A 57,671-nucleotide genomic window follows, 5' to 3' on the forward strand; every position below is an offset into this window, starting at 1 on the left:
AAGTTAATGCGCGAAGTACCGTTAACAACTTCGGTTTCGTTTTGTGTGTTAATTACACGCACATCAAGATATCCACCTACTTTTAGAGTGTTTTTATCATCTTTGTATAACTCTACCGCCGAAACAGCGGGTGCTAATACAATACTTGCGCTAATCAGTGTCGCTAATTTTTTGCTCATCTTGTGTGTTGCCCTGTGTAAATTTCAGTGTTTTTACGTAGGTAAAAATTCAGGTTCGAAGATTAACAAAGCAATAAACGGCTCAAAAGTGAAAAAAAATCAACAAAATTGGACGGCAAACTTAATTGACATTCACTCGAGGTTAATTTTGTTTTTCAGGTGTTGCTAAGGTTTGTTTTTTTAGTTATTTTGTAGGTAAAAAGGATTGGTAATAAGTGGTGTGTTAAAATTCTAATTTGAATTAATTTCATCTTGATTAAAAAATAGCGACTAGTGCAAAAGCTCTAAAAGTGCTTTATTTTCATAAATATAACTTTTTATTATTATAGGTTGTACAAAAATGAGTTAAGTAAACACACAAACACGTTAAAAGTGTTTTTACTCTAGGGTCTGTTGATCTTTGCGGATTAAAATTTGTTCAAACTAGGGGCTATTTAATCGCGGCGCGAGGTTTGTAACCTAGTGAGCTAAGTAAAAACCGAGCAACAAAGAGTAAATAGCCCCTAGGAAGACCCCTTTGGGCAGCGCCTGTTTGGCATTAATGCTACGTTATCGCCCATTTATGGGGAATAACCACACTACATAGACTCTGCCTTGCCTTAATACCAAACAGACTGCTGAAAATTTAACCTTAAAAGATCAACAGACCCTAATATATACCAAATTCTAAACGCTCATATCGGTTTATTATGAATGTATTTATGAATTTTAATTTATCTAAGTTGAATAACAATTTGCAAAAACACTAAATCTAATTTGTTATTTTAATTACGAGTAGCTCAGTGATAATAATTGCCTTAAACGACGAGGTTTGCCTTTAAACTTTCATAGAAAAACAGGCCATTTTGGTTTAAACTGCGCGCAATTTAAATACATCATTACTCCTTTGGAGGGTAGCGCTATTATTAGTACAGCTAATGTCACCATGCAATTTGGTGCTAAACCATTATTTGAAAATATCTCAGCAAAATTTGGCGACGGAAACCGTTACGGTTTAATCGGTGCAAATGGTTGTGGTAAATCAACATTTATGAAGATTCTAAGTGGTGAGCTCGAAGCGTCTTCAGGTAATGTAAGTACTGATCCAAATGAACGTGTTGCTAAACTAAACCAAGACCAGTTTGCCTACGAAGAATACTCAGTAATTGATACTGTGATCATGGGTCACAAAGAGCTGTGGAAAATAAAACAAGAACGCGACCGTATTTACTCTTTACCAGAAATGAGTGAAGACGACGGTATGAAAGTAGCCGATCTTGAAACTGAGTTTGCTGAAATGGATGGTTACTCTGCTGAATCTAAAGCAGGCGAGCTTCTATTAGGCGTAGGTATTGGTACAGACCAACACTTTGGCCCAATGTCAGAAATTGCACCAGGTTTTAAACTACGCGTGCTACTTGCACAGGTGTTGTTTTCAGACCCAGATATAATGCTACTTGATGAGCCTACCAATAACTTGGATATTTACACCATCAAGTGGTTAGAAGACGTGTTAAACCAACGCGACTGTACCATGATAATCATCTCGCATGACCGTCACTTTTTAAACTCTGTGTGTACTCACATGGCCGACATTGACTACGGTGAGCTACGTATTTACTCTGGTAACTACGACGAATACATGTTTGCAGCAACGCAAGCACGTGAGCAACTACTTAGCGAAAACGCGAAAAAGAAAAACCAAATTGCTGAACTTCAACAGTTTGTATCACGTTTCTCTGCTAACGCATCTAAAGCTAAGCAGGCAACATCGCGCGCTAAACGTATCGACAAAATTCAGTTAGACGAAGTTAAAGCGTCTTCACGCCAAACGCCGTTTATTCGCTTCGACCAAGAAAAGCAGTTATTCAGAAACGCGCTTGAAATGAATAACTTAACGCAAGGTTTTGACGACAACACGTTGTTTTCTGGACTTGAAGGTTTAGTAGAAGTTGGCGAACGTATTGCTATTATTGGTGAAAATGGTGTTGGTAAAACAACATTACTTAATACATTAGCAGGGCGCTTAGCTCCTAAAGCCGGTGAGTTTAAGTTCTCAGAAAATGCAAATATTGGTTACTACGCGCAAGATCACGCAGATGAGTTTGCAACCGACATGAACTTGTTTCAGTGGATGGAGCAATGGCAACAAGAAGGCGACGACGAGCAAGTGGTTCGTAGCTTCTTAGGTCGTATGTTGTTCTCTCAAAACGATATTAAAAAGTCAGTTAAAGTAATTTCAGGTGGTGAGCAAGGCCGCATGCTGTTTGGTAAAATTATGATGCATAAACCAAACATACTGCTAATGGATGAGCCAACCAACCACATGGATATGGAATCTATTGAAGCGCTTAACTTAGCACTTGAAGCCTACGAAGGTACATTAATGTTTGTATCGCACGATCGTCAATTTGTATCATCGGTAGCTACCCGAATTTGGGAAGTTAAAGATGGTAAAATCATTGACTTTAGAGGCAACTACGCAGAATACCTAGCGAGTAAAGAAGCTTAATTAGCTATTTACCCGTTAACCCTAAAAAGCCATGTTTAAACATGGCTTTTTTTGTTTTTGTGGCTTTGTATTAGTCGCAATTAATATGGCTTTGGGTATAATACCCGGCTTAAACAGGACATAAGTCCGCTATTTTAAAAATACATTACTGAGGAGTATTTATGACTGTTGGCATTATTATGGGTTCTAAATCAGATTGGCCAACCATGGAACATGCAGCACTTATGCTTGAGCATTTTGGCATTAAGTACGAAACTAAAGTCGTGTCTGCACACCGCACTCCTCAATTACTTGCTGATTACGCAAGTTCAGCCGCAGAACGCGGTATTAAAGTTATTATTGCTGGCGCTGGCGGCGCGGCTCATTTACCAGGTATGGCTGCTGCTTTTACGTCGCTTCCTGTACTGGGCGTGCCTGTAAAATCAAAAGCATTAAATGGTGTTGATTCACTTTTATCTATTTGCCAAATGCCTAAAGGCGTTGCAGTGGGCACACTTGCAATTGGTGAGCCGGGCGCAGCAAACGCAGGTTTACTAGCCGCACAAATTTTAGGGTGTCAAAATCCAGAAATTTTTGCAAAAATTGAAGCGTTTCGTAAAGCTCAAACCGACACTATATTAGCTAATCCAAACCCTGCAGAGTAATAATGAATATTTTAATATTAGGTGCTGGGCAACTTGCACGTATGATGAGTCTTGCAGGCGCGCCGCTTAATTTAAACGTGGTTGCATACGATGTAGGCAGCAAGCAAATTAAGCATCCGCTAACTGGTGAGGTTTATAGCACGTCACTTGAGCAAGCAATATTAAACGCTGATGCAATTACTGCAGAGTTTGAGCACATTCCTGATGACGTACTAACACTTTGCTGTAACAGCAATAAGTTCTACCCAGGGAAAGCCGCTATTAAAACCGGTGGTGATCGCTCGCTTGAAAAAGCATTGCTTGATAAAACAAACGTAACTTGTGCGCCGTATCAATTAATTACTGAAAAAGCGCATCTTGAACACGCAGTTAAAATCCTAGGCAAGCCACTTGTTATTAAAACATGCCAAGCGGGTTACGATGGAAAAGGCCAATGGCGTTTAAAATCGGATAGTCAAATAGACGAAATTTGGTCACAAATGTCTGATTTTATTGCATCGGGCACCGAACTTGCGCCACATACAATTATTGCAGAAAAAATGATCCCGTTTGATCGTGAAGTATCTATTATTGGTGCGCGCGATAAACACGGTAACGTTGCTATTTATCCGCTAACAGAAAACGAGCATACAAATGGTGTATTAACGCTTTCTATTGCCGGTAAAAATAATCACAGCGTTGAAGCGCAAGCAAACGATGCATTTACAAAAATAGCAAACGAGCTTAACTACGTTGGCGTGTTAGCAATTGAGTTTTTTGATGTACAAGGCACGTTACTCGTTAACGAAATTGCACCGCGTGTACATAACTCAGGCCACTGGACGCAACAAGGCTGCCATTGCTCACAGTTTGAAAACCACATGCGTGCTGTTGCAGGTTTACCGCTTGGTAATACAGAGCTTAAACACATTACCGCGATGATAAACGTACTAGGGCAACCTAATATTCCAGCTGACGTACTAAAATACGCAGATGTGACTAGCCATTGGTACGGTAAAACTGCAAAACCAGGCCGTAAAATGGGCCATATAAACGTATCGGCCACTAGCATGAACGACCTAGCAGATAAATTAGGTGAGCTTACTGAATATTTACCTGAGCAAGACTACCCAGGTATTTTAAAAGCGGCGGCAAATTTAATCCTTCATTAAATGGCTAACCGTTTTATTAAATGCCGAGCTTGCTCGGCATTTTTTTTGTACTTAAAAAAAGCGCAAGGTTACCTAGATTGTGAAATAATGATTGAGTCTAAAATTTTACAGTGAAATTATTTAATGAAACTTAAAGCAATTTATAGCGCACTACTTGTTGCCGCTTCTTTTAGTCCTTTTTTTAGTAACAGTGCATTTGCATCAGACTCTCTTCGTGTTGCTACTTTTAATGTAAGTATGGATGCAACTAATCACACCCCTAAAGGTAAGCAAGTTAAAAGTGATGCTTTAGTTAATGCACTTAAAGCAAACCACCAGCAAATTAAGAACATAGCGGAAATTATTCAACGTGTTCGCCCTGATATTATTTTACTTAACGAATTTGATTACATCCCAAAAGAGCAGGGAATTGAATACTTTAATCAACATTATTTAAATGTAGGTCAGCAAAAACAAGCCGCTATTAATTACCCTTACTCTTATATTGCCCCTGTAAATACAGGCCTAGCCACTGAGTTTGATTTAGATAACGACGGCAAGAAAAATGGCGTGATGGGCGATGCACAGGGTTTTGGCTTTTTTGAAGGCCATTACGGTATGGCTATTTTGTCAAAATACCCAATCGATTTTGATAAAGTAAGAACCCTTCAAACCTTTAAATATAAAGACATGCCAAATGCACAAATGCCCGTAATGCCTAAAACAGGCGAAAACTGGTATAACGCACAAGAATGGCAAGCGTTAAGACTTAGCTCTAAATCGTTTTGGGATTTACCTATTAACGTAAATGATAAAACCATTCATGTTATTGCATCTCACCCAACACCCCCTGTATTTGACGGTGAAGAGGACAGGAACGGCAAACGTAACCACGATGAAGTAAGGTTAATTGCCGATTACGTTTCAAACGCTAAGTATATTTACGATGATAAAGGCGAAAAGGGCGGTTTAAAAACTTACTCTCGGTTTGTTATTTTAGGCGATTTAAATGCCGCACCAGAGGGCGATAAAGCCCGCACAAATACCACCGACCAACTACTTAAAAATCCATTGATAAACGCTCACTTTGTTCCAAAAAGTAAGGGCGCTAAAGAGCAGTATGCTGTGCCTTATGCACAAAATTACAGTGCTAATTGGCAAGCGCGTGTTGATTACGTTTTACCGTCAAACTACGGCTTAAAAGTTAAAGACGGTGGTGTGTTTTGGCCAACTAAAACGAGCAATGAATATCGGTTAATTAAAGACAGAAATGCTTCAAGCGATCATCGACTGGTGTGGCTTGATTTAATAGTTGAATAACGCCTATTAACAGGGGATCCGCTAGTAAACTGAGCTTTACCCTGTTTAATGGCTATTTATCTTAAAAAATTGCAATAACTTGAGTGCTTCTGCTTAAATACGGCTTAATTATAATAACCGTATAGAAGCACTATGATTTTTAATTTTTCTTCATCTAAAACGTTAGTGGCCTTAGCTGTTGCCTCAAGTGTCATGCTTGCAGGTTGTAGCGCGACCGCTAACACCTCATCAACACAGCAAAGTGCTTTACCAGCAACATCGGTTGCTGCGGTTGTAAACACGCCAGCAGATATCGGCTCACAAAAAATAACGTTAGAACAAGCAATGGCCGATCCTGATTGGATGGGCAATCAGCCAGAGAGCGCTTATTGGGCTAGCGATTCGGCTACTATTATTTATGCTCAAAAAGAGCAAGGTAATACACTACGCGATTTATTTAGCCAATCTGTTACTAGCCAAACAGCAGAGCAAATTGCACTTAATAAACTTCATACTGTGGGTTCAAATAAAGCTGTTTATTCAAAAAATAAAACAATGGCGGCCTACACGTTTAAAGGCAATGTGTTTGTTAAAAACCTAAAAACCGGTGAACTTAAACAAATTACAGCGACATCAGCAAGCGAATCTAAACCACAATTTTTAAATAATGGCGATTTAGTTTACCGCCAAGGCAATGTGTTTTTTAAAGTTGATTTAAAAACAGGCTTAACGAGCGAGCTTGCTAACTTAAAACTTACTGATAAGCCAAAAGGTATTGAAGAGCCAAGTACGTATATTGCTAAAGAGCAGCATAAATTGATTAAGTTTGTGGCGCTTCAACAAAAAAATAAAAAAGATAAGCAAGCACGTAATGAGCAAATTAATGAACAAAACAATTCAATTGCTAACACGGCTTACTACTTAGGTGATGGTCATAAAGTTGCAGAAGCACAGCTTTCGCCAAATGGTGATGCGCTGTTAGTCGTTGTACAAAAGCAAACAGATTGGCGCGGTGATGGCGATATTATGCCTAACTACATTACAAATGACGCCACTATAGAACCTAAAAAAGCACGCCGCCGTGTAGCCGATGCTAAAGAAGAAACCTCAAAGCTTGTGTACATCAATTTAACTAACAAAGAGCAAACACCACTTAGCTTTAATACCTTACCGGGCTTTGATGAAGATGTTTTAGCCGCAGTTAAAAAAGAAAATTATGCACGCAAAGGTAAAACATATAAGTCTAAAAAAGCGCCTCGTGGCATTAACCTTATTATGGACTGGGGCTTTGATCAAAGCCCAATAGTATGGAACGATGACGGCTCGCAAGTAGCTGTCATGCTTGAAGCATGGGACAACAAAGACCGCTGGCTTGCGAACGTTGATTTTAAAAACAACAAACTTGTCTCGCAACATCGCCTGCATGACGATGCATGGATTGCTTACGCGTTTAACGACTTTGGTTGGTTACATAACTCAAACACGCTTTATTACCTATCGGAAGAGTCAGGTTACAGCCAGCTTTATAAAAAACCAATTAACGGTAAAGCAACCGCGCTTACACAAGGCCAATTTGAGGTTTCTAACTTAACGCTTACCAGCGACGACAGCGCAATTTATTATAAAGCGAATGTTGAGCACCCAGGTCTGTACGAAATTTACCGTGTTAACCCGCAAACAGGTAACAGCGAGCAAGTTACTGACTTAAATGGCATGACTGATTACACGTTAAGCCCAGATGAAAGCAAGTTACTCCTTAAGCACTCTACAATTACCATGCCTAATGAGCTTTATGTAGCTGATGCTCAAGCCAATACAAAAGCAACGCGACTAACCCATACTGTGTCGGATGAGTTTTTAGCTAAAAAGCTAACTGCCCCTAAAATTGTTGCTGTGCCATCGAGCCATACAGATCAACCAATATATGCAAAAGTATATTACCCAGCAGATTACGTTGAGGGTGAAGTAGGTAAAAATCGTAAAGCGATTATTTTTAACCACGGCGCGGGTTACTTACAGAATTCACATATGGGGTTTTCGGTTTATTTTCGTGAATTTATGTTTCATTCATTGCTAGCTGATGAAGGTTACATAGTAATGGATATGGATTACCGCGCATCTAAAGGTTACGGCCGTGATTGGCGCACCGCGATTTATCGTCAAATGGGCACACCTGAAACACAAGATTTAGCCGATGGCGTTAAATGGATGGCGCAAAATGCCAATGTTGATACCAAAGCAGTCGGCACTTATGGCGGCTCATATGGCGGCTTTATGACCTTTATGGCATTGTTTACCGCGCCTGAGTTATTTCAATCGGGTGCAGCACTACGACCTGTTACCGACTGGGCACATTACAACACAGGTTATACGGCTAATATATTAAACCATCCTGATGTTGACCCGATTGCATATGAGCGCAGCTCGCCAATTTATTACGCTGAGGGTTTAAACAAACGTTTATTAATTAACGCACCCATGGTTGACGATAACGTGTTTTTTCAAGACTCAGTGCGTTTAGTACAGCGCTTAATAGAGCTAGAAAAGCAAAACTTTGAAACAGCTATATTCCCTGTTGAACCACATGGTTTTGTACAGCCTTCAAGTTGGTTAGACGAATACCGACGTATTCATAAGTTATTTAAAGAAACGCTTTAATCTTTAATTCTTAAAGTATAAAAACAAAAACGCCGCATTGGTTTAGTTAACCAATGCGGCGTTTTTATTGGGTTGAACAAAATCTAACTTTATTTTTTCTTTTTAAAGTTCTTTTTAAGGAGCTCTATAGCCAGTGGTATGGCAAGCAGAGTCCCGCCAATTACACCAATTAAATGTGCGTCAATAGCCACAGTGGAGTTAATAAGCTTTCCAATATCAGCATTAGGGCCGCTAAATTGCTCAAACGCTATTTTAATCCATACGCCTACAAATAATAAATAACCCGACTTAAGCCCTACAGTTATGTCTTTAACTGCCCCCCAAATAATTACACCATGCAGCAGAGCACTTAATCCGGTGTAAATATGTATGTTTGGGCAAAACCAGTACACGCCGAGCCCACACCACAGTGCTAGCGCACTTGTGTTAAAAGCGTAGCGAGTAGGTGATGTGTATTCGCCATGTAAAAGCCATATTAATAAAACACCACTGGCATTTAATCCCAAATGAGCCCAATTAGCATGAACAAATTGGCTAGAAAAGATTCGCCACAGTTCGCCTTCATCAATTAGGCTTCGGTTAAATTCAAGTAAATTATTTAAATCAAATGCAGCAAAAATGGTACTAAATAGCAGCAGAATAATAGGCGGTAATATATAACGTGGTTGAATAGGTAAATTAAGCATTTTATTATATTTTTTTAGTCAAAATTTTTGCATATTGTGCCCGTTTAACTTTAAGATGCCAAATACAACTACGTAATTAAGTGTTTTTAGTATTTTTATGCATTTTAAACTTAACTCATTATTTGCCATTGGACTGTGCGCAGTATCACTGCCTTCATTTGCACAGCAAGCAACTCAAATTGAAACTCGCGAACCTGAAGCCGCTACTGGATTAATCCATAAAAAAGTGGTGCAAGGTGATAAATACATGGTTGCTGCGGCAAATCCATATGCCTCAAGAGCCGGTCAACAAATTTTAGCCCAAGGCGGCAGTGCCGTAGATGCTGCCATTGCTACTCAACTAGTGCTTACTTTAGTTGAGCCGCAATCGTCAGGTATTGGCGGTGGTACATTTATGATGTACTACAACAAAGCAAACAATAAGCTGACTAGTTTTGATGGCCGCGAAACAGCACCTGCAAATGCAGACGAAACGCTGTTTTTAGATAAGCACGGTAAAGCCGTTAAATGGATTGAAGCTGTAGTAGGCGGACGCTCTGTTGGTGTGCCTGGTATTTTACATGCCTTTGCAAGCGCGCATAAACAATACGGTACATTGCCGTGGGAAGCGCTTTTTAAACCGGCTATTGAACTTGCAGAGCAAGGCTTTGTAATTTCGCCGCGTTTACATGGCTTATTAGCACGCCAGTTAAACCCAGGCGTATTGAGTATGCCGATTATTAACGAATACTTTTACCCAAATGGTAAATTAATCGAAGCGGGTAGCGTTAAAAAGAATCAACCACTTGCTGATTTATACAAAGACATTGCAAAGCAGGGCATTGATGCATTTTACAAAGGCGAAAACGCTAAACAAATGGTTAATGCTGTACAGCACTCTAAAATTGCCCCTGGTAAATTAAGTGTGGAAGATTTAGCAGATTACAAAAGTAAAGAACGCGATGCGGTATGTATACAATACCGTGCTTATAACGTGTGTTCTATGGCGCCACCAAGTAGTGGCGGTGTAGCAGTACTACAAATGCTTGGCCTACTTGAGCATAAAGATATGAGTGCACTTAAACCAAATGGCGAAAAAGCGATTCATTACTTTAGCCAAGCTTCGCGTATTGCATTTGCCGATCGCGATATGTACATGGGCGATCCCGATTTCACTCAAGTACCTACAAAAGAGCTTTTAAACAAAGATTACATTGCCTCACGCGCTAAATTAATTACCGAAACAGACCAAAAAGCCGTAGCCGGTAATCCAGTAGGGTACTTAAGTTATGCAATGGATGATTCATACGAGTTACCTTCTACTTCGCATGTCTCTATTGTAGATAGTAAAGGTAATGCCGTATCAATGACCAGTTCAATTGAAATGGCGTTTGGCTCTACGGTTATGGTTAATGGCTTTATTTTAAATAACCAACTAACTGACTTTTCGTTATCGCCACGTAAAAACGGCAAGCTTGTAGCAAACCGTGTAGAGGCTGGTAAACGCCCGCGTAGCTCTATGTCACCGGTAATGGTATTTAATAAAGATGGCAGCTTACGTTTAATTGTAGGCTCACCTGGCGGTAGTCGTATCATAGATTACGTTGCACAAGTTGTTGTGGGTGTTATTGACTGGAATTTATCAGCACAAGACGCTATTAACTTACCGCGTACAACAAATCGTAACGATTACACCAGCCTTGAAAAAGGCACAACCATTGAAGCCATTGCGCCTGCGCTTACTAAACGTGGCCACAATGTACGTATTATTGATTTAAACTCAGGCTTACACGCAGTTGAAGTTAAAAATAATACCTTATATGGTGGTGCGGACCCTCGCCGTGAAGGTGTTGCGTTATCTGATTTAACTGATAATAACGCCACTATACAATTTTAAATTATGTATAATATGCATGTGGGCAGTGAAGCCCGCATGTATTTTCTCTCAATGGTCTGACTAGCTTAATTGTCGTTGCAATTAAACCTTTAACACTGATAATGACAGATCATAACTTAAGACTCCGTTAAAGCCTGGAAATATGACAACTAATACTGATCCTAACTACTTATATATTCATCATTCTGGCCCTGGCCTAATTGAAACACCGCTATTAAATAAAGGCAGCGCCTTTAGTAAAAAAGAACGCGAAAATTTCAATCTTGCTGGTTTACTTCCTCCTCGCTTTGAAACAATAGAAGAGCAAGTTGAGCGTTGTTATCAGCAGTATTCTAGCTTTACCGACAACCTTAATAAACATATTTACTTACGTGCGATTCAAGATAACAACGAAACACTTTACTACCGTTTAGTGCGTGACCACCTTGAAGAAATGATGCCAATCATTTACACGCCTACAGTTGGGGATGCTTGTGAAAAATTCTCAGACATTTATCGCAGCGCACGTGGCTTATTTATTTCGTATGAAGATCGTTACCAAATTGACGACATTTTACGCAACGCTACCAAAGGTAAAGTAAAAGTTATTGTTGTAACCGATGGCGAGCGTATTTTAGGCCTAGGCGATCAGGGTATTGGTGGCATGGGTATCCCAATTGGTAAATTGTCACTTTACACTGCGTGTGGTGGTATAAGCCCAGCATACACATTGCCTGTAATGCTTGATGTGGGTACTAATAACGAAAAGCTTTTAAACGATCCTATGTACATGGGTGCACGCCATAAGCGTATTGCTCAAGACGAATACGATGAGTTTTTAGATTTATTCATTAAAGCGGTTAAACGTCGCTGGCCAAATGTATTACTTCAGTTTGAAGATTTTGCACAGCCAAATGCAATGCCGTTACTTAAGCGCTACCGCAATGAAATTTGTAGCTTTAACGATGACATTCAAGGTACTGCGGCTGTAACGGTCGGTTCTTTACTTGCTGCGTGTCGTGTTAAAAATTCAACCCTAAGCCAACAAAAAGTAGTTTTTGTGGGTGCAGGTTCTGCTGGTTGTGGTATTGCTGAGCAAATTATTAGCCAAATGGTTTTTGAAGGTATTACAGAAGCTCAAGCGCGTAGCCAAGTATTTATGGTTGACCGTTTTGGCCTACTTTCAGAGGGTATGGAAGGCTTACGCGATTTCCAACAAGCACTTGCACAACCGCAAGGCTCGTTAAGTGATTGGACTTACAGCGGTGAATACGCATCACTTCTTGATGTTATGCACTGTGCACAACCAGACATTTTAATTGGTGTTTCAGGCCAACCTGGTTTGTTTACTGAGCAAGCTATTCGTGCAATGCACGCCGGTTGTGAACAGCCAATTATTTTCCCATTGAGTAATCCATCTAAGCAGGTAGAAGCGCATCCTGCTGATGTGATTAAGTGGACTGACGGTAAAGCGCTTGTTGCAACAGGTAGCCCGTTTGATCCGGTTGAACACAACGGTGAAATTTTCCCAATCCCACAATGTAACAATAGCTATATTTTTCCTGGTATTGGTTTAGGGGTTATTGCAGCTAAAGCAACACGCATTACAGATGCTATGTTAAGTGTGTCTAGCGAAATGCTTGCAGAGTCGTCGCCGCGTGCAAACACAGGTAAAGGCAGCTTATTACCAGCCCTGACTGAAATTGAAACGCTAAGTAAGCGTATTGCATTTGCCATTGCTAAAAAAGCAATCGAGGAGGGCGTTGCTCTTGAGATTACTGATGATGCGTTATGGGCAGCAATCGACAAAAATTACTGGTTACCAAAATACCGTAACTATAAACGTTGTAGTGTTTAATAACGTTTATACGTAATTAAAAGTAAACAGTGTTGTAGCGCAGTTACAACACTTAATAAAAAACAGGCAGTTGCCTGTTTTTTTGTGCTTGTTCATATTTAATTAACCGCGTACGGTGTTTACTTGCTTTTACATAATTAAAGGATCGACTTAATGAAAACACTGACTCTTGTTTTAGGTAGTGCACTGGCTTTAAACGTACTTAGTTTTGATGCACTTGCGGCAGCGACTCCCGATGCTCCTCATATTTATGTTAAGGGCGAAGCGACTCTTACTACAATGCCAGATTACGTACAGCTTAGTGTAGGTATTACCGAAGTTGATAAAGACTTAATTGCAGCTAAAAATAAAACCGACTTAACCATCGCCAAGGCAATTAAGCTCGTAAAAGAAATTGGTGTTAAAGAGGGAGATATAAACGCCGGGCAAATCTCAATAAACCGTGATAGCCAATACAACCGCACTACCGGTAATCAAGAATTTAAAGGCTTTAAGGTTTCTCGTACGTTAACAGTAAAACTCAGCGATATAAATAAATACCCAGAGTTACTACAAAGCTTAGTTAACAACGGTATTAACGAAATTAATCAAACGCAATTTTTAGCAAGTAACTATAACGAGCTGCATAAAAAAGCGCAAAAGTTAGCAATTAAAGATGCACGGGATGCTGCAAAAGAGTTTAGTGAAGATTATGGCGTTGACTTAAAAGGATTATATAGCGCGTCACTAAGTCCACTCAATGTGCAGTCGCAGCCGTACATGCGTGCAGAAAAAGTAATGATGGCTGATAGCGCACCAAGTAACTATGTACCTGATGCCTACCATGCTGGAGAGATTAAAGTAACAGCCTCAAGCTATGCTGTGTACTACATAGATTAAAATATAGGTTCTTCCTAGGGACGATTAACTCTATGTTGCTCGGTTTTTACTTAGCCCACTAGGTTACAAACCTCGCGCCGCGATTTAATCGCCCCTAGATTGAACAAATTTCAATCCAAATAATTCAACACGCCCTAGTGGTGCTCAAAACGTGCCACCAACTTCTCACCTTGCTCTTGGCTAATACGCGCTATTGAGTTGAGCATATTAGTCACTTCGCGTCTGTCGTATTCATTAGTTACATGTTCATTTATGTCATCAACAATCGCATTTAAATAATTAAATAAACTGTTGCGTGCATCGGTATCTTTATGGGCAACAAACAAAATATTTTTAAATGCCTCAAGCACGTTTGTCATTACGTATGCATCGCCTTTGGCGTAATTACGCAGCGGTGTAAAGTTGTCGTGTAATAACTCATCAAAGCTTGTTTCGTGAAGGTACAACAATGGGGCATTATCACTGTGCTTAAACGAGTAGTTAATATCGTTAATTGAAAGTCGTTGAATAAGTAAAATACTCAGCATATCAATTGATTTAACCGCAGTACCGGGATCGTTGATACCCGGGCTCATTGCCTTAACTGCAATTTCTGATATTTGCGTTAACCCATAACGGTAATGATCGCTAATGTACTCTTCTATATAAAAAATAAAGCAGTCGAGAATTTTATTTATCAACTCTTCATCGTTTGCTATATCTTTATTACATTTTAAAAACGGGTAACCTTTAACTGTAAAATAGCCTTGGTTAACAGAGATATACACCTTTATATCTTGCTCTGCCAAAATGGCACACAGCTTATCGGTATGTACGCCTTTATAATACCCCTCTGTTTTACTGCTTACCGAATGCCACTTGCTAAAGTCTGGAAAGTCTTCAACTGGGTTCTCTTGCTGTCTTTGTATTATTGTTTTAATTTCGTTTTTAGTTTGGCTAAACAAGCCATTTAATACGTTATCAACCTGAATGGCGCGAGAGATTGAATGTATAAAAAATACAAATAAACCTAATGAAATCAAGCCAAAAATAAGTGCAAACAACACACCAATTGAAGGAATAGCCGTACTGCCACCTTCAAGTTTATTAATGTTTATAAGCATAATAATTGAGTAAATTATGCTGCCTAAATAAAAGCCCAAAACCATTTGGTGTGATTTACGCGTAATAAGCCCAGGCACTACGCGGGGCGATAAACTCGCACTGGCCGAATTTAAAACCACCATTACCATCGAAAAACTAAACACGGTAAGCGAAATAATACTCCCCGCTAAAGTGCTTAAAATAGTACGCGCGTTTTCGGCGCTATCAACAAGTACAACTGATATAAACGATTTCAGCTGCTCAATAGGGGCTAAATATTCAACCGACATAGTTATAATGGCAAATACTAAAAAGCCCACTGAAAGCATAGAAGGGTAAAAGCCAATACTGTTAATCATTTCACGGTAACTGTCGGCTACTTTGCGAGGTACAAACATAAAATCCTTATGTATTTTTCTACTTACTTAATACCCTTAGCTTAGCATAGGCATTTATTAAACTTCTGATAATGCTGCTCAAATTTATATGTTATTATCACGCCCACAATAATAAAGCGCATGCTTATGCGATAAAAATAACAGGAAAACGCCGTGATCATTTCAACTTATGCTGCATTACTTGCATTCTTTTACATTTATTTGAGCTTTAACGTAATAAAAGTGCGCCGCGCGGAGCAGATATCACTTGGTGATAATGGTAACGCAACGCTACAACGTGCTGTGCGTGCCCACGCTAACTTTATGGAGTACGTTCCAATTGCTTTAATTTTACTTTTTTTGGCAGAGTACCAAGGGCTTGCTAGCCATTACTGTCATATATTAGGTGGTGCGTTATTAATAGGCCGTGTGTTTCAAAATTTAGGCATAGTAGAAAAAAGCCTGAAATATCGCCAAATTGGTACCATTACTACATTTTTAGTGATTATTGTTAGCGCCTTTGTATTGCTAGTGACACGCGGATAATTAAAGAAAAGTTAATGAGCAAAATATTTATAATAGGTTTACCACGTACCGGCACTACTAGTGTGTGCCACGCATTTTTAGAGCTTGGTATTACAACGGCGCATACCGCGTATACTAATGCTTGTTTTGAAAATGCTAACGCGATTGCCGACACTCCCATATTTAATGACTTTAAAGCGCTTGATATTCATTACCCAGACTCTAAGTTTATTTATTTAGAGCGCGAGCTTGGTGCATGGCTTGTATCAATAAAACAGCTTTTAACGCGTATGCACACTAATTTAACCCGTGCAGACGGGGGCTTTAATATTCATATAAAACGTTGTTATTTAAATACGTTTAGTGAGCTTTCGCTTAATAATATTAGCGACGATAGTTACTTAGCAGACTGTTATAAAAAACATTTTAATGATGCTCAAACGTACTTTAATAACCGTGACAACGATTTTTTATCCATTGATATAGCAAAGCCTGATAGCTATAAAAAGCTATGCAATTTTTTAGCGTTAAAAAGTGATAAAACTGATTTTGAAAAAATGAATATGGGCGGCAAAGTTACCGCGTGGAACGATATTAAACACCCGTTAAAAGTTGAATCTACGGCTAAAGGACGGATAGATAAATTACTGCCTTACAAGATTTTTTAAATCAAATACGTTAAAATCCCCGCATTATTATTTAAGTTGTACAGAAAATGTTTGAATTAAAATACCACACCCCATTTGAATGGACTGAAGTTGTCCTTGCTGACTTTAATACTTTTTTACAAGATCACGCCGCTGCAGAAAAAAAAGCATCGGGTATGGCTATGTCTATGCTTTCGCATTATCCAGACAAACGTAAATTAGTAAAAGCTATGACCGACTTAGCGCTAGAAGAATTAATACACTTTAAACAAGTACTTAAATTGCTTTTAGAGCGAGATGTAAACTTAGGTGACGACAAAAAAGACCCGTACATAAAACAAATACGTGCACTGTTTAGACATGGTCGTGATGGTTTTTTAATGGACCGATTACTGGTTGGCGGTGTAATTGAAGCACGTGGCCACGAGCGTTTTTCTTTAGTTGCACAAGCACTTCCTGAGGGTAAAGAAAAAGACTTTTATGTTGCTATTGCTAAGTCAGAAGAAAAACATAAAAACCTATTTGTAGAACTCGCTTACGAATACTTTGAAAAAGAAGAAGTTGATGTTCGTCTAGAAGAGCTGCTTATAGCTGAAGCTAAAATCTGTGAAAGCATCCCGTTTACAGCCGCTTTGCATTAATTAAAACTAGCGTAAAGCGTATTTTCACTCGCTTTGCGCCACACACCTCTGCTCTTATTTCTTTGTTAACCTCTTCATGAATTGTTGATTTGCAATTTGCGAATCAAAATAATAAAAAACACGTTTATACATCTTAATCCATTGATTATAAATACAAAAACCCTTGGTCTCATACTTGCTACCTATACAGTAAGCAAATTGAGGGAAAGGCTTATGTTAAAATTTATTTTTATACTATTACTAATATCTTTTACCGCTATGGGCAGTGAAAGTCATTTAGATTATATAGAAAATGCAAATGGTGAGCGGGTAAAAAAAGTATCGCACTTAGTTAAATGGACGCATACTCGCTTTGTGTTTACCCGTGATATTTCTCGTATTGCACTTGGCCACGAAACAACACTTGATGTGAACGTGGTAAATGGCCGTGAGCTACTAATTTTAGCTAAAAAGTTGGGCCGTACATCTATGATGGTGTGGTACGACGATAAAAGCTCTGAAACATTTTTACTTGGCGTAACCGAAGACTACAGCGTACTAGAAAATGCCTTAAACGATATTCATCCTGACGTACAGCTAACCATAGCGCCTGATCGCCATGCTGTTGTATTACGTGGTGAAGTACCTACTATAAATTATCGTCATGCCGCTTATGAAGCTGCAAAAAACTACCTTTATGCCAGTAGCTCACAAGCATCACAACCCGTTATCACCTCAAATCCTAACCAAGGTATGTTTAATTCACTTGCTCAACGCTTGCAAGGCTTGGGTAACGCAAACGGCGGCAGCTCTCAAAACTCGAGTAAAGTCGCTATTATTAATTTAATAAAAGTAACTCAAGCACCCAAGCCAAAAGAAGAGCGTATTAGCGAGGTGATTAAATCAATGGGCGCAGATAAAGTGACCATTAAACGCATCTCGGTTGATGAGTTATCAAATGACGACAACGATGTGTTTTTACTTTCCGGCTCTGTAAAAAACCAGATAGAGCTAGTGCGCTTATTAAATACAATTAATAAATTATTCGAACCAGAGCAAGCATTACAAACTCAGGGTTCTCCTCTTGATCCTAATAATTTAATGGGCGGCGCAACGCAGGATAAAAGTTCAGGTATTGAAGTACTTGCCAACGAGTCAGGCGGTTTAATAAATGATGCTACCTCAGGATTAAATTTAAGCAATGTGAGTTCTAATATTGCAAGAGCAACGTTGCTGTCAGTGGCTGGCGGTAAAGTTTTATCAAGTATTGAAGTTGAAGATTTACCGCAAGTGCGTGTATCGGTGCAGCTATACGAAGTAAATCAACGTAGGTTAAAGCAATGGCGCCCAGATATTAGCGTGCTCTCTAATGGATATGAAAAAGAAGCGGGTTTATTTGGCCGTGACGGTATGACTAATCGCGAATCTGGCTCTGCAACAATAGAAAATGCGCTGCAATTAATTGGCGGTCAATTAACTAATAACTTACAGCTTTCTACCTCACAGTTTGCCATTGATATGTTATTTTCATTACTGGAACAAGAAGGTATTTCTCGAACGCTTTCTCGCCCTACAATAACAGTTTTAGCCGGTGAAAGTGCCGTGTTTAAAGTCGGTGGTGAAGTACCTGTACCTACAAGTTATAGCCCATCTGGAATTACAAGCGGGCAGCAAGGTAGTAGTGGGTCGGTGTTTAGCGGTACAGAATTTAAATCATTCGGAGTTGAATTAAATGTACGCGCCATGGTTGACGACAAAGATAGAATAACACTTGATCTAAACCCAGTAATTTCATTACCCGATACCACGTTAACCGCCGAAATTGCACAAAGTACAGGCAGCAGTTTAAACAGCAGTGCATTTAATACACGCAGCATGCAAACATCAACACGTTTAAAAGACGGGCAACCTCTTATTATTGGTGGCTTAATTAGCACCGATAACAATGCGAGCCACGACTTTGTACCTGATGGCAACGGCAATAGCATGCTAGGAAAGTTAAGCGAAACAACCAGTAAAAGTGAAAACAACCGCGAGCTAATTATTGTTGTTACTCCAAACCTGGTGCGTGAGCCAATTAATACCTTACGTTCGTGGGAACAGGCAAATATCGACACCCAAGTACTTAGCTATATACAGGAGCAAGGGCTATGAGAATATTTTATATTATTTTACTGCTTACTTTATCGGGTTGCGCTCATATTGATTACAAGCCAACAGTAAATCCTTACAACGCGCTGGGTGACATCGTTAAAAAATACCAATTAAATGCCCAACCATTAAAGTGCGAAGGTATTAATGCAAGTAACTGTTTAAACCTAGTGCATGAGGTGAATCAATTAATGCTTGAACACCCCGATAACACGGCAATACTGTCGATATCGGCATATGTACTTTATAAAAGTGGCCGTGCTAATCAATCTCAACAAGTTATAAACACATTACTGAATAAAGCTAATCCACCATTAAATGCAATTACTTTAGGGGTTACGTTAGCAATAGAGCAAGGTAATTTAGCTAAAGCAAAAAGCATTGCTCAATACGGCGTTGATGTTTTTGGTACACATGCTTCACCATACCTGCAAATGGCCTCTATACATTATGCTCAGGGCAGTTACGTTATAGCTTCAAACTACTTAGAGCTTTCGGTTAAGTTTGGTTTAAATAGCACCGCCTATTTTTACCATAAAGGGTTAATTGAAGAAGCGAATACCAATAATTTATTGGCCTGTGGCTACTATGAGCAAGTTTTACGTGCAGAACCCACGCATAAAAAAGCACTTGCTAGGCGCGGTAAACTCTCCGTTTTAGGTAATTGTTATTCTTAAGGCCTTCGGGCCTTTTTTATACCTAAAATTTGGCATTATTAAGGAGCCAAAACCACTTTATTATTTATCAAAAATAGGAGTAAAGCTTACGCTCATCCTACGTTTTATACATAACCTCACAAGATTGCTTTTAATATTTCCCCCTTACACTATCCATCAGTTTTAATAATACTTTCAATAACGTAAACCTAGCATTATTTATCTAAAATATTTTTAATATTGATTTGCATTTTGCAAATCAAAAATGAAAACATCTAATAAACAATAACCATTAAAAACATAACTAACTGTATTTAATGGTTATTTATAGCTGGCATGGTCCTCGCAATATGTAAAGTGAGCATAAGCTCTTCTAATTTAAAGGCTACGATTATGAAAACTATTAAACATAACTTAAATAGCAAAAAGCAAAAAGGTTTTGTACTAACGTCAGAGCTAATCATTCTTTCTACTTCAATGGTAGCAGCACTTGTAATTGGTTTATCTACATTACGTGACTCGGTAACCAGCGAACTTGAAGATGTAGCTGAAGCAATTGGCTCACTTGACCAAAGCTATGTATTTGACGGCATGATTAACGCCGAAGGCACTGCTGAAGTGTCTGGCTCTGGGTTTGTGGATTCAGTTGATGTGTACGCAGGCGATGGCAGTTCATTCACTTTTGTTGCATCAGACTTTAGTGAAAGTGCCGCACTTGTTAATGCAACACCAAGCGGCGATGCTGCAACACGTACAGCAGCAGGCGGTTCACAAGGTAACTAACGCAAGGTACCCAATATAAGGCAACCAGGTTTGAATACCAAGCTTAAGGCTCACTGCCACAAAAGTGTGGCAGTGAAAGTTACTCTGGAGGAATATTATGAAAAGTAAAAGTAACAAAGGCGCAACCACTGCGGCTCTCACATTACTCATCACCTCTGGCATGTTAGCTTCGGCTTTGGGCATTAGACAGGTAAACGATGAAAATAGCGTAACAGCCTGGGTAGTAAACAAAAATATGTCGGCCGGTCAAACAGTAACCGTTCACGATGTAGAGCAAAAGAGTATAGATCCAAGTAACTATTCAAATATTGCACTGAGCGTGCAAAACCCACGTGCATTAATTGGTCAAAAATTAGCAACTAATAAAATGGTTGAACAACCCTTGTTCGACACCGATTTTATTAGAGCGAAAAGCCAAAATTTATCAGAAGCCATACCGGCAGGGCGTGTTTTATATACTTTAAAACTAAACACCTTAGATATTCCGCTTTCGCGCATACACAAAGGTGACCGACTCGACATAGTCGCTAAAACTAATCGCTTAGTAAGAACAGTTGCCCGTGATGTACAGCTTATTGGTGTTTCAAAAGGTCCTAAATCGCAAGCCGCTAAAAGTGGCGTAATGGATAATTTAGCTAAAGAGTCTAACTCCGCTGCGGGCGGTGTTTCATTAGTCCTTGCGGTACTTCCAAAAGATGTTTATTCGTTGGCGGGTATAGATAACGCCGACAAAGTTTCAATTATTGTGCATAGCGCTTATGACATTGAACAAGGTCGTTTGCAAAACTTTTCACGCTTACAAACCAGTCGCACAATCGAAGTGGTTAAAGGCGTTAAAAATGAAGCTGTATATGTAGCTAAGTGAGTTTTTATGTTTAATTTATCAAGCAAACATGAAGAAGTTCAAACCAGTTTAAGTACCTTTGAAGAGCTTAAAAAGCTATTGCACGATGCTGTTATCGAAGAGTACGAACAAGAACCAACCGCGCTTTTATCAAGTAATGTTCTCGAAAAAATCTCTGCTTTGTGCAGTGAAATTCCACAATTTAATCAATCTTCATTTAATCAACACCAACAAGAGCAGGTTGTTCAGGCTGTATTTGATGAAATTCAGGGTCTGGGTCCTATTGCACAGTTTATGCTGGACGATCAGGTGAGTGATATTTTAATAAACGACACGCAAGATATTTGGATTGATAAACAAGGCAAACTACTTTGCACAGCCAGTAAGTTTGATGACGAACGACATTTACGCCGATTTGTTGATCGCTTACTTGATGGTTGTGGCCGACAAGTCAATGCGCTTATGCCAATTGTTGATGGCAAACTAAAAGATGGTAGCCGTGTTCATATTATTGTACCGCCTGCGTGTACCAGCGCAGCTATTGTATCGATTCGTAAGTTTAATCATAAAAAAATAAACGATGACTTTTTAGTTAATAATCATTTTTTAGATAAAAACATCTTATCATTTTTAAAAAGCGCAGTTAAAACAGGCGTTAATATTTTAGTGTGTGGCAATGCCGGGGCAGGTAAAACATCATTATTAAACGTACTTGCTAACTCAATTAACCCAAATGAACGAGTTGTAACCATTGAAGAAAGTGCTGAGCTTAATTTGCATCACAACCACGTTGTGCAATTAGAAGCTCACGACACAAACAGCGATGGTAAAGGTGCAGTAAGCCTAAGAGATTTAGTAAAAGCAGCCCTTAGAATGCGCGCAGATAGAATACTTGTTGGAGAGGTACGCTCAGGCGAGGTAATCGACATGCTCCAAGCAATGAACTGTGGTCACCAAGGTTCGATGACGACCATACATGCTAACAGCGCAAATGATGCCGTTATTCGTTTATCTACCTTAGTGCAGTTACACAATGCACAACTGAGCGATACCCATACAAGTTCGCTAATCGCGTCGAGTATTCAACTTATTGTGCATGTTTCTCGCTCAACTAATGGCACCCGAACTCTAAAAAGTATTGGTGAAATTAAGCGTGTTAATGGCGGCGCACATTTTAGCCCGCTTTATAGTATTAATGAAGCAGAGCCAGTACAAAGTGAGTTAATAGATAACTCAAGTGTTATTGAGTTTATGAAAGGCCAAGGCGCAAATGCACAAGAATTAAAAGCATTACTGCACAATAACCCGGAGGCTAACAATGACTAAACTTGATTATTTATTAGCTATAGCAGCGGTTATAACCTTTGTACTTGCAACTAGTGTGTTGGTTTCTTTGTATGCTAAAAATAAAAGCAGCCAAGGCACTAAAAAAGTAGATATTTTAGAAGAAAAAGACGTACTTACTCTGTCACTACGAGTGCTAGGCTTAAACATAAGTAACGCCTGGTTTATAAGCATGGCGTGCTCGCTCTCTAGTAGCTCATGGTTTTTAGCTAAATTATATTATCCAGAGGCATCAACCAGCGCGTTTATTATTTCAATCGTGGTTTTTGTAACCTGTTTTATAACTGTGATTGACTTGGCTCATTATAAATTAGCAAAATTTGAGCATCATTTTTTAGAATTTATTGAAACCGTACAATCGTGTTTAAGCACGGGGCTATCGCTACAGCAATCAATGCAGTTTGCTGATGAACATGCAGACCCATATATAAAAAAACAAAGCACCTTACTAATACAACGCATGAGCATGGGTAGCGATGCCGAAACGTCGTTTGCCCCTTTAATTGAAAGATACAACTGCGAAACCGTAAGATTGTTTGCTCATAGCATCATTACACATACACAAAGCCAGTGTGATTTAACCGACATGCTAAAAAGCGTATGCAACATGATGTCGCTTCGGACCCTCGACCGCCAACAGCTAAAAGCTAAGCTTTCGGGCACTAAATACGCTGCTGTATTTAGTGGTTTTTTACCTTACGCACTAATTCCTTTATTTAGCTATACCGATCCAACCTGGTTTGAACCATTATTAAACGACCCTAATGGGATTGCATTTATAACGGTTGCGCTTCTTTGTCAGCTATTTGGTTTTTTATGGCTACGCCTTAGCTTAAGGGTAACATTATGATTGATATACTTTTACTTATCGGACTTTTAGTAAGTATGGGGTCATTTATCCATATTCATAGGCAATCTCTTAAAGTTGAATTAGATAAACCCGATACTAAAAACATTAATTGGTATCCGCTAATCATCATCTCTAAACGTCAACTAAGACAAGCAGGGATTCAAATTAATAAAATATTAATAAGCCTGTACTGCTTCAAAGTGGCTGCTACTTTTAGTGCATTTACGGTTATAGAACTAACAGGTTATGAGCTGAGCCAATCGATTAAATTATTACTGTGTTTTATGTGTTTTTTTGCACCAGAATGTTGGTTTTTATTACGTAAAAACCAACGTAAAACCGTTATAAATAATAGCTTAGAGTTTTTTTTACGGGTGTTACTGGTTTACATGCGCGCTGGATTTTCACTAGAGCGCTCATTTGCACTGGCGGTTGATCATGGATTAAGTCAAAAACACCCATTATACAAAGAGCTAAAGTTATTTTTATTCGAACTAAGCGCAGGTAAAGATCGTGAATTTGCATTTAATTCACTTTTTGAAAGAACTGGCGTATTAGGAATTAAAAAGCTCGCCAACTTAATGTTAATAGGGTCAAAACTTGGTACGCCACTTATCCAAGCAGTAGAGGCTCAACTTGAAGGCCTAGCTTTAAAAAAGAACATTTTACTCGCTAAAAAAGTAAACAAAAAAGCGATGCACACAACCTTTCCCATTATCTTAATTTGTTTTCCGATGTTTTTGGTATTGGTGTTTTTTCCCGCAGCATTACAAGTAATGAACGTACTTAAAATGCTTGTAGAAGTGTTATAGGAGCCTGATATGAAAAAGCATTTTCAACAAGGGTACATACTAACTATTGAGCTTATATTAATTATTACAATTTTAATTATTGGCTCAATTGGTGGGGTGATTTTAGTCAGGGATGCCCTTATTAAGCGCCATCAAACTAAGGTAGATAATCAAATTACTGTAGTCGACGCTAACAATAGACCACTCGGTATTGCAGTAAGTTTTGATGAGCACCAAGCACCACTCATATTTTATACAGACCGTGGAGCAAATAACACGTACAGGGCATTAATAGGCATAAGAGATGATAGGTTTACCTCACGAGAAGCTGTTTATTACGATGCACCAAATTGCCAAGGTAATCCGTGTTTAAAGGGCTTAAGCGATGAAGCAACAGACAGCCAAGGTGTGAGTAAACTAAATAATACCGGTAATGTAAGTTATATAAATGCGCTGCAGCAAGGTCCAAATTATGCAATAGGGCAGTTAGGTAATACCGTTATTGGTCAGTTATTAAGAAGTACGCCACAACAATGCCCAGCTAATAGTGAACAAATTCTATCTCGTTATGTATCGCAAAAAGTAGTAACAGGCTCACCTTGTGAAAGCTTTGAAATAGATAAGCAACCGGCCGACAGCAGTTGTTTAGTTGGCTTGACCGCTTTGGGTCGTCCACTTGTAGGAACCGACGGTCGAGAGTTGGCGCTATCATGTGACACATGCCAAGCAGGGTACGAATCGCAAGGCGACATACTTGATTTATATTTACCCGAAGCAGAATCCCTCTTAAAAGAAGCACTTAAAGCGCTTAAGTTCGTTCTTATAGGAACAAACTTTGATATAGAGCTTGGCACTATATGCTGCCCAGAAGGGACACGCTTAGAAGAAGATGAAAACATTGTAGAGACACTCGTCTTCACTATTTTACAAACTACATTTGAGCTCGCCGGTATTGATTTAGTAAATAACCTTATTATTAGTGAAACACTGAGCTTAATAGGGATTGAGCCAGGCATTACATATTGCAAAACATCACTTAATTTAGTTAATGCAGAACAAGTAATTAATATCACCACAGGCGAACCAGCACTTAGTAGCTTAACACCACCATTTAAAGTTTTACTGCCCGTACATAGCGGCCAAAACAGTACAACGTGGATACATACTCCCCCAAAAGGGGAAGGAGAACGTCAATGAACGCCTCAAATATATTTACTTCACATGCTAATTTAGTAGATACACCAACTGATGAAATATCAACAGAAATTAAAGAAACGCTAACACTACTAAAACAGTTTTATGATGTTCCGATTGTTAAATTTATCGATTTTAGAGAAGTTTATTCAGAGCAGTTAATAACCTGCAACGATAAAGAAAGCGTCGAAAATGAGTTATTAAGCTATCAACAACGCTGTACACAAGAAAAACTATATTTATTTGAAGATACTTTTTTTGATGATGTATCAAACAACACGCACAAATTAATTCGTTTTTATGCACAATATCCAATTTATAGTGTCACTAATAAATTAATTGGCGTAGTGCTGATGGCCGATTTAGCACCTAAAACATTAATAGGTTCACAAAAAGATCAGTTTATTTCATTTGCTCAATTATTACAGACACAGTTAAATAAAAATTCAGATTCAGTAAGTAATCAAAGTACTAAGCCTGCGAAAAAAAATTATGGTGAAAAGTATATTCATGTATTTAGTTTAGCGCCCGTCGCATTTTTAATTGCATTAGTATTATGCTCATTCACTGCATTACTTCTTTATACTATTGAAAAAAAGGAGCTGCAAAGTAATTACAATCAACAAACCCAGCAATTACGTAAAACGTTATTTAATGCATTAGAGCGATTTGATAATCAAGGATTGTATATATCTCAAAAAGATTTAGTTATTGCAGGCTTTTTACAAAGCCAAAATAATCATACAAAAGAGCAGCTTAGTAATTTAGTGCAGAGTCAGGTTTCACAAAATTTAACTTACAAAGGGTATGTTGTGTTTGATTCTGAGTATAACCAGCTTGCACTTTGGTCAAAAAATAATTTTGATTTAGCCGCGTATGGGTTTACAAACTGGTTAGAAAAATTTAATAAAAGAGCGAATAAACAAGCAGTAGAAGTATTTACGGTTGCTGATACGGCCTTCTTAATTTCTGAAATAAAAATAAAACAAGGCTCTATTTATACACTTACAGCATTTGATTTAAGTAAGTTTTTAAAAGCCGTTATTGGCAAATTAAACACTGAAAATTATAACGTTTTTATAGCAACACCACAGTTTACTTTAGGAAAACAAGGAGAAGTAAACCCGAGTATAATTAAAAATAGTATTAGCGCTTTAAGCAGTCGTTTTCCTCCTACTTGGCGCTTGCATGTGCAACCAATGAATAAAATAGTACGACCACAAATAACTAAATACAGTTTAATTAGATTAGGGTTAATCTCTTTTTGTGTATTCGCGTTTGTGTATTATTTTTTACGTTTGCCAAGGCGTTTACACAGTGAAATAAAACAAAAAAATCAGTTAATACTCAATAGAGAGGAGCTTTTTTCAAGTTCGCTGGATGCATTGCCGCATGGGTTTGCTATTTTTAATAGCCACGAATTTCCTGTGATTACCAATAATGCTTTTAATCTTTTATTTGCACAGGTGAATAAACAAAACAGTCAGCTATCGTATAGCCAGCTGATAAGTATTGCGCAGCAGCATAATATTATAAATCACTACCATGAACATCATAAGCTTGATGATGACCGTAACCAATTAATAGATATAGGTTTTACAGACGGGAAGTGGATAACTGTATTACAAAGACATACAGATTTTAATGGTTTCGTTTGCTACTTTAGAGATGATACAGAGGCACATCAAAAAGAATGTTTACTCGCTGATGTTCTCGAAAAATCAAAACAGACAAATCAATTAAAAGAAAAATTTGTTACAAGGCTTAGTCGTCAGTTAAAAACGCCTTTATCATCTTTAAAGTCATTAGTTGAAATATCTAAAGATCCAATAAGCTTTAACGAATTTAAAAACAATGTGGGGAATATTTCTGATGCATGCGACCAGCTCGAAAGTGTAATTCAACAACTCGTAAATATAAATAAATCGGAAATAGGTAAGTTAAAGCTTCAGGCCAAAAACGTAAACCTAAATCAAATGATCAATAATAATATGTCGATTTTAGCTAAAGAGGCTGAAAATAAAAGAATCGTTCTTAAAAATAATATTACGCCTGAATTAACGGTCGCAAGCGATGAAAAGTTAATTTCTCAATTGGTTATTCAATTAGTGACTGAGGTTTTGGATTCATCAAATAATACAACGCTTTCAATTAACGCTCAGATTAAAAATGAAAGTAAACGTAATTACTTATACCTCGATTTTTCATTAAGTAATTTGATCGACAGTAGTAACTTTATAACTGAGCTTAAAAGTATATCGGGTGATGATATAACGCGCTTTATAGATGATAAAGACGTGTCATTAGAGTTAAAGTTTTTTATTTCAATATTTAAAATGTTAGGTGGTAAAGCGATAACTGTAAGTAGTAACGCGAATAAATCAACGATATCACTTTCTATGTTGGTCAACATAGCAACCAAACAAAGTAAAGGTAAAGACAACGAGCAAGAAGTACCAAGTAGCTCGTTAACAAATAATGATTTAGTAAAAGCGAGTTTAGTAACTAACAAACACCAAAACACGCTATTACTGGTTGATGACGATCCTCTTGTTGAGATTGTAATTAGAGCGATGCTAAAAAATGAGAATATTAAAATAGATTACGCGCGCAGTGCAATAGAAGCGATGTTGATGGTATCGCAAAACAGTTACGACATTATTTTAATGGACATAGTAATGCCAGAATTGTCGGGAACTGACGCTATGTTAAAAATTAAAAAACACAGTGACAATTTGAAAACTAAAATAATTGCGCATACATCGACACCCGATACAGATTCAAAATACGTTAACCAGGGCTTTGATGACATGCTATTAAAACCAGTAAAACAAGGTGTATTAATAAATCAAATAACACGCATTTTAAAAGATAAATCGTTATAAATTAGCGTATATTACTGGAACAGTAATGAGGTAAAACATGAAAAACACTATTGAAAATATGGCTGAAGTTATCGAGTTTAAAGTAACGCCAATAAATAAAACTAAACGACTGCTTTTAGTAGATGATGACTTGCTAATAGAAATAGTAATTAGAAAAATGCTTAACGAAGAAAATATTTTAATAGATTTCGCATCAAGTGCTATAGAGGCGCTACTTATGGTTTCTCAAAATATTTACGATATTATTTTAATGGATATAGTAATGCCGCAATTTACAGGCACCGACGCAATGCTAAAAATAAGAAAGCATGCTGACGCATCAGCAACAAAAATTATCGCTCATACATTTAGTGAAAACGAAAATAGTGATAACAAGTATGTGAAGCTTGGGTTTAACGGCCTGTTATTGAAGCCAGTTAAGCAAAGTGTATTAATAGAAAATATTAGATATTTTTTGGAATGATAAATAGAAACAGTAGGGCGGTTAACTATTTTTTATTTATAGCTTACTAAAAAGTTAAATTATAATTTTTGAAAGCACTAATATTTATTAGTGCTTTTGCGTATATGAACCTTTAATGTATTTAAATTTGTAAAAGTTCTTTAATAAGAATAATTATTTCAAATTATTCCTTCAAAGTATTACAAACTACGCTTTTGTAATTGTTGCATGTATACGAGTCATCGTTTCACACTTCTTAAAGCGGTTTGATAATCACAATTATTAAACACTGCAATATTATAAAGTCAGTAAATTTATTTAGCCTAGAGCCCACGTATCACAGGGGTTTAACTTTTAAAACATTAAGATTTTTTAATAACTAATAAATACTCATATTGGGACGGAATTTGCTTTATAAGGCTATATTCTAATTTTATAGTTTACTAAATATTATAATTTTTAAAGTTAAAGAGGCAAAATTATGAACAAGACACAGTACGTTACAGTAGAAGGTCATCAAATTGCTTATCAAGAAATGGGACAAGGAACACCTTTATTATTGATACACGGAATACCAACCAATAAATTTTTATGGCGAAATGTGATGCCAAAACTTGCATCAAAATATCGAGTAATAGCGCCTGATTTACTAAACTTTGGTGAATCTGATATGCCAATTAACACCGATGTATCTATAAATGCGCAATGTAGAATAATGTGTAAGTTTTTGGAAGAACTCGGTATTTCTAAAGTTAATATTGCTGCACATGATATTGGTGGTGGTGTTGCTCAATTAATGGCTGTAAATCATCCGGATAAAGTAAACGGGTTGGTTTTAATTGATAGTGTATGTTTTGACTCTTGGCCAATACCAGAATTTGAACCTTTGCTAGAACCAGGTGTAGAAGAAAAAACAACTGTAGCTGAATTTGTGGATACATTAAGAGATTTCATGCCCAAAGGTGTTTACGACTCGAGCGTAATGACTGAAGAGTTGATGAAAATATACTTAGCACCATGGAGTAATGAAAAAGGAAAAGCCGCTTTATTTAGTAACATGCGCAGGCTCAATAAAGAATATACCGAAGCTATTACAGGCGATCTTAAAAGCTTACCTCATGAAACACTCATAATATGGGGTAAAGAAGACAAGTTTCAAAAGCCAAAGTATGCGCCAATGTTAGAAGAAGCAATTCCAAATTCATCATTGATTTGGATAGATAAAGCCGCTCATTGGGTTATTGATGAACATCCAGATAAAGTGTCTGAGCTTATTAGTGAATTTATGAATAATAAAACATTCTAGTGAATTACTAGGTTTATTAAAAAGCTATTTGTTTCAATACGTTAAGTTTGATTGGGTAAAGTGGCGAATAGGCAATCATTGTAATACCGCTTGATTATATTAATAACCAAGCGGTATTTTTATATGTTCAAGAAGCTAATACCGTAAATGGGTAAGGCACTAACTATTAAGATAAGTAGGTTAATGCTTATTAAATAGTCAAAATATCGCGTTTATACGTTAATTAATGAAGGTGAGTAACTTGGTTATGTATTTATTTATGCTATTTAACATAATATAAATTATAGGTAGTTAATGCATATATAGAAAGAGCGCTTAAATGCGCCCTTGCTATGTCCAATACTAGACGGTATCGGACATTAAGTGATTTTATTACAATAACTAGTATTACTAATACAGATACTTTATTTATCAATTTGTTTAATCAATACTAAGTAAACGCTCAGCTGTATATTCGTTAGTAATTAATCCACTGATCATGTTTGACCTTACTGCGCCCAAAATGGCTAACACTTTTTCTTCACCAGCAGCTATCGCATAAATCTGTTTGTTAGCATTTGTTTTTAATGGCGTACTTGCTACACGCTGATTAACTGTGCAATCTAAAAGCTTACCGTTTTTATCAAACACCCAACTAATCATTTCACCAACGGCACCAAGATCTTGTAACTCTTTAAGTTCTTGCGCATCAATAAAACCATCTATATGTAATGGCGATTTTTCACCTAAGCTACCAATACCCACAAATGTTACATCGGCATCTTTAGCGAGTTTTAAATTACCGGTAATATTTTGTTGTGCATGTAACTGTTCTTTTTCTTCAATACTTCTTGGTAAAACTGGCAATGGCATTGGGTAATGTTTTGCATTGGTGTGTTCGGCCATTCTTACTACAACATCATAAGGTGAAGCCGATCCATCCAAAGCCATATTACCTAGCATTGCTACAATTTTATGTTGCGGACAATCAACAGTTCTTAGCTCATCTACACATGAACGTAAAACTCGACCGGTTCCCATAGCAAGTACTTTGGGTTGTTCTGATTTTAAATGACGTTCTATTTCAGCCGCGCCAGCTTGAGCTAAACCTAATGTAGATGAAGGTTCTGAGGGATCGCTCGGTACAACTTCACATGAATCTAACCCAAAACGGCTTTTTAATTTTTCGGCCAAATCCATACATTTAGCAATCGGGTGGTCAAGTCTAACTTTAATTAATCCTTGGCTCACAGATAATGCGACCATTCTTTGTGCAGATTGACGAGATATATTTAGCTTTTTAGCTATTTCATCTTGTGTGTTACCGCCAACATAATATAACCACCCTGCTCTGGCTGCATCATCTAGCTTTCTAATTTCTGTATTTGATAGCTTTACCACGTAAACCTCTTAAAATAGAAGGAAAACTAAATCCTTATTTTCATTACATAATTTTAATTATATGTGCTGCTATATAAATTATTTTATTAATTTTGGAATATCTATTTATCAATAACGTTTTTGTTATTTATAATTGTAAATATACCATTCCTTAATAAAAAATACCTAGGTTTCATAGGATTATGTAATTAGAATTTAGTTAATAGCACCCTTATAAAGGTGCTATTTAAGGTAATTAAAAATTGGCTTTAGCGAATAGTTAAACCGTTATTATCAAACTTTAATACTTTATCTGCAGGTGCGCTTAGGTAAATACTGTCGCCATATTTTAATGGGCAATCACCATCTGCTTTTACTGTTACGGTCCCTTTGCCTTCAATATTTATATGTAAAAAGCTCTCCGATCCTAAATGCTCAATTACACCTACAGTTCCAGCCCAAGTACCTTGCTCAGTAGAGAGTGTTATATGCTCTGGTCGTATACCAATACAGCTAACATTCGCATCTTCATTTTGTGGATCATCTATAAAATTCATTTTTGGAGAGCCAATAAAACCAGCTACAAATTTGTTTACAGGGTTTTTATAAAGCTCTAAAGGTGTGCCTACTTGTTCAATAATACCGGCATTAAATACCGCGATTCTATCTGCCATTGTCATGGCTTCAACCTGATCGTGTGTAACATAAATCATTGTTGTAGCTAAACTTTTATGTAATTCAGATATTTCTAAACGCATATTTACACGTAGTGACGCATCAAGATTTGAAAGTGGTTCGTCAAATAAAAATGCCGAAGGCTGACGAACAATTGCGCGCCCTATCGCTACACGCTGGCGCTGACCGCCCGATAATTGCCCAGGCTTTCGGTCTAAATAATCAGTTAAATTTAGAATTTTAGCGGCGTTAGCAATTTTACTTTCGATTTCTGCAGGGCTTACCTTGGCTCTTTTTAAAGGAAAAGCAATATTGTTACGCACGGTCATATGCGGATACAACGCATAGGATTGAAACACCATTGCTAAGCCTCTTTTTGCAGGCGGTGTTTTTGTAGCGTCAATGCCATCAATTTCTATATTACCACTGGTGGTATCTTCAAGACCTGCGATCATACGAAGTAATGTAGATTTACCACAGCCAGATGGACCGACAAAAACGATGAACTCACCGTCTTTAATTTCTAAGTCGAGCGGTTTAATTACGTTTACTTCATCAAAGTTTTTAGTGACTTGTTTTAGTGTGATGCTGCCCATGTGTATTCTCCTATTTTACTGCGCCGAAACTTAATCCACGCACTAATTGTTTTTGACTAAACCAACCAAGTATTAAAATTGGCACAATGGCCATGGCAGATGCTGCCGATAACTTAGCGTAAAATAACCCCTCAGGGCTTGAGTAACTGGCAATAAATGCCGTTAAAGGTGCAGCATTTGCAGCGGTTAAAATAAGTGTCCAAAACGCTTCGTTCCACGATAAAATAACATTTAGCAATAACGTTGAGGCTATACCTGGTAAGGCTATTGGCAATAAAACATGAAATATTTCTTCACCAATTGTTGCGCCATCCATACGTGAAGCTTCAAGTATTTCGTTTGGTATTTCTCTAAAGTAGGTGTAAAGCATCCATACCATTATTGGTAAGTTAATGAGTGTCATTACAATCACTAAACCTAATTTTGTATCGAGTAACGCAAAGTCACGAAACAATAAATAAATCGGAATAAGTACGCCTACTGGCGGTAACATTTTGGTTGAAAGCATCCACATTAATAAATGCTTTGTTTTTTTAGTTTGTACAAAAGCCATAGACCACGCAGCAGGTACAGCAATTAATAAACCCAGTAAACTTGAACCTAGCGATATAACTACAGAGTTCCAAAAATGGGTAAAGTATGGCGAACGTGACAGTACATCGCGGTAGTTTTCGAGTGTCCAATCGAATGCATATAAGCTTGGACTTGCTGAAATTGCTTCAGCTTCCGTTTTAAAGCTGGTGATTAACGTCCATAAAATTGGAAAGAAAATCATGCCGCTTATTGTCCATGCAGCAATGGTATAAATTAGTTTGGAACGACGGCTATCTTTTATAGTCATAATTAACCCTCCAAGTTTTTGCCAATTAAGCGCATTAAAAATATAGCGACTATATTTGCAATAATAACTGCAACTATGCCCCCTGCCGAACCGCCGCCTACATCAAACTGAAGTAGCGATTGCGTATAAATTAAGTACGTTATATTGGTTGACGAATAACCAGGACCGCCACTAGTTGTGACTAATATTTCAGCAAAAATTGACAGTAAAAATATAGTTTCGATTAATATAACCGCAGTTACAGCGCGTGATAAGTGCGGTAAAACGATGTAAAAAAACTTACTAAATGGGCCTGCTCCGTCCAAATCAGCCGCTTCTAATTGTTCACGGTCGAGTGATTGTATTGCTGTTAGCAGTATTAATGCTGCAAATGGTAACCACTGCCAAGACACAATAATGATGATTGAAAATAATGGCATTTGAGCAAAAAAGTCGATAGGTTCAAAGCCAAGCCAAATTGCAAAGTGTGCAAATAAGCCATTAACTGGGTTCATTAGCATGTTTTTCCATACCAATGCCGACACAGTTGGCATTACAAAAAATGGAGCTAGTACCATAATGCGAACGTAGTTTCGTCCCCATATTGCTTGGTCAAGTAAAATAGCTAAGCCAATACCACCACAAATAGTGATAAGTAAAACCCCAGTTACTAGGTAAAGCGTGTTAAAAAATGATTCAAAAAAAGCCGGATCAGTCAGGAAAAATTCATAGTTTAAAAAGCCTACAAACTCTTTATCCCCAGGAACGAGTAAGTTGTAATCAATAAATGAAAAATACAGTGTCATACACAGCGGAACTATCATCCAAGCAAGTAATAAAATTACACTAGGAAGAAGCATAAACCGAGCAAGCGTGCGCGAGTTAGTTGTTGCCATAAAGGTGACCTTAAAAAAGCCAATTCTATTTACTTGTTAACTATCAAGTGAAAATCAGAAACCCTTGATAGTGTTTATAACTAACAAGTAAATAGAATTGACATAAAATATTGGGTAAGTTTGAGTACTTACCCGCCCATTACATGCTATTTAGGATAGCGAGCTTTACGCATTGTTCGCTCAACGAGGTGCTGAGACGTACTAAGCGCTTGCTTAACGGTCATTTGGCCAGTTAATGCTGCTGAAAATTGTTGCCCAACAGCTGTACCAATTCCTTGAAACTCAGGAATAGCAACAAACTGAATACCTACATAAGGCACCGGTTTAACGGTTGGATTTTTAGGATCTGCAGATTGAATAGAATCTAAGGTAATTTGCGCAAACGGTGCTGCGTCCATGTACTTTTGATTACTGTAAAGTGATTTACGTGTACCTGGCGGTACTTTTGCCCAACCTTTTTTGTCGGCTACAAGTTGAGTGTATTCTTTAGATGTTGCCCAGCTAATAAATTTCATTGCGGCATCTGGTTTTTTGCTGCTTGCCGGCACGGCTAAAGTCCAAGACCATAACCAGTTACCGCGTTTACCTAGACCGTTATCTGGCGAAAGTGCAAACCCTACTTTATCGGCAACTTCTGAGTCTTTTTTGTTAGTAACAAATGCGCCTGCAACGGTTGCATCAATCCAAATACCACATTTTCCGGTTTGGAATAGTGCAAGGTTTTCATTAAAACCGTTTGCAGATGAACCAGCAGGACCAGATTCTTTCATAACATCTACATAATACTGAAGGGTATTTTCCCACTCAGGGGTATTAAACTGAGGTTTCCAATTTTCATCAAACCAACGCGCACCAAACGAATTTGCCATGGATGTAATAAGCGCAACGTTTTCGCCCCAACCCGCTTTACCACGTAAACAAAGACCATAAACACCTTCTTTTTTATCGGTCATGGCTTTGGCAGCTTTGCGTATAAAGTCCCATGTTGGGGCTTTAGGCATTGTCAGCCCTGCTTTTTCCATTAAGTCAGTGCGGTACATAACCATTGAGCTTTCGCCATAAAATGGCGCAGCATAAAGCTTGTCGTTAATCGTTAAACCGCTTCGGATTGCAGGTATTAAATCGTCTAAATCGTAGTTTTCACCTAAATTATCTAATTCTTTTAACCAATTTTGTTTGCCCCAAATTGGTACTTCATAAGTACCTATGGTCATAACATCGTATTGTCCGCCTTTTGTTGCTACATCGGTAGTGACACGTTGGCGAAGAATGTTTTCCTCTAGAGTGACCCATTTTAAATCTATATCAGGGTTTTGGCTGGTAAAGTCACTACTTAATTCTTTCATGGTGATCATGTCACCGTTGTTAACAGTCGCTATTGTAATTGTTTCTTTTGCCGCAGCGCCCATGCTTATAAAGCCACACGCGAGCATAATTAATTTATTTTTCATCGGGTATTCCCCATACACGTTATGTTTTAACAAGTGCTATTAAATTTCAATCTATTACCAATTCTATTTATGGCAGTTTTAACGCATAAAACTGCCCGCAAAGTGCCTTTTTAGGTCCTTTGTATAAATAGTTAGACTAGTTGGATAATGACTTAAAATTTAACAGATATTTCAGAAGTGAAGCCGTCAAATCCTTTACCGATTTGGCCGCCCGAATTAACACCTTCTTCTTGGTTAACATACTCAACTTTTAAAAGCGTTTTATCGTTAAACCAGTAACCTGCGGCTACTTGAATACGCTCTACTGTATTGTCTGTTTGTTCAATTAAGTCGGAAGTGTTTTCGGCTTCTGCATAACGAGCCGCTACATATAGCTTTTTAGGGATTAGATATTGTTGTGCTTCAAACACGAAATACTCAACCGATGAGTCGCCTTCTATTACACTGTTTGAATCAAAAGTAGTGCCATTTTCATCAGCTATGCCGTTTGTACCAAAGTAGGTAATACCGGCAACTGCATTACCAGCGGCATCTGCAAATGTGTAATCATCAGATGATTTACCAACCATAAAGATTAGGCTTGTTTCGTCAGATGGTTGATAAGCTAAATTAAGCTGGATGATTGATTGCTCAAGCCCTGGCATTGCGCCAACGTGAGTGTCACGCTCGTTTGAAGGTGACGCAGAGAAGTTATAGTTTTCACCATCGCCAAAGCGATAGTTTGTTGTGGTTACACCATCAAGACTGGCTACGCCGTTTTCAAAACGTAACTGGTCGCCTTGATTGGCTTTTAATAAGTTTAAGCCTGCTTTAAAGCCACCTTCAAATTCTAGAGTACCTTGAAGTCGGTAGTTATAACCTCTGTCTTCTTGAAACGCTTCACCAAAACTAGAAGTCGTAATGTGACCTGTAACATTATAAGCACGTACTACACCACTATCGAAAGTTTCGCTGTAACTTAGCTGTGCACCGTTTTCTGCGGTTGCGTAATCGGTAATACCATTACCAATAAGTGCATTACTTTGGTTATCTGCGCCGTCTTGAAAACCTTTAAATTGAAATGGTGAGCCACCAATATTACCCAAACGCAGTGTTAAATTTGCGTTTTCTTTTGGTGTGCCATAAAGACCTAGTAAGTCAAATTCAACACCTGCAAAATCGTTGTGAAATGAAAAGTCACGATCTTCGCCACCAAAGTCATTAGGCTCTTCTGCAATATCTATATCGGCAGTGATGAACTCGTTAATATGAAATTTAAGCATTAGATTTGCTCTAATACGGCCAAATCCTGACTCTTGTTCTTCATCTTCTGGACGAAATGCGCCGTCTTTAGCTTGAATTGACTGAAAGTTTTGCATTAGTAAAAAGTCTACGTCAACGCGATCTAAATATTCAGAAATATCAGCCTGTGCTGGAGCCGATGTAGCCATAGCTGCCGCTATGAGAGAAATTGCAAATTTAGTCTTTTTATTATTCAACATAATAAGCTCTTTATTTAGTGTGGTGTGTGATGCCAACTTTATTAAATTGCATATTCATTTAATGAAATTGGTATTAATTCAGTGTGTGTAGATGAGGCTGACTGAGCAAAACATTAAATAGTTAATGAAGTTGCACTTGTGAGCATAAGCTCATCTGCTGAGCATAATCACAGAATGAATTTAGAAGGTCAACGATTTTTTATTACAAAACGTTTACAAAAAATCGAATTTATATGTAAATATTTTTGAATCAATAAGTTAAGTAGCAAATTTGTTACATCAAATTTTGAAGAAATAAAGTGTAGGATTAAGGGATTTATTGTAGATACGTCATTATTGTTCATTACAATTAATGAAAATATAAGTTAGTAGAAGATATGAAAGCAGATAATCCTTTAAAAATAGGTTGTTGGGCAAACCTATAAACAGTTTATTTATTAGTGTTTTTTAAGTAACGTTCTTGAGCTTATGATGGGGTTAGCTTAGTATTAAAGCACTTAAATGTATTCAAAATAGAAGTAACCTACATATGGAATTTGTTCGCCCGCTAGAGCCCATCCTCATTATTGATGACGTTAAGGAAATTCGTGATTATCTAAACCAAATTTTAACTGACTTAGGGTTTGAAGATATATTAGAAAGTGCTGATTTTAGCTCTGCCAAACCTATTATGGACAATAAACCGCCAGGCGTTATATTTGTAGATGTAGATTTACCTGACTCTAACGGTGCAGAGATATTGGAATACATTAATAGTGCTTACCCGCACACTCATGTTGTTATGTGTTCGGGCCACAATAGTCTCGAAAACGTACAAAACACGTGGGAAATGGGCGCTAAAGGCTTTATTGCAAAACCTTTCAACACAAAAAAAGTAGACACTGTAATGAAGCGTCTTGAAATAATAGAATAATAATAAGGTTAGCATGCATAGTACTGTTACTGCGATTATAGACGATCTTTCGAGTGTTATATTTGGTAAACAACAACAAATAAAACTGGCACTTACATGCTTATTTAGCGAAGGACATTTACTCATTGAAGATTTGCCTGGTATGGGAAAAACCACTCTTTCTCATGCATTGTCAGCTGTATTAGGTTTATCGTATCAGCGTATACAATTTACCAGTGATCTTCTGCCTGCTGATATTTTGGGTACTAATGTGTTTAACTCTACCGAGCACAGTTTTACGTTTCATAAAGGCCCTATTTTTAGCCAAGTTGTTTTAGCTGATGAAATAAACCGCGCCGGACCCAAAACACAAAGTGCCTTGCTTGAAGCAATGGAAGAGCAACAAGTAACAGTCGATGGAAAAAAATATACGCTGCCAAATCCATTTTTTGTGATTGCGACACAAAACCCACTTTACCAATCAGGTACTTACCCGTTACCTGAGTCGCAATTAGACCGATTTTTAATGCGTATTAGCTTAGGTTTTCCACCTAAAGAAGCAGAAAAACGCTTAATTTTGAATATGCAAAAACGAGATTACAGTCAGTTACCTAAGCGTATTAACCAACAAGAGTTAGCGGCAATTCAAACCCAGATAAGCCAAATTACTTTAAGTAGCCCGGTTATTGACTATATTATAGAGCTTGTTAATTACACACGCACAAGCAACGCTTTTGCATCTTCGTTATCACCGCGTGCCAGTATGGCTCTTGCTAAAGCAGCTAGGTCGTGGGCCTTTATTGATGGTCGTGATTTTGTAATGCCAGAAGATGTTCAAGCCGTATTTGCAAGTGTGTGTCAGCATCGTTTAGGTTTGCATAATGAGTCAGGTGAAGCGCAAGTAAACGATATTTTAAAAAACGTATTAGTTCCGGTATAAACTTTTATGCCAAAAAAAACAGCTAAGCGCCCTTCTTTATTTAAGTCATTTAAGCGAAGTGTATTTAATAAGTTATTAAAAAATAAGCATTTAAAAAACTCAATTACACTTGAACACAGAACAATTTATGTATTGCCATCGTCCCTAGGTTGGTACTTTGTAATTGTGGCTATTTTAAACTTTGTAATGGGCATTAATTATCAAAATAATTTAATTTTAATAATGTCTTATCTTATGTTTGTGGTGATGATTATTGCTGTATTAATGGGCTACAGTAACGCTAAAGGCTTAACGGTTAAATTTAAAGATGCATTTAACAGCTACGCACCCCAAAAACCGAGTATTGTATTTGAATTACAAAGCCCTTCACTAACCCAATCTATTAATTTAACATATCAAGGTAGTGAGCAAACTCACAAACATACCGACGAAGTTGATAGTAAACCTCAGTTACTTACCCTCAACTTACCCTACAGCTCACGCGGTAAGTACTCAGTGCAACGTATTAAAATAGCGAGTAACTACCCCTTTGGTTTAATAACTGTTTGGAGCTACATTCAATTACAAGAAGATGTATTTGTATACCCGTCGCTTGAACAAGTACACAGTGATGCGCATGTTTCTGTGCTTGATGAGCAAGCCGATAAAGGTATTTCTACACAATCTGGTAGCGAAGAGTTTGAGTCGTTAATCCCACATTTACCAGAGATGGGCTTGCAAAGAGTGTCGTGGAAGCATTACGCAAAAACACAGCAGTTGTTAGTAAAAGAGTTTGTAGACTTTAAAACAGCGAATGCGCTCTTCGATTTTACGTTAATGAATGGGGATACAGAACAACGTTTAAGCCAGTTATGCTTTTTAGTGTGTGAAGCAACCGAAAAAAATACCCTTTTTATGTTAAAACTACCGAATAAAACAATAAATACAAATACCGGACAGCAACATAAGCAGCAGTGTTTAGCGTTATTGTGCTCATTTAATGGAGATGTGTAATGGACATACTTAAAAACGAAAAAGTAATAAATTATTCACTGTCTTTTATATATTCATGTTTAATTGTATTTTTTGTATCACATTTACCGCTTGCTTTTGTAGGTGTACTTTCACTTATTTGTGCATGGAACTTTTACATAACGCTGAGTAATAAACCAAAGCCAAATGCTTGGCTGGCAAATATACTCGCAGGTGTGTCACTAGGTTTAATGCTCTACACCGTAGGTATGTCGGATACGGTTATTTTATTTGTGGCCATGCTGCTACTTGCTAGTTTATTTAAGCTGCTGCAGGCTAAAACCAAAAAACACTATCATGTAATTACAACGCTTACGTTTTTTTCACTCTCATCGGTGTATTTATTTAACCAAAGCATTTTAACGACTTTAACTGTAAGTGGTTTATACATATTAAACTTTGCAGTACTTGGCTTACTCGAATCCAAACATAATTTAAAAATAGCCTCTAAGCAAAGTGGTAAATTACTACTTTTAGCGCTTCCTTTAGCTGTATTTTTACTGCTTTTTTTACCAAAAATGCCCGCCTTTTGGCAGCTTCCTGGGCCTAAGCTTGCAAAAACTGGGCTTTCTGAACAAGTCGACCCTTTCGATATTGCAAAGCTTTCAAATTCTGACGAGCTTGTGTTTAGAGCTAAATTTAATGAAGAAAAACCTGTAGCGCCTTATTATTGGCGAGCAATAGTTCATGATGAGTTTAATGGCAATGCGTGGCTTACGTCTGACTTTTTAAAATATAATAATGTAAAAACAAATACCCAGAGCGAAAATGATGAGCAACTTATCGCAAGCTACTCAGTTATTACAGAGCCTGCTACACAAAAATGGCTCTATGGTTTAGCGTATTCCAGTAGTAACTCACAAAATGTTGAAGGTAATTCGCTAGGTTTATTGCGTAAAAAAAGTCGTCAAGCTAAAAACTTACAATACGATGTAAATAGCTTTAACTTCACAGCTTTACCGCTTGGCGAATTTGAAGAAAAACGCTACAAATATCTCGCTTATAAAAAGAATGTAAAAACATCATCACTTGCTAAAAACTTAAAGCAAAATACATACTCTGACCGCGATTTTTACAATAGCTTATTACAATACTTTGCAGGTACGGGATTTACTTACACGTTAACACCCACGCCTATGAGCGGCGATAACACGATTGACCAATTTTTATTTGAAAACCAACGTGGCTTTTGTGGCCACTATGCCAGTGCCGCCGCGTACATTTTTAGAACCGCAGGTATACCCGCTCGACTAGTAAGTGGCTATTTAGGCGGTGAATTAAACCAAGATAATAATACGCTCACTGTTCGCCAGTACGATGCGCATGCATGGGTAGAAGTATATTTACAAAACGAAGGTTGGGTTATTTTTGATGCAACCGCTGTTGTAGCACCGGAGCGTTTAAATGGCTCACTTTCGCAAAACGAAGAGCTGAATGACGAATTTAAAAGTAATCTTGATTTTGGTTTAGTGAGTTTAAGTAATTTCCCCGCTATTAATTGGTTAAGGTTGGAACTTGAAAATCTCGATTATCAATGGTCTAGCTGGGTACTTGGTTTTGACGAAGAAAAACAAAATGATTTTTTAAAATCAATTTTTGGTAGTAAAAACATTTGGCTTGTACCATTAATGGTTTTATTAACAGCTGGTTTTTGTTTTGTAGGTTATTTTGTTTTTTTAAACTTACCAAAACGCCCGGCTAAATTAGCGCCTATGGTTAAAGAATTTTATGAAGTAAAAGCATGGGCGAAAAAACAAAAAATAAATACACCCGATAATTTAACACCGAGTCAGCAGTTACATTTTTTTGCTGACAAATTCCCTCGTTCTGCACAATCTATAAACACATTTAGTCAGTTATTTAACCAAGTACGCTATGGTAAAAAACCTTTTACGAAAGAGCGTAAAACTCAGGCTAAAGATCTGATAAAATTAATTAAAATTTCCAAATAGAGAATACTATGAATGCTGTTGTTATAGGCGTTATTTTAATGCTCGGGCTATCTCTGGCTCGCGTTAACGTCATTGTTGCCATGATCATAAGTGCTTTAGTTGCTGGTTTAACAGCAGGCTTGGGTATAAAAGAAAGTGTTGATGCATTTAATTCTGGCCTTTCTGCCGGAGCTGAAATTGCACTAAGTTATGCCATGCTCGGTGCATTTGCCGTTGCTATTTCTAAGTCGGGTTTAACACGCATTCTCGCTGATAAGTTACTTGCTAAAGTAAATGCTAAAGGCAGCGGGAATGAAACATTTTTAAGTTACTTCATTTTATTAATTATTTTAGGTTGTGCGATTTCTTCGCAAAACTTAGTACCTGTACACATAGCGTTTATTCCTATTTTAATCCCGCCGTTACTCGTGGTTTTTAATCAGTTAAGACTAGACAGGCGTGCTATAGCGTGTATTTTAACATTTGGATTAGCAACCTCTTATATGGTGCTGCCTTATGGTTTTGGTGGTATTTACTTATATTCTATTTTGCATAAAAACCTAGTTGATAACGGCCTAGACATTGTAAATACACAAGTCCCTATGGCGATGATAATTCCTGCATTAGGTATGTTTATTGGATTACTTATTGCGGTATTTATTACCTACAAAAAACGCCGCGAATACACAAAGCTCCCATTAACAACTGTGAGTAAATCGGCTGAGGTAGAAAACCCTAAAAAAGTAATGATTGTAGGGCTTTGTGCGGTACTTGCCTCACTTGTTGCACAAAACCTAAGTGGCTCAATGATTTTAGGCGGTTTAGTAGGTGTAATGATATTTAGTGTATTTGGTGTAGTTAAGTGGGAAGAAAACGGCGACGTATTTAGTAAAGGCGTTGCGATGATGGCGATGATTGGTTTTATTATGATATCGGCACAAGGCTTTGCATCGGTTATGCAAGCCACTGGCGATGTAGCGAGCTTAGTACACAGTGGAGCCGCCCTTTTTGATGGTAATAAACCTTTAGCCGCCGGTGTTATTTTGTTAGTCGGGTTATTAATTACAATGGGAATTGGTAGTTCGTTTTCCACAGTGCCTATTATTGCAACTTTGTTTGTTCCTTTGTGTTTAGACCTCGGGTTTTCTGTTATGGCTACCGCCGCACTTGTTGGTACTGCGGGTGCTTTAGGTGATGCAGGCTCTCCTGCTTCAGACTCAACGCTTGGTCCAACATCAGGTTTAAATGCCGATGGTCAGCACGACCATATTAGAGACTCTGTTATTCCAACATTTATTCACTTTAACATCCCACTACTAATATTTGGCTGGATTGCAGCAATGGTGCTTTAAAAAGTATTTACGTAAGTGTAATTAAAAGCTGAAGATAACCAAAAAGGTATGTTAAAAGCATACCTTTTTAGTATCCAAATCCAACAACTCTCACCCCTATCAATTCTCTCCCAGTTTGATTACTTTTTTTTAGTTAACATTAACTCTGTTGTTGAGGTTATATTTAATGAATATTTAGTATGATGTGTTCTTTCAAGGGTTTTATATAAGCACCAATTAAGGTGCTTATATAAATTTACTTTACCGCATATTTAAAGCTTTAAATTAATCAAAACCATAAATCATTTTATCGCATACTACCGGTGTTGGTCTGTGATTATCATCGACAGCAACAAACGTAAAGCTACCACTAATGGCAGAGTGCTTATCATCTCTGTGCATAGTTTCTAATAATATATCTACGTCAACTTTTAAGCTGGTGTTACCTACATGCACTACTTTAGCTATTAACTCTGCAAAAGTACCTGCTGGTATGGCTTCTTTAAAGTCTACTCTATCAGAAGATATAGTTACCAAAGGCTTACGGCAAAAACGAGTCGCTGCTATAAATGCCACTTCATCCATCCACGCCAGTGCATCACCACCAAATAAAGTATTGTGATGATTAGTACGCCCTGGAAACACGGTTTTAGTTACCGATGTGGTTGAGTCTTCAATACGCTGAGCAATTATTGCATCGCGATTTACGTCAGTCATAATCTCTACTTTTTGTTTGCTAATGTATCTTGCATTAGTAATGCAGGATCAAGGCGTTCGCCTTTCCAGTTAAAACGCCAATCTAGGTGAGGACCTGTTACACGCCCTGTTGCACCAATTTCAGCCACTTTGTTACCTTGCTCAATTTTATCACCCACTTTTACATCAAGCTTACTTAAGTGAATGTAAGTTGAGGTAATACCATGGCCATGATCAATAATTAATGTACCGCCTGAGTAGTATAAATCAGGTTCAGCAAATACCACGGTACCACTTATAGGCGCGTAAACAGGAGAGCCTGTTTTATTGGCAATGTCTAAGCCAAAGTGCGGACGACGAGGCTCACCATTAAAATAGCGCTGACTACCATAAACACCCGATATGCGCCCTTCTGCAGGCTTTAAAACAGGGTCTAAAAAGTACAGTAAATCAGAGTCTACTTCTCTGGCTTTTCGCACAGCAACTGCTTCGCGGCTTATACGCGCACTAACTTCTTTTGGCGGAGATACATATTTTTTAGCTACGCCGGTAATTTTATCAATTTTATATTCGCGCTTAGTGATAGCTAGCGGCTGAGAATGCGATTTACCCGTGTTATCTACCCATTTTAAAGTATGAGTCGTTTCAGCGTCACGCCCAAAACCAAATACAAAGTCACCATTTGGCGAAAGTTTTAAGCTTTTACCATCTAAGCTTACTGATTTAGCGTTTTCTAGCTTTCCAGTAACTAAACCGCCTTGTGTTAAATGCCCTTTTAACTCAAGCGCCATAGCACTAAAGCTAGCAGAGGCAACAAGCGCTGTTGCTAAAAGTGTTTTAAACATAGCTAATCGATCCTTTTCCAACACCTTCATAAGCAGTCACTTTCACTGCTTTTTCTGGATATTGAGCTTTAATTTGGCCAGCTACATGTTCAGCAATACATTCAACAGTGGTGTCTACTGGTAAAATGTCGCAACGGGATTCGCTAATCGCCATTTCAAAATAGCCTTGTGCCGACGTGTAAGCAAAACATACATCACCCGCTTTGGCTGTTATGTGTTTTAAATCAGGTGCGTTAATTTGATCTTCGCTGGTGGCTAAGTAAATATCTTCCCACTTTTGAGACCATTCTTTTTGCAAGCGCGGCATAGAGATGCCATCTAGGCTAATACCAATTTGAGAACGATGCCCATGAATAATACGTTGGCAATTACCGTCATGCTTTTTAAGGCCATGGCTGTAATGATAGTAAAAGCTTTGGCTGTGCTCAGGCTTAAGTGACAGCTCAATTTTTTCAATGTTATCTGGTAGCTTCGGTAAAATAGTCGCAATTAAAAATTCAGTAACCGATTCAACCGTTACTTCGTCTGCGTTAATCATGCAATAAGCTTGATGAGGAGCACTCATAGCTAAGTGGTTATTTTCACCAAATGTGCAATCGAGTGTTTTATGCTCGTCAAATTCAGATACAGTGCCATTAAGCCCTGTAGGAATTGCTAAACGGTGATCAATACACTCATCTATAATGCCTTTAATTTGCTTTTTAACTAAACCAAAGTCTAAAACCATAGACTCTTCGTTAAGTTTACCGTGCAAAGTTAAATCAACAATCCAGCTCTCGCCAACGGCGCCGCGTTTGTTACATAAGTAAGAAAAATCAATCACAGTTAGTGAGTTAACAAAAAGGATCATAAACTTCCTTTAGACTGGTTATAAGACAGCGTTAATTATAATGATTTCTGATTGTAATTGCGCGGTTTTATAGTGCAAAAACCAATCGCGCTGATTGATTGATGATTTAATATGCAATATTTTGATTTTTTAACTGCTCCGAGTTGTTTAGCGTACAAGTGTACGCTAAAGTACTTGGCAATTTCTAAGCGAAGATAAGTGTTATGGAACCTAAAAATAGCTATACAAAAGAAGATTTGATCCTGTGTGGTCAAGGTGAAATGTTTGGTGAAGGCAACTGCCGTTTACCAAGTGACAACATGTTAATGATGGACCGCATTACCTCTATTACTGCTGATGGCGGAATTCATGGTAAAGGCGAAATTGTTGCTGAGCTTGATATTGACCCTAGCCTGTGGTTTTTCGATTGCCATTTTAAAGGCGACCCAGTAATGCCAGGTTGTTTAGGATTAGATGCTATGTGGCAACTAGTTGGTTTTTACTTAGGTTGGTCTGGTGGCCCTGGTCTTGGTCGTGCGCTAGGTGTGGGTGAAGTTAAATTTACTGGCCAAATTTTACCAACTAATAAAAAAGTAACTTACCGTCTTGTAATGAAACGCGTAATTAAACGTAAATTGTTTATGGGCGTTGCCGATGGCACTGTAGAAGTAGATGGCCGAGTAATCTACGAAGCAAAAGATTTAAAAGTGGGCTTGTTCCAAGACACTAGTGCATTTTAATTTTTAAACGCACAAACAAAAAGGCCTCCAATGTGGAGGCCTTTTTGCTTAAATTCGATTATTGATTTTAGGTTTTGTACATGTTGCGGTTTTCAATCGCTTCACGCCAACCTCCTAACCACTCTGATTTTGGATCTACTTGTTGATAAGGGCATAGCTCTTTTGAGCGACCTGCTAAACCTGCTTTAAAACCTTGAGAATGAGCTCTTTCTAAACGATCTCTTTTCTGTCTCTTCATCGGTAATATCCTCACCTTTTTATTTATATATTGTGTAGCATTAGTGAAATCTACATTTAATGAATAGTTAATAAAAATGTAAAATTCAAATTGTAAAAGCAATTAAATTGTTTGACTTTAACTAAGCTGCTGATGCAAAAATGAATTAACATTTAAAAAAGTAAGTGGTCATACAACATTTAATTTGACCGGTTCGTAATAACAAATTGGCGATTTAATAATCGCTAAAAAGCACTTGTGTGCTTTAATTGTGACCGACTAATATTGACTAAGTTCCAAACAAAAATGTAATCGTGACACTTTTATTTCATTAATCTTAAATTAGTAGCCCGCCCCTAAATTTGAACTATTTTTAAACAATTTAAATTTATACTTGATTATTTAAAGTCGATCGGTCTAATATGAGTTCATGAACAAAAATACATCAACACCAATACGCCGTGGTCGCCCACCTAAAATAGCCAGAGAAAACGCCGATACAAAAGCGTTACTTATTCGCACGGGCCTAGAAACCCTAACTGAATTTGGTTTTAGCGCCACGGGGCTCGATACTATTTTAAAAAAAGCGGCTGTACCTAAAGGCTCTTTTTATCATTACTTTAAAAGTAAAGAAGCCTACGGTATTGCGTTAGTTGATGCATACGACAGCTATTTTATTGCCAAGCTTACCCATCACCTACAGCAAGAAGATGTTCCCCCACTTGAGCGAATCGTTAATTTTACTCAAAGCGCAATTAAAGGGATGAAAAAATACGATTACAAACGTGGCTGTTTAGTCGGTAACTTAAATCAAGAGCTTAACCATTTAAGTGAAGAGTTTAAAACCAGATTAATGCAAAGCTACACCGCTTGGCAAAACCATGTAGAGGTTTGCTTAAACCAAGCTAAGCAACAAGGCACTATTGCAAGCCATGTAAATACAAAATTGATGAGTGAGTATTTTTGGATTGGCTGGGAAGGTGCTGTTATGCGCGCAAAGCTCACAAAATCAAATACTCCACTTACTTTGTATACAGAAATGTTTTTACGCGCATTATTAACCTAATGCGTTTTTATTTACCAATTAAAAGACGATCGGTCTAAAAGGATATCCCATGAGTAACCCAATTAAAGCCATTGTTATTAATAAAGAAGATAATAACTATAGCGCTTCATTATCTACTATCGAACATAGTGATTTACCAAACGAAAACGTATCTATCGACGTACTATACAGCACACTTAACTATAAAGATGGTTTAGCAATTACTGGTAAAGGCCCCGTTGTACGTAGTTTTCCTATGGTGCCAGGTATTGATTTAGTTGGTACGGTTACAAATTCCACCAGCGATGAATTTAAAAACGGCGATAACGTAATATTAAATGGCTTTGGTGTAGGTGAAAAATATTGGGGCGGGCTTGCTCAAAAAGCGGCACTTAATAGCGATTGGCTAATCCCCTTACCTACTGGTATTTCACCAAAGCAAGCGATGCAAATAGGTACAGCCGGTTATACCGCTATGCTAAGTGTTATAGCGCTTCAAAAACAAGGTATTACGCCTGAATCTGGCGAAATACTGGTAACTGGTGCTAATGGTGGCGTAGGCAGCTTTGCTATTTATTTACTAAACCAACTTGGGTTTAACGTAACAGCGGCAACGGGTCGATTAGATCAAAGTGAGTATTTAAAAGAGTTAGGCGCTAAACAGGTAATTGACCGAAATGAGCTTTCAAACCCGGGTAAGCCTTTGCAAAAAGAGCGATTTGCAGCGGCAATAGATTCGGTAGGTAGCCATACACTTGCCAATATTTGTGCATCATTAAAATATGGTGGCGTAGTAACCGCCTGCGGACTTGCACAAGGTATGGATTTACCAGCATCGGTAGCACCCTTTATATTACGTGGTGTATCTCTTATAGGAATTGATAGCGTAATGCGCCCTAAAGCCGACAGAATTGAAGCATGGGATCGTTTAGCTAAATTAGTAAGCGCCGATTATTTAGATAAAATTTCGACAGAAATATCACTCGAACACGTAATCGATAACGCAGAGCAACTTATGGAAGGTAAAATTCGTGGTCGTGTTGTAGTTAATTGCCAAAGTTAATTAAATAATAATAAGCCACATAGTAATATGTGGCTTAAACGTTTAACTAGGCACCGAATGCAGCTAATTTTTCAGCTAATTCTGTTTTAGTAATCAAACCCATTTCTTCTTGCTTTTTAAGCTTGCGAATGTTGTCAAAGTTATCTAGTTTTAAACGTGCTTTAGCTAACTTTTCTTCCATTTCTTCTTTAGATAAAACATCAAGTTTTACTGCTTTTTCTAACTTCTCTTTTTCTTGATCATATTCTTTTTGAAAAATTGCTTTTTCTTGAATTATAATTTGATCTTTTATTTTCTTTTCGATTTCAATGGCTTCATCTTCAAGCTCAATCTTTTTCTCTAAAAGAGGTTCTATTCTTGATAAAGGCTCTTGTAAAGCAACTTCAACATTTTCACCTTGGTTAGCTAAAAGGTTCTCAACATATTTTTTACCAATATCTTTGTAACCAATATTAAGCTGACCTTCGATTGAAGTGATTTCTGAACGAATCGATGAAAGTTTTGCGTTTTCTTTTGCTGAAGTAGCAATATCACTACTTAGTTTTGATGTAGAGTCACTAATATTTGAGCCAATAGTGCTTGCTTGAGTTTTGATCTTATTAAAAAGTCCCATTTCGTAATATTCCTTAATCTTTAATACTATAAATTGGCATCTTGCCGTATTTTATAAAGCTTTTTAATATTACCGATTATTTAAACACGTGTAAATTTTATCTTTCAATTCATTGTATGTGTAGATTTTAGAGTATCAAAACTTATAGATAAAACTTATAATGCAATTTGTATTTTAATAATGAGGCAACACCTATGAGCAACCAAGAACTTTTCAGTAATAACCCACTGCAAGGCGTAAAATTAGAACAAGTGGTTGAAGAGCTGGTTGAACAATACGGGTGGGAACTCCTACACGCTTATTTACAACTTAACTGCTTTAAAAATAATCCTGATGTTAAGTCTGCGGTTAAATTTTTACGTAAAACACAATGGGCACAAGAAAAAGTAGATAACTTTTACCTTTATCGTCTTAAAAACTTACCTAAGCCTGATGATGTTCAATACGAATTACCGCCACGAGATCGTGTGATCCCAGCTGATCATAAACCCGGGGAGCCGTGTGAGCTTAGTTTTGTTGATGCTAAGCGTATTGTAGAGAAAAAAGAATCTAAGCAACGTGCTCGCGATCGTAAGCAGCGTTCTAATTCTAGTAACCCTTGGGGTAACTAAAAACTTACTAATTTAAGGTCGAAGAGCTATTTATAAATAGTTCTTCGACTATTTTCTCATTAACTTCAATTATATCCGCGTTACATAGCTAATAGATAACAATTAGTACCCTCGGTTTTTCCAAAAATCTGTTTCGGTGCGCTCTGCCTCTAATGCCACATTAAAAGTTTTATCAGCAATAATTTTTCCATTTAGTTCAATCGTCATACGCCAATCACCTAATTTATTTTCTATTGGCAACCAAAGCGTATCGCCTAAATAAAAGTTCCAATCACTGTTTTTAACGTATACATCGCCTTCAAAAGGGTCCATTACATCACCGTTACTACCTGGAATATCAGGATGGTAAATACAATAATGAAGCTTTTCGCCTTTACCTTTTTTGATATTTACGATTAAGCCAAACTCAATATCTACCTCAGCTATTACATTTGTTGTAAATTGCTCTATTTGTGGCAACGCTTTACTTTCACTATCCCACTTAGAGTAAATACCGTGACTTTGTAACGTCACTACAGGTTTTGTTTTAGCCATTAAGGTAGCCTTTTATGTTAGCTATTTTGGCATTAGTTTAACTTTTTGAAATTTTAAAATAAAACACAATCTCATAAAGTTAAATCTCAACTTAGCTTAAATACTCCGCCTATTTACATAATTGCTAATTTGTCATCATTGTTTACACACTATTTGCACAATTGCTGATTATTGTTTGAGTAACTTAATTGATCAGGTAGGCAGCAATGAAACAATACGCACTTAATAATAAAAATCGAAATAGGATAAATGCTTTAAAGCTAAGCACTTTGGCTCTAGTTGTTTTATCGTTAGTTGCTTGCGGAGGTGGAGAAGGCATAGTTGATACCTCAACAACTACAGATTCATCATCAACCACCTCAGATAACGGTACAGGTACGAGTAGCTCAACCCAAGGCGTGTTTTGTGAATATAGCTACAGTGAATATAACGAGTCAGAATCAGTACAAGCCACCAGCGCTGCAGATTGGTCATGCACAGGAACTACACGTGACTTAGTAGCTAATGGCATACCTGATCACGAAGTAGGTACATTCCCTAATGCCGATAACCCAAATACTATTTCTGAACAATCAGTAAATGAAAGCTACACACTTGAGCCTGTAGAAACAACACAAGCAACCATGCTTGGTGGCCCTCGTGGAATGATAGGCGTTGTACTTAATGGCATTAAAATAGACGCCGGCACAGGCGGAAGTTGCGATGATTCAGGCACCGATTGTGATTTAGGCGACAACAGCGGTAATTGGAATATAGAAGCCTTAAGCCAAGACACGTTTAGTTTTGGAACAGACGACAACAATGCACACGTACAACCCGATGGCACATATCATTATCATGGTATGCCTGAAGGCTTTGTAACACTGCGAGGTGGCAATAGCTCCACTATGACTCTAATAGGCTGGGCAGCAGACGGCTTTCCTATTTATGCACGTTACGGCTATTTAGACTCAAATGATGCAACTTCAGCGTTAACCGTAATGACCGGTAGCTACCAACACATAACATCTGTAAGCGCAAACCGCCCTTCTACCGATATATACCCATTAGGTACATTTGCACAAGATTGGGAATACGTAGCAGGCTCTGGTGATTTAGATGAATGTAATGGCCGCGTTGGCGTAACACCTGAGTTTCCTCAAGGGATATACCACTACTACGCAACAGACACTTACCCGTTTTTTCAACGCTGCGTTAAAGGCGAAGTTTAATTAGGAGTAAGTTATGCCTTATATGAAAAATTATCTGTTAAGTGTGACCACATTGGGCTTATTGAGCACATCAACATTAGCAAACGCGCATTTAATGGTTGCAGAGCACGGTACGCTGAATTTTGTTGATAATAACGTGTTTATTGTGCTTTCAATCCCTATGTCGGCTTTTAAGGGGGTTGATGAAAACAAGGATGGCAAAGTGTCAATAGTTGAGTTTAACGCTCATAAAAAGCTAATAACTAAGCGAGTTAAAAAGAACGTTTATTTAGCGGATCATCAGTATAAATTTACTATTGACGGACTTTTGCTAAACCCAGAAGCGTCGCATACACATAAAAGCGACAATATAGGCCAAGTAACCATTACAGGGCGCTACTCTTTGCCCAGTAAATTAACCAAAGTTAACTTTAACGTTAAGCTATTTAGTAACAATGAACACAAGCAGCATTATCAAATAACAGCGACTAATAAAACGCAAAAGCTAACTCATCAATTTGAGCTATCACCAACATCGCCCTTTAGTAAGGTGTTTAATAATTAGTAATACTTACCTAAATAATTAAGTAGCAAAGGGTACAAGTTAAACAAACTTGTACTCTTTTTTTATCTTTGTCTTTTCATTCAGCACTCTTAATTTAAGTACTTTCTATAAAGATACAAGCTTAGGATTTTTAGGAAAGTAATGCTCTTCTTGCTGCTCACATAAACTAAACTCACGGGTGTTTTTATATGGGAGTTTCATAAAGCCCGCAACACCAACGTCCGTAATATTTACCGCGTATTGCATTAGTTTATTAAGAAGGCGTTTAAACTCAACCTCTTTGGTCGAATCGAGTAATCGGTAGTAATGGTGAATTTTCATTCTGTCCGGAAGTGCTTCAAAAATAATACACCCTGTATGGTGAATTTGGTTAAGCTCAAATACGCACTTAATTACTTTTTTAGGGAGCTGTAGTTGTTCATCAGGGTCTTTTCCGTCTTCAAAGTAAGAATGAGGTCGGGTTATTTCGTTTGTTTTCATACTTACTATTTCATACTCAAGCTCTGGTAAGCTATCAAACTTAAATGCACCGGTGCCATCTCGCTCTAACTGAATAGTTTTACGGGCATCAAACAAACAACACTTAAATAACCCTTTTTGATTAATCGCTTGGGCAAGCATCACTGTGTTATTAATCGCATCACTAAACGCATCACCCAATGATTCGTCATGCATAATTAAAGACGATTCAACAAACATCGACTCATCCTTCCAATGAAAACTAAGCCCACCAACAACAGGGTACTTAGCTAATCGGCTTATTGATGCTAAAAATGCTTTTTCGTTATCGCCTGTATCAAACAAAAACTCTTTATAATAACGGTCAAGTTGCGCGTCGTTTATATCTAGTAATTGCTGGTTATGATCGGCTTGGCGTAAAAACTGTTTTCGTGAACTATATACAACCGTGTCGGGTTGCTCTGCCTTGCCATACCAAAAAGGAATATCTGCTTTTTTTTGTTTTTTATCAAGCTCAGGTAAATACGCTTTAGCCATAGTTGTAATGTTACGCATAAAGTAATCACCGGCACCATCACGTTGTGCCTTACTTTTAGAGAGCATGCCATCAATCACTTTAGCCAGTTCTTTTGGGAGCCCTAAGCTGCTTGCAGGGATGGCTTGCGCACCAAAGCGACACGACTGCGCCGACGCTAGCGCATACAACGTAGCGGCTACACCTTGTTCGTCAAATCGTGGGGATGACTGCTCCCCCGACATTTGTGCTTCACCAATAAAGTACACATCGCCCATACGCGCATTAGTTGTACTTAAATCGCCCGACATTAAATCCATAAAGTTACTCGCAACAGGGTTACCATCGCTATCGAGCTGTGCATACACAGAGCTTCCCCAATCCACTAACGACAGCGCATCAGTGTTTGCATCCCATACAAGGTTTGAAGGCTTTATATCGCCATGCACTATAGGTTGTGGGCTAACGCCATTTTTATGGCTACGTAAATCAACCAACACATTACGTAACCTAACAGCTAGCGTCATTATTTGCGCGGCACTAAAGCGACCTGTTTTAAGCGATACTTTTTCAAGGTCCTCTCCAATGGCGCGCGCCATCATTAAAATCCCTTGTTTTTTAATTCGCTCAAAAGCATAAAAGGTAGGCACTAAGGGGTTATTAATTTGCGAAAGCATATACGCTTCGTCTTCTAAGCGGTCGCGTACACTTTGGGCAAGCGTAATACGCGAAAACTTAAATACCCAAGGTAAGCCGTTATCGTCATCACCTGCAAACACAAAACCAAAAGCACCTGAGCCAATCATTTCAACGTTTTTGTAGCCCAGCAGTGTTAACTGCTTAATACAAATATTAAGCCACTGGCGGTGTTTTTTAGCATCGCGGTGCGAAAGTAAATAAACAGATTGCTCTTCGTTGATATAAAAGTTGCGGATTTCTTTGGCTTTCAATACGGGTACTCAAATTTATAAAACTAACTAATTATTAGTTTTATGTAATGAGATTACAATAGGTTAAATAAGAGTTTTGAAATCGTTGAATAAAACAGCGCTAAAGTAGCGCCAGAACAGTAAATTTAAGTGTAAACGTTAAAGCTCAAAGTAAGCTTTTACAATGCACTGTATATAAATACAGTGCATTGCTTTTTGCTAACTTTCGATAACACGAAGCTGCTTAATTGATGACACAGCTATGTGCGTTTGATAATAATATTTATTAGTGACTCTACCACGGCTCATAAAATCGATAGTTACTCGTTTAGCTTCGCCTGTTACTTCTATTGTTTTATCAATAAAAAAGGTGTCTGCTGGTTGCCCGTATTTACTTTGAAGCTCTGCTACCACATTAGGCTGTATTGATATCGTAATTGAACGCCTGTCGCGATAGTCAGTTTCTGTATTTAAATACAACCAACTCCCCTGAGCTCCCGCCGCTTTAATATGAAACTGGTAAGTGCCAGCAACACCCTTAGGTGCACTTTGCTCAGTTAAAGCGATAAGGTTCATATTTGCAGCCGTACTTTGGCTCATTTCAATTTTATGGGGAACAGAACTACATGCACTAAGCGTTAGCACACTTAGTAAGGCTAGATATTTCAAGACACAATTTCCTTGTTTCTTACACCAATTCGCATAATTCAGTGTTCTATTTTGAGACAAGAAAATCGTGTCGATAACAAAGTAAAAATTTCGTTATTGAGTTGTTCTATATCAAAAATTTTTAATGCCGTTAGCGATTTAATCCCTAAAATTGATTAACTATTATTGCGAATTGGTATTATGCATTATTAAAAATATGTAGCGTTAATGATACCACTATATGCAGCCATGTTTCTATAATCAATCCAAACAATTAGTTAGCGAGTATTAAGGCGCATTGCGCTGAGAAGGATCTGTTTTAAAGCTTTTTAGCAAACTTTGTGGGTCAACCACCTCGGTATGCTCTTTAGCAGCTTGCGCCCACCATATTAGTTGGCCGAACGTGCGTGAGAAATAATTAAACCACGATGATTGACTCTCTCCTGCAACAGGTTTGCCATCCTCACTAAACACATCTTGCGCTTTTGGCACGTGGATCATCGCCGATACTGGCAAACAGCCAAGTTCAGATAAAAACGTGCGCATACTAATGGCCGCTCTTACACCACCCCACTGTCCTGCTGAGTAAGTAACTATTGCACTTGGCTTATACGAAAATAGTGAGCTACCAAAATGATTAAGTAAGTCAGCGAGGGCTGGACTCATGCTGTGATTGTACTCAGGGCTAATCATTATATAACCATCTGCGGCTTTAATTTTATCAGCTAAAAGAGTGAGCTCTATAGGTGTATTACTTTTAGCGTATGCAAAGTGTGGTTTAAATACGTTTTCGCTAGGAAAATCCAACGCATCAATTAGCTCAAACTCATGATCGCCAAAATGCTCTGTTAAGCATTCTACACAAGCACTAGAAACCCTTAAACCTAAGCGGGCAGGCTTTGGTGGTGTACTATCGCGTACTGTGCCTAAAAATACTAAAAACTTCATATGTAATTCTCAACTGTATTTGAACGATAGCTAAACACTAACATTTTTAGTTATTGTGTATTACACATACGCATTGTTTATTGATTCAAAGCATAATAATAATTAAATTTAAAACTGAAATTTAGCAACAACCGCGCCGTTAAACATACTTTATCGTGTGTTAAATTCACTCGTTTTCCATACTTTTTACACCTTTGGCCAGTAATATGCCACAGTATAAGTACGCCAAAACCTATACCGAAAAGGATACAAGTAATGGGCTTAAAAAATTATAGCGCATATGCAATCATTGTTACCGCAACAGCTTTAACTCTAAGTGGTTGCAACGACTCATCTACTAACAAAAATACCGAGCAAGTCAGTAGCCCACTTAGTGAGCCGCAAAAAGCGAATCAATCAATAAAGCTATCTATGTTCAAACAAGAGGCTTTTATTACAGAGCCTAAAATTGTTGATTGTGAAACCCAGCAAGGTACTAAAACAACCTGTTATGAGTTTACTACATCAGGTGCACCCGCAGGCAGAGAGCCTGGCCCATTTTGCCCTCGCAGCACAACAGACGGAGCTGATGTATCAGGTACTTGGTTTGATAAACAAGGTAAAGGAGAGCTAGTCGACTTAACTGGCGACTTTATTCTTAAGCTAGATGAATACTACGGCGATGAAAAATGGGTATTGTATGACGCAAAAACAAATAAAGTTCGTTATACAGCAACAAAAGAATCTTGCTCAGGTGCTGCACGCCCAGATGTAGAAGAACAATACAAACAAAATTGTATTGAATGCGAGCTATCCTATTTAGAAGATAACTTTTCGCTTACGTATTTAATTCCGACTACACCAATAGTGAGTAAAAAATCCAGCCGATTACACACCGTGGGCTTAGCGCTTGATGGTACTGAACTTTCAGGCCCTGCACCTATAAATGCTATTTTAGGCAGTTATACAATTGCAGCATTTGACGACTGCGGTGGGCATATTAACCTGCACCAAGGTTATCACTATCATTCAACAACAGGATGTACCAATTCAGCTCCAAGTACTGACGGACACGCCCCTTTAATAGGTTATGCCGTTGACGGTTACGGTATTTACGCAATGAAAGATGCACAAGGCAATGAAGAGTCACTCGACGAATGCCGTGGTATAACAGATGAAACCAGAGGCTATCATTATCATGCTGCCAGCCCGAGCGAAAATTTGTTTATTGGCTGCCTTCATGGTGAGTCAGTAAGAGCAGCAGGTGGCCCGCCACCGGGTAATAAACCACCACCAAAGCATTGAGAAAGTTATGACTATTAAATATAAGTCACTGTTTGTTTTACTTGCTCCTTCATTATTACTTTTAAGTGGTTATGCGGCAGCACATTCTCAGCCTCTTAATCAAATAGCAGTGAAAGCATGCTTTGAAAAGCAAAAGTCACAATCGTGTCAGTATCAGGGTGGGCATAACGACTTATATATAGGAAGCTGCCAATATATGGCTGATGACTTAATGTGTGTTCGTAATCAACCCATTCAAAAAGTTGATAACAAAGAAAGTAAAACGAATAACAGCAATGACAGCCACGAACATCAAAATAAGCAGCATAAGTAGTTTTAAGAGTTAAGAGTTGTGGGTTTTGTATTATACCAATTCGCTTAATTAAGTGATCTATTTTGAGG

At 37.8% G+C, this 57,671-nt stretch carries 53 protein-coding genes (1 of these 53 running past the window's edge); 35 read left to right on the plus strand and 18 right to left on the minus strand.

Going from position 1 to position 57,671, the window contains the following annotated elements; translation table 11 throughout:
* On the minus strand, nt 1-179 hold the 5' end (the start) of the coding sequence (locus QL995_RS13820; RefSeq protein WP_290294413.1) for a porin. 1,030 nt of this gene lie to the left of the window's left edge; the window shows 179 of its 1,209 coding nt (coding positions 1-179); the start codon lies at nt 177-179; its stop codon lies beyond the left edge, outside the window.
* Nucleotides 180-1,080: 901 nt separating this feature from the next.
* Between QL995_RS13820 and QL995_RS13825 the strand changes: the two genes are divergently transcribed.
* The 5 genes from QL995_RS13825 to QL995_RS13845 all read left to right on the plus strand — a co-directional run bounded on the left by QL995_RS13825 (nt 1,081) and on the right by QL995_RS13845 (nt 8,401).
* Nucleotides 1,081-2,670 carry an ABC-F family ATPase gene (locus QL995_RS13825; protein ID WP_076915491.1) on the plus strand — a complete coding sequence of 530 codons (1,590 nt, stop codon included), beginning with the start codon at nt 1,081-1,083 and terminating at the stop codon, nt 2,668-2,670.
* A 161-nt stretch (nt 2,671-2,831) separates the two neighbouring features.
* Complete coding sequence (gene purE, locus QL995_RS13830) at nt 2,832-3,314, plus strand: 5-(carboxyamino)imidazole ribonucleotide mutase (protein WP_002962540.1); 483 nt, start codon at nt 2,832-2,834, stop codon at nt 3,312-3,314.
* Nucleotides 3,315-3,316: 2 nt separating this feature from the next.
* Nucleotides 3,317-4,465, plus strand: a complete 1,149-nt coding sequence (locus QL995_RS13835) for a 5-(carboxyamino)imidazole ribonucleotide synthase (RefSeq protein WP_197152701.1) — start codon at nt 3,317-3,319, stop codon at nt 4,463-4,465.
* Between the two features lie 123 nt (nt 4,466-4,588).
* Nucleotides 4,589-5,764 carry an endonuclease/exonuclease/phosphatase family protein gene (locus QL995_RS13840; RefSeq protein WP_290294414.1) on the plus strand — a complete coding sequence of 392 codons (1,176 nt, stop codon included), beginning with the start codon at nt 4,589-4,591 and terminating at the stop codon, nt 5,762-5,764.
* A gap of 132 nt (nt 5,765-5,896) precedes the next feature.
* Nucleotides 5,897-8,401 carry a prolyl oligopeptidase family serine peptidase gene (locus QL995_RS13845; RefSeq protein WP_290294415.1) on the plus strand — a complete coding sequence of 835 codons (2,505 nt, stop codon included), beginning with the start codon at nt 5,897-5,899 and terminating at the stop codon, nt 8,399-8,401.
* A gap of 89 nt (nt 8,402-8,490) precedes the next feature.
* Here the strand turns inward: QL995_RS13845 and rrtA are convergent, their stop codons facing one another.
* Nucleotides 8,491-9,087 (minus strand): rhombosortase, encoded by a 597-nt coding sequence (gene rrtA / locus QL995_RS13850; protein ID WP_197152705.1) that lies wholly within the window; start codon nt 9,085-9,087, stop codon nt 8,491-8,493.
* Between the two features lie 97 nt (nt 9,088-9,184).
* Here rrtA and ggt point away from each other — a divergent pair, with 97 nt between their 5' ends.
* The 3 genes from ggt (at nt 9,185) to QL995_RS13865 (ending at nt 13,679) form a co-directional block, all read left to right on the plus strand.
* On the plus strand, nt 9,185-10,963 hold the full coding sequence (gene ggt / locus QL995_RS13855) for a gamma-glutamyltransferase (RefSeq protein WP_197152706.1): 1,779 nt from the start codon (nt 9,185-9,187) through the stop codon (nt 10,961-10,963).
* A 142-nt stretch (nt 10,964-11,105) separates the two neighbouring features.
* Entirely contained in the window at nt 11,106-12,800 is a 1,695-nt protein-coding gene (locus QL995_RS13860; protein ID WP_007586692.1) for an NAD-dependent malic enzyme, read from the plus strand.
* A 153-nt stretch (nt 12,801-12,953) separates the two neighbouring features.
* Nucleotides 12,954-13,679 carry an SIMPL domain-containing protein gene (locus QL995_RS13865; protein WP_007586691.1) on the plus strand — a complete coding sequence of 242 codons (726 nt, stop codon included), beginning with the start codon at nt 12,954-12,956 and terminating at the stop codon, nt 13,677-13,679.
* A 134-nt stretch (nt 13,680-13,813) separates the two neighbouring features.
* On the opposite strand, the gene QL995_RS13870 is transcribed toward QL995_RS13865, so the two are convergent.
* Complete coding sequence (locus tag QL995_RS13870) at nt 13,814-15,160, minus strand: DUF2254 domain-containing protein (protein ID WP_010552788.1); 1,347 nt, start codon at nt 15,158-15,160, stop codon at nt 13,814-13,816.
* A gap of 153 nt (nt 15,161-15,313) precedes the next feature.
* On the opposite strand from QL995_RS13870, the gene QL995_RS13875 reads away from it, so the two are divergent.
* From QL995_RS13875 to QL995_RS13940, 14 genes are all read left to right on the plus strand, one after another.
* Nucleotides 15,314-15,685, plus strand: a complete 372-nt coding sequence (locus tag QL995_RS13875; protein ID WP_007586689.1) for an MAPEG family protein — start codon at nt 15,314-15,316, stop codon at nt 15,683-15,685.
* Nucleotides 15,686-15,699: 14 nt separating this feature from the next.
* Nucleotides 15,700-16,332, plus strand: coding sequence for a sulfotransferase (locus QL995_RS13880; RefSeq protein ID WP_101216675.1), 633 nt, complete (start codon nt 15,700-15,702; stop codon nt 16,330-16,332).
* A 47-nt stretch (nt 16,333-16,379) separates the two neighbouring features.
* The gene (locus QL995_RS13885) at nt 16,380-16,952 is read left to right on the plus strand and encodes a tRNA-(ms[2]io[6]A)-hydroxylase (protein ID WP_007586685.1); all 573 of its coding nucleotides are present in this window, start codon (nt 16,380-16,382) and stop codon (nt 16,950-16,952) included.
* A 213-nt stretch (nt 16,953-17,165) separates the two neighbouring features.
* On the plus strand, nt 17,166-19,085 hold the full coding sequence (locus QL995_RS13890) for a pilus assembly protein N-terminal domain-containing protein (protein WP_197118444.1): 1,920 nt from the start codon (nt 17,166-17,168) through the stop codon (nt 19,083-19,085).
* Nucleotides 19,082-19,759: a hypothetical protein gene (locus QL995_RS13895; RefSeq protein ID WP_165726045.1), complete on the plus strand. Its 678-nt coding sequence runs from the start codon at nt 19,082-19,084 to the stop codon at nt 19,757-19,759. Before QL995_RS13890 ends, QL995_RS13895 begins: the two co-directional genes overlap by 4 nt.
* A gap of 372 nt (nt 19,760-20,131) precedes the next feature.
* Nucleotides 20,132-20,521, plus strand: coding sequence for a hypothetical protein (locus tag QL995_RS13900; protein ID WP_010552792.1), 390 nt, complete (start codon nt 20,132-20,134; stop codon nt 20,519-20,521).
* 97 nt (nt 20,522-20,618) lie between these two features.
* The gene (locus tag QL995_RS13905) at nt 20,619-21,386 is read left to right on the plus strand and encodes a hypothetical protein (protein ID WP_007586678.1); all 768 of its coding nucleotides are present in this window, start codon (nt 20,619-20,621) and stop codon (nt 21,384-21,386) included.
* A 6-nt stretch (nt 21,387-21,392) separates the two neighbouring features.
* The gene (locus QL995_RS13910; RefSeq protein WP_165741300.1) at nt 21,393-22,691 is read left to right on the plus strand and encodes an ATPase, T2SS/T4P/T4SS family; all 1,299 of its coding nucleotides are present in this window, start codon (nt 21,393-21,395) and stop codon (nt 22,689-22,691) included.
* Entirely contained in the window at nt 22,684-23,559 is an 876-nt protein-coding gene (locus QL995_RS13915; RefSeq protein WP_024589373.1) for a type II secretion system F family protein, read from the plus strand. The genes QL995_RS13910 and QL995_RS13915 overlap by 8 nt, the downstream gene beginning before the upstream one ends.
* Nucleotides 23,556-24,371, plus strand: a complete 816-nt coding sequence (locus tag QL995_RS13920) for a secretion system protein (RefSeq protein ID WP_024589372.1) — start codon at nt 23,556-23,558, stop codon at nt 24,369-24,371. The genes QL995_RS13915 and QL995_RS13920 overlap by 4 nt, the downstream gene beginning before the upstream one ends.
* Nucleotides 24,372-24,380: 9 nt before the next feature.
* The gene (locus QL995_RS13925) at nt 24,381-25,547 is read left to right on the plus strand and encodes a hypothetical protein (RefSeq protein WP_290294417.1); all 1,167 of its coding nucleotides are present in this window, start codon (nt 24,381-24,383) and stop codon (nt 25,545-25,547) included.
* A complete protein-coding gene (locus QL995_RS13930; RefSeq protein WP_290294419.1) occupies nt 25,544-28,429 on the plus strand; it encodes a hybrid sensor histidine kinase/response regulator in 2,886 nt (961 codons plus the stop codon). Before QL995_RS13925 ends, QL995_RS13930 begins: the two co-directional genes overlap by 4 nt.
* A 37-nt stretch (nt 28,430-28,466) precedes the next feature.
* On the plus strand, nt 28,467-28,892 hold the full coding sequence (locus QL995_RS13935; protein WP_010552799.1) for a response regulator: 426 nt from the start codon (nt 28,467-28,469) through the stop codon (nt 28,890-28,892).
* A gap of 460 nt (nt 28,893-29,352) precedes the next feature.
* Nucleotides 29,353-30,177 (plus strand): alpha/beta hydrolase, encoded by an 825-nt coding sequence (locus QL995_RS13940; RefSeq protein ID WP_197112801.1) that lies wholly within the window; start codon nt 29,353-29,355, stop codon nt 30,175-30,177.
* Nucleotides 30,178-30,597: 420 nt separating this feature from the next.
* Here QL995_RS13940 and QL995_RS13945 read toward each other — a convergent pair whose 3' ends face one another.
* The 6 genes from QL995_RS13945 to QL995_RS13970 form a co-directional block, all read right to left on the minus strand.
* Complete coding sequence (locus tag QL995_RS13945) at nt 30,598-31,557, minus strand: sugar-binding transcriptional regulator (protein ID WP_002960874.1); 960 nt, start codon at nt 31,555-31,557, stop codon at nt 30,598-30,600.
* A 248-nt stretch (nt 31,558-31,805) separates the two neighbouring features.
* On the minus strand, nt 31,806-32,807 hold the full coding sequence (locus QL995_RS13950) for an ABC transporter ATP-binding protein (RefSeq protein WP_002960876.1): 1,002 nt from the start codon (nt 32,805-32,807) through the stop codon (nt 31,806-31,808).
* Nucleotides 32,808-32,817: 10 nt separating this feature from the next.
* Nucleotides 32,818-33,648 (minus strand): carbohydrate ABC transporter permease, encoded by an 831-nt coding sequence (locus QL995_RS13955; RefSeq protein ID WP_024589367.1) that lies wholly within the window; start codon nt 33,646-33,648, stop codon nt 32,818-32,820.
* Between the two features lie 2 nt (nt 33,649-33,650).
* Nucleotides 33,651-34,523, minus strand: a complete 873-nt coding sequence (locus tag QL995_RS13960) for a sugar ABC transporter permease (RefSeq protein WP_002960879.1) — start codon at nt 34,521-34,523, stop codon at nt 33,651-33,653.
* 146 nt (nt 34,524-34,669) lie between these two features.
* Nucleotides 34,670-35,974 carry a sugar ABC transporter substrate-binding protein gene (locus tag QL995_RS13965; protein WP_197237235.1) on the minus strand — a complete coding sequence of 435 codons (1,305 nt, stop codon included), beginning with the start codon at nt 35,972-35,974 and terminating at the stop codon, nt 34,670-34,672.
* A gap of 152 nt (nt 35,975-36,126) precedes the next feature.
* On the minus strand, nt 36,127-37,455 hold the full coding sequence (locus QL995_RS13970; RefSeq protein WP_007377151.1) for a hypothetical protein: 1,329 nt from the start codon (nt 37,453-37,455) through the stop codon (nt 36,127-36,129).
* 529 nt (nt 37,456-37,984) lie between these two features.
* On the opposite strand from QL995_RS13970, the gene QL995_RS13975 reads away from it, so the two are divergent.
* The 5 genes from QL995_RS13975 to QL995_RS13995 are packed head-to-tail and all read left to right on the plus strand — an operon-like array spanning nt 37,985 to nt 43,581.
* On the plus strand, nt 37,985-38,368 hold the full coding sequence (locus tag QL995_RS13975) for a response regulator (RefSeq protein ID WP_002960883.1): 384 nt from the start codon (nt 37,985-37,987) through the stop codon (nt 38,366-38,368).
* Nucleotides 38,369-38,381: 13 nt separating this feature from the next.
* Entirely contained in the window at nt 38,382-39,287 is a 906-nt protein-coding gene (locus QL995_RS13980) for a MoxR family ATPase (RefSeq protein WP_197152712.1), read from the plus strand.
* Nucleotides 39,288-39,293: 6 nt separating this feature from the next.
* The gene (locus tag QL995_RS13985) at nt 39,294-40,280 is read left to right on the plus strand and encodes a DUF58 domain-containing protein (protein WP_290294420.1); all 987 of its coding nucleotides are present in this window, start codon (nt 39,294-39,296) and stop codon (nt 40,278-40,280) included.
* Nucleotides 40,280-42,250 carry a DUF3488 and transglutaminase-like domain-containing protein gene (locus tag QL995_RS13990; RefSeq protein ID WP_290294421.1) on the plus strand — a complete coding sequence of 657 codons (1,971 nt, stop codon included), beginning with the start codon at nt 40,280-40,282 and terminating at the stop codon, nt 42,248-42,250. Before QL995_RS13985 ends, QL995_RS13990 begins: the two co-directional genes overlap by 1 nt.
* Before the next feature lie 8 nt (nt 42,251-42,258).
* Entirely contained in the window at nt 42,259-43,581 is a 1,323-nt protein-coding gene (locus QL995_RS13995; RefSeq protein WP_290294422.1) for a Na+/H+ antiporter family protein, read from the plus strand.
* A 264-nt stretch (nt 43,582-43,845) separates the two neighbouring features.
* On the opposite strand, the gene QL995_RS14000 is transcribed toward QL995_RS13995, so the two are convergent.
* Genes QL995_RS14000 through QL995_RS14010 form a run of 3 tightly spaced genes read right to left on the minus strand, consistent with a single transcriptional unit; the run spans nt 43,846 to nt 45,951 of the window.
* Nucleotides 43,846-44,277: an acyl-CoA thioesterase gene (locus QL995_RS14000; protein WP_007582749.1), complete on the minus strand. Its 432-nt coding sequence runs from the start codon at nt 44,275-44,277 to the stop codon at nt 43,846-43,848.
* A 5-nt stretch (nt 44,278-44,282) separates the two neighbouring features.
* Entirely contained in the window at nt 44,283-45,101 is an 819-nt protein-coding gene (locus tag QL995_RS14005) for a M23 family metallopeptidase (RefSeq protein ID WP_290294423.1), read from the minus strand.
* Complete coding sequence (locus tag QL995_RS14010) at nt 45,094-45,951, minus strand: 6-carboxytetrahydropterin synthase (protein WP_007582754.1); 858 nt, start codon at nt 45,949-45,951, stop codon at nt 45,094-45,096. The genes QL995_RS14005 and QL995_RS14010 overlap by 8 nt, the downstream gene beginning before the upstream one ends.
* A 203-nt stretch (nt 45,952-46,154) precedes the next feature.
* Between QL995_RS14010 and fabA the strand changes: the two genes are divergently transcribed.
* Complete coding sequence (gene fabA / locus QL995_RS14015) at nt 46,155-46,670, plus strand: bifunctional 3-hydroxydecanoyl-ACP dehydratase/trans-2-decenoyl-ACP isomerase (RefSeq protein ID WP_007582756.1); 516 nt, start codon at nt 46,155-46,157, stop codon at nt 46,668-46,670.
* 67 nt (nt 46,671-46,737) lie between these two features.
* On the opposite strand, the gene rmf is transcribed toward fabA, so the two are convergent.
* Entirely contained in the window at nt 46,738-46,908 is a 171-nt protein-coding gene (rmf, locus tag QL995_RS14020) for a ribosome modulation factor (protein ID WP_002960897.1), read from the minus strand.
* Nucleotides 46,909-47,317: 409 nt separating this feature from the next.
* Between rmf and QL995_RS14025 the strand changes: the two genes are divergently transcribed.
* Nucleotides 47,318-47,953 (plus strand): TetR/AcrR family transcriptional regulator, encoded by a 636-nt coding sequence (locus tag QL995_RS14025; RefSeq protein ID WP_290294424.1) that lies wholly within the window; start codon nt 47,318-47,320, stop codon nt 47,951-47,953.
* A 49-nt stretch (nt 47,954-48,002) separates the two neighbouring features.
* Nucleotides 48,003-48,995, plus strand: a complete 993-nt coding sequence (locus tag QL995_RS14030) for an MDR family oxidoreductase (RefSeq protein ID WP_290294425.1) — start codon at nt 48,003-48,005, stop codon at nt 48,993-48,995.
* A gap of 46 nt (nt 48,996-49,041) precedes the next feature.
* On the opposite strand, the gene QL995_RS14035 is transcribed toward QL995_RS14030, so the two are convergent.
* Nucleotides 49,042-49,608: a hypothetical protein gene (locus QL995_RS14035; RefSeq protein WP_007582760.1), complete on the minus strand. Its 567-nt coding sequence runs from the start codon at nt 49,606-49,608 to the stop codon at nt 49,042-49,044.
* Between the two features lie 194 nt (nt 49,609-49,802).
* Between QL995_RS14035 and QL995_RS14040 the strand changes: the two genes are divergently transcribed.
* Nucleotides 49,803-50,219: a VF530 family protein gene (locus QL995_RS14040; RefSeq protein ID WP_007582761.1), complete on the plus strand. Its 417-nt coding sequence runs from the start codon at nt 49,803-49,805 to the stop codon at nt 50,217-50,219.
* Between the two features lie 102 nt (nt 50,220-50,321).
* On the opposite strand, the gene QL995_RS14045 is transcribed toward QL995_RS14040, so the two are convergent.
* Complete coding sequence (locus tag QL995_RS14045; protein WP_007582762.1) at nt 50,322-50,753, minus strand: DUF3859 domain-containing protein; 432 nt, start codon at nt 50,751-50,753, stop codon at nt 50,322-50,324.
* A gap of 206 nt (nt 50,754-50,959) precedes the next feature.
* Here QL995_RS14045 and QL995_RS14050 point away from each other — a divergent pair, with 206 nt between their 5' ends.
* Together QL995_RS14050 and QL995_RS14055 are read left to right on the plus strand one after the other, a co-directional pair.
* Nucleotides 50,960-51,964, plus strand: coding sequence for a YHYH protein (locus QL995_RS14050; protein ID WP_197188772.1), 1,005 nt, complete (start codon nt 50,960-50,962; stop codon nt 51,962-51,964).
* 13 nt (nt 51,965-51,977) lie between these two features.
* The gene (locus QL995_RS14055; RefSeq protein WP_290294426.1) at nt 51,978-52,508 is read left to right on the plus strand and encodes a hypothetical protein; all 531 of its coding nucleotides are present in this window, start codon (nt 51,978-51,980) and stop codon (nt 52,506-52,508) included.
* A 105-nt stretch (nt 52,509-52,613) separates the two neighbouring features.
* Here the strand turns inward: QL995_RS14055 and QL995_RS14060 are convergent, their stop codons facing one another.
* The 3 genes from QL995_RS14060 to QL995_RS14070 all read right to left on the minus strand — a co-directional run bounded on the left by QL995_RS14060 (nt 52,614) and on the right by QL995_RS14070 (nt 56,006).
* A complete protein-coding gene (locus tag QL995_RS14060) occupies nt 52,614-54,431 on the minus strand; it encodes a serine/threonine protein kinase (protein ID WP_290294427.1) in 1,818 nt (605 codons plus the stop codon).
* Between the two features lie 198 nt (nt 54,432-54,629).
* The gene (locus tag QL995_RS14065) at nt 54,630-55,079 is read right to left on the minus strand and encodes a hypothetical protein (RefSeq protein WP_290294428.1); all 450 of its coding nucleotides are present in this window, start codon (nt 55,077-55,079) and stop codon (nt 54,630-54,632) included.
* A 267-nt stretch (nt 55,080-55,346) separates the two neighbouring features.
* Nucleotides 55,347-56,006 (minus strand): NAD(P)H-dependent oxidoreductase, encoded by a 660-nt coding sequence (locus QL995_RS14070; protein WP_290294429.1) that lies wholly within the window; start codon nt 56,004-56,006, stop codon nt 55,347-55,349.
* 255 nt (nt 56,007-56,261) lie between these two features.
* Here QL995_RS14070 and QL995_RS14075 point away from each other — a divergent pair, with 255 nt between their 5' ends.
* Complete coding sequence (locus QL995_RS14075; protein WP_290294430.1) at nt 56,262-57,290, plus strand: YHYH protein; 1,029 nt, start codon at nt 56,262-56,264, stop codon at nt 57,288-57,290.
* A gap of 7 nt (nt 57,291-57,297) precedes the next feature.
* A complete protein-coding gene (locus QL995_RS14080) occupies nt 57,298-57,603 on the plus strand; it encodes a hypothetical protein (protein ID WP_197188775.1) in 306 nt (101 codons plus the stop codon).
* Nucleotides 57,604-57,671 lie beyond the last annotated feature (68 nt).

This window comes from Pseudoalteromonas sp. APC 3358 (assembly GCF_030408075.1).
GTDB classification, from domain to species: domain Bacteria; phylum Pseudomonadota; class Gammaproteobacteria; order Enterobacterales; family Alteromonadaceae; genus Pseudoalteromonas; species Pseudoalteromonas arctica.

Coding starts and splice junctions, on each gene's coding strand:
- QL995_RS13860 (WP_007586692.1), top strand. CDS start 11,106: ATGACAACTAATACTGATCCTAACTACTTATATATTCATCATTCTGGC.
- QL995_RS13940 (WP_197112801.1), top strand. CDS start 29,353: ATGAACAAGACACAGTACGTTACAGTAGAAGGTCATCAAATTGCTTAT.
- QL995_RS13975 (WP_002960883.1), top strand. CDS start 37,985: ATGGAATTTGTTCGCCCGCTAGAGCCCATCCTCATTATTGATGACGTT.
- rmf (WP_002960897.1), bottom strand. CDS start 46,908: ATGAAGAGACAGAAAAGAGATCGTTTAGAAAGAGCTCATTCTCAAGGT.
- QL995_RS13895 (WP_165726045.1), top strand. CDS start 19,082: ATGAGAATATTTTATATTATTTTACTGCTTACTTTATCGGGTTGCGCT.
- QL995_RS13950 (WP_002960876.1), bottom strand. CDS start 32,807: ATGGGCAGCATCACACTAAAACAAGTCACTAAAAACTTTGATGAAGTA.
- QL995_RS13930 (WP_290294419.1), top strand. CDS start 25,544: ATGAACGCCTCAAATATATTTACTTCACATGCTAATTTAGTAGATACA.
- ggt (WP_197152706.1), top strand. CDS start 9,185: ATGCATTTTAAACTTAACTCATTATTTGCCATTGGACTGTGCGCAGTA.
- QL995_RS13900 (WP_010552792.1), top strand. CDS start 20,132: ATGAAAACTATTAAACATAACTTAAATAGCAAAAAGCAAAAAGGTTTT.
- QL995_RS14035 (WP_007582760.1), bottom strand. CDS start 49,608: ATGGGACTTTTTAATAAGATCAAAACTCAAGCAAGCACTATTGGCTCA.
- QL995_RS13870 (WP_010552788.1), bottom strand. CDS start 15,160: ATGTTTGTACCTCGCAAAGTAGCCGACAGTTACCGTGAAATGATTAAC.
- QL995_RS13840 (WP_290294414.1), top strand. CDS start 4,589: ATGAAACTTAAAGCAATTTATAGCGCACTACTTGTTGCCGCTTCTTTT.
- QL995_RS14055 (WP_290294426.1), top strand. CDS start 51,978: ATGCCTTATATGAAAAATTATCTGTTAAGTGTGACCACATTGGGCTTA.
- QL995_RS13965 (WP_197237235.1), bottom strand. CDS start 35,974: ATGAAAAATAAATTAATTATGCTCGCGTGTGGCTTTATAAGCATGGGC.
- QL995_RS14010 (WP_007582754.1), bottom strand. CDS start 45,951: ATGATCCTTTTTGTTAACTCACTAACTGTGATTGATTTTTCTTACTTA.
- QL995_RS13885 (WP_007586685.1), top strand. CDS start 16,380: ATGTTTGAATTAAAATACCACACCCCATTTGAATGGACTGAAGTTGTC.
- QL995_RS14050 (WP_197188772.1), top strand. CDS start 50,960: ATGAAACAATACGCACTTAATAATAAAAATCGAAATAGGATAAATGCT.
- QL995_RS13835 (WP_197152701.1), top strand. CDS start 3,317: ATGAATATTTTAATATTAGGTGCTGGGCAACTTGCACGTATGATGAGT.
- QL995_RS13970 (WP_007377151.1), bottom strand. CDS start 37,455: ATGTTGAATAATAAAAAGACTAAATTTGCAATTTCTCTCATAGCGGCA.
- QL995_RS14025 (WP_290294424.1), top strand. CDS start 47,318: ATGAACAAAAATACATCAACACCAATACGCCGTGGTCGCCCACCTAAA.
- QL995_RS14045 (WP_007582762.1), bottom strand. CDS start 50,753: ATGGCTAAAACAAAACCTGTAGTGACGTTACAAAGTCACGGTATTTAC.
- QL995_RS14080 (WP_197188775.1), top strand. CDS start 57,298: ATGACTATTAAATATAAGTCACTGTTTGTTTTACTTGCTCCTTCATTA.
- QL995_RS13845 (WP_290294415.1), top strand. CDS start 5,897: ATGATTTTTAATTTTTCTTCATCTAAAACGTTAGTGGCCTTAGCTGTT.
- QL995_RS13915 (WP_024589373.1), top strand. CDS start 22,684: ATGACTAAACTTGATTATTTATTAGCTATAGCAGCGGTTATAACCTTT.
- QL995_RS13905 (WP_007586678.1), top strand. CDS start 20,619: ATGAAAAGTAAAAGTAACAAAGGCGCAACCACTGCGGCTCTCACATTA.
- QL995_RS14000 (WP_007582749.1), bottom strand. CDS start 44,277: ATGACTGACGTAAATCGCGATGCAATAATTGCTCAGCGTATTGAAGAC.
- purE (WP_002962540.1), top strand. CDS start 2,832: ATGACTGTTGGCATTATTATGGGTTCTAAATCAGATTGGCCAACCATG.
- QL995_RS14040 (WP_007582761.1), top strand. CDS start 49,803: ATGAGCAACCAAGAACTTTTCAGTAATAACCCACTGCAAGGCGTAAAA.
- QL995_RS14070 (WP_290294429.1), bottom strand. CDS start 56,006: ATGAAGTTTTTAGTATTTTTAGGCACAGTACGCGATAGTACACCACCA.
- QL995_RS13985 (WP_290294420.1), top strand. CDS start 39,294: ATGCCAAAAAAAACAGCTAAGCGCCCTTCTTTATTTAAGTCATTTAAG.
- rrtA (WP_197152705.1), bottom strand. CDS start 9,087: ATGCTTAATTTACCTATTCAACCACGTTATATATTACCGCCTATTATT.
- fabA (WP_007582756.1), top strand. CDS start 46,155: ATGGAACCTAAAAATAGCTATACAAAAGAAGATTTGATCCTGTGTGGT.
- QL995_RS13955 (WP_024589367.1), bottom strand. CDS start 33,648: ATGACTATAAAAGATAGCCGTCGTTCCAAACTAATTTATACCATTGCT.
- QL995_RS13865 (WP_007586691.1), top strand. CDS start 12,954: ATGAAAACACTGACTCTTGTTTTAGGTAGTGCACTGGCTTTAAACGTA.
- QL995_RS14075 (WP_290294430.1), top strand. CDS start 56,262: ATGGGCTTAAAAAATTATAGCGCATATGCAATCATTGTTACCGCAACA.
- QL995_RS13995 (WP_290294422.1), top strand. CDS start 42,259: ATGAATGCTGTTGTTATAGGCGTTATTTTAATGCTCGGGCTATCTCTG.
- QL995_RS13935 (WP_010552799.1), top strand. CDS start 28,467: ATGAAAAACACTATTGAAAATATGGCTGAAGTTATCGAGTTTAAAGTA.
- QL995_RS13980 (WP_197152712.1), top strand. CDS start 38,382: ATGCATAGTACTGTTACTGCGATTATAGACGATCTTTCGAGTGTTATA.
- QL995_RS13880 (WP_101216675.1), top strand. CDS start 15,700: ATGAGCAAAATATTTATAATAGGTTTACCACGTACCGGCACTACTAGT.
- QL995_RS13890 (WP_197118444.1), top strand. CDS start 17,166: ATGTTAAAATTTATTTTTATACTATTACTAATATCTTTTACCGCTATG.
- QL995_RS13925 (WP_290294417.1), top strand. CDS start 24,381: ATGAAAAAGCATTTTCAACAAGGGTACATACTAACTATTGAGCTTATA.
- QL995_RS14030 (WP_290294425.1), top strand. CDS start 48,003: ATGAGTAACCCAATTAAAGCCATTGTTATTAATAAAGAAGATAATAAC.
- QL995_RS13920 (WP_024589372.1), top strand. CDS start 23,556: ATGATTGATATACTTTTACTTATCGGACTTTTAGTAAGTATGGGGTCA.
- QL995_RS14005 (WP_290294423.1), bottom strand. CDS start 45,101: ATGTTTAAAACACTTTTAGCAACAGCGCTTGTTGCCTCTGCTAGCTTT.
- QL995_RS13960 (WP_002960879.1), bottom strand. CDS start 34,523: ATGGCAACAACTAACTCGCGCACGCTTGCTCGGTTTATGCTTCTTCCT.
- QL995_RS13910 (WP_165741300.1), top strand. CDS start 21,393: ATGTTTAATTTATCAAGCAAACATGAAGAAGTTCAAACCAGTTTAAGT.
- QL995_RS13990 (WP_290294421.1), top strand. CDS start 40,280: ATGGACATACTTAAAAACGAAAAAGTAATAAATTATTCACTGTCTTTT.